48 protein-coding genes and 2 tRNA genes (1 of these 50 running past the window's edge) are annotated in these 55683 nt (G+C 68.9%); 34 read left to right on the top strand and 16 right to left on the bottom strand.

The annotated features are described in order from the left end of the window. The first annotated feature begins 16 nt into the window (after positions 1-16). Positions 17-982 carry a LysR family transcriptional regulator gene (locus MMF98_RS11590; RefSeq protein WP_243306424.1) on the top strand — a complete coding sequence of 322 codons (966 nt, stop codon included), beginning with the start codon at positions 17-19 and terminating at the stop codon, positions 980-982. A 72-nt stretch (positions 983-1054) separates the two neighbouring features. On the opposite strand, the gene rpoD is transcribed toward MMF98_RS11590, so the two are convergent. Together rpoD and dnaG are read right to left on the bottom strand one after the other, a co-directional pair. Continuing rightward, positions 1055-3391, bottom strand: a complete 2337-nt coding sequence (gene rpoD, locus MMF98_RS11585; protein WP_243306423.1) for an RNA polymerase sigma factor RpoD — start codon at positions 3389-3391, stop codon at positions 1055-1057. Between the two features lie 258 nt (positions 3392-3649). Beyond that, a complete protein-coding gene (dnaG, locus tag MMF98_RS11580) occupies positions 3650-5536 on the bottom strand; it encodes a DNA primase (protein ID WP_243306422.1) in 1887 nt (628 codons plus the stop codon). 116 nt (positions 5537-5652) lie between these two features. On the opposite strand from dnaG, the gene MMF98_RS11575 reads away from it, so the two are divergent. From MMF98_RS11575 to MMF98_RS11560, 4 genes are all read left to right on the top strand, one after another. Further along, positions 5653-7299, top strand: coding sequence for an acyl-CoA synthetase (locus tag MMF98_RS11575; protein WP_243306421.1), 1647 nt, complete (start codon positions 5653-5655; stop codon positions 7297-7299). 338 nt (positions 7300-7637) lie between these two features. Further along, complete coding sequence (locus tag MMF98_RS11570) at positions 7638-9806, top strand: protein kinase domain-containing protein (protein ID WP_243306420.1); 2169 nt, start codon at positions 7638-7640, stop codon at positions 9804-9806. A gap of 3 nt (positions 9807-9809) precedes the next feature. After that, positions 9810-13184, top strand: a complete 3375-nt coding sequence (locus tag MMF98_RS11565) for a response regulator (RefSeq protein WP_243306419.1) — start codon at positions 9810-9812, stop codon at positions 13182-13184. Positions 13185-13309: 125 nt separating this feature from the next. Continuing rightward, positions 13310-13525 carry a hypothetical protein gene (locus MMF98_RS11560; protein WP_243306418.1) on the top strand — a complete coding sequence of 72 codons (216 nt, stop codon included), beginning with the start codon at positions 13310-13312 and terminating at the stop codon, positions 13523-13525. 87 nt (positions 13526-13612) lie between these two features. Here MMF98_RS11560 and MMF98_RS11555 read toward each other — a convergent pair whose 3' ends face one another. From MMF98_RS11555 to MMF98_RS11545, 3 genes are all read right to left on the bottom strand, one after another. Further along, positions 13613-15436, bottom strand: a complete 1824-nt coding sequence (locus tag MMF98_RS11555) for a gamma-glutamyltransferase family protein (protein ID WP_243306417.1) — start codon at positions 15434-15436, stop codon at positions 13613-13615. A gap of 80 nt (positions 15437-15516) precedes the next feature. Beyond that, positions 15517-16275, bottom strand: coding sequence for a 3-hydroxyacyl-CoA dehydrogenase (locus MMF98_RS11550; protein WP_243306416.1), 759 nt, complete (start codon positions 16273-16275; stop codon positions 15517-15519). A gap of 148 nt (positions 16276-16423) precedes the next feature. Beyond that, positions 16424-17470, bottom strand: coding sequence for an extracellular solute-binding protein (locus MMF98_RS11545; RefSeq protein ID WP_243306415.1), 1047 nt, complete (start codon positions 17468-17470; stop codon positions 16424-16426). 180 nt (positions 17471-17650) lie between these two features. Between MMF98_RS11545 and MMF98_RS11540 the strand changes: the two genes are divergently transcribed. Beyond that, positions 17651-18457 (top strand): patatin-like phospholipase family protein, encoded by an 807-nt coding sequence (locus tag MMF98_RS11540; protein ID WP_243307380.1) that lies wholly within the window; start codon positions 17651-17653, stop codon positions 18455-18457. Positions 18458-18675: 218 nt separating this feature from the next. On the opposite strand, the gene MMF98_RS11535 is transcribed toward MMF98_RS11540, so the two are convergent. Further along, complete coding sequence (locus MMF98_RS11535) at positions 18676-19224, bottom strand: phasin family protein (protein ID WP_243306414.1); 549 nt, start codon at positions 19222-19224, stop codon at positions 18676-18678. Positions 19225-19575: 351 nt separating this feature from the next. On the opposite strand from MMF98_RS11535, the gene MMF98_RS11530 reads away from it, so the two are divergent. The 5 genes from MMF98_RS11530 to MMF98_RS11510 all read left to right on the top strand — a co-directional run bounded on the left by MMF98_RS11530 (position 19576) and on the right by MMF98_RS11510 (position 23991). Then, a complete protein-coding gene (locus MMF98_RS11530; RefSeq protein WP_243306413.1) occupies positions 19576-20022 on the top strand; it encodes an acyl-CoA thioesterase in 447 nt (148 codons plus the stop codon). Continuing rightward, positions 20019-20744, top strand: coding sequence for a nitroreductase (locus tag MMF98_RS11525; RefSeq protein WP_243306412.1), 726 nt, complete (start codon positions 20019-20021; stop codon positions 20742-20744). Before MMF98_RS11530 ends, MMF98_RS11525 begins: the two co-directional genes overlap by 4 nt. Before the next feature lie 67 nt (positions 20745-20811). Then, entirely contained in the window at positions 20812-22596 is a 1785-nt protein-coding gene (locus MMF98_RS11520; RefSeq protein ID WP_423837619.1) for an ABC transporter permease, read from the top strand. Beyond that, positions 22596-23375, top strand: coding sequence for an ABC transporter ATP-binding protein (locus MMF98_RS11515; RefSeq protein ID WP_243306410.1), 780 nt, complete (start codon positions 22596-22598; stop codon positions 23373-23375). The genes MMF98_RS11520 and MMF98_RS11515 overlap by 1 nt, the downstream gene beginning before the upstream one ends. Then, the gene (locus MMF98_RS11510) at positions 23368-23991 is read left to right on the top strand and encodes an ABC transporter ATP-binding protein (protein WP_243306409.1); all 624 of its coding nucleotides are present in this window, start codon (positions 23368-23370) and stop codon (positions 23989-23991) included. The genes MMF98_RS11515 and MMF98_RS11510 overlap by 8 nt, the downstream gene beginning before the upstream one ends. Before the next feature lie 11 nt (positions 23992-24002). Here MMF98_RS11510 and MMF98_RS11505 read toward each other — a convergent pair whose 3' ends face one another. Then, positions 24003-24227: a CsbD family protein gene (locus tag MMF98_RS11505; RefSeq protein WP_243306408.1), complete on the bottom strand. Its 225-nt coding sequence runs from the start codon at positions 24225-24227 to the stop codon at positions 24003-24005. Between the two features lie 242 nt (positions 24228-24469). Here MMF98_RS11505 and pncB point away from each other — a divergent pair, with 242 nt between their 5' ends. From pncB to MMF98_RS11475, 6 genes are all read left to right on the top strand, one after another. Next, positions 24470-25651 carry a nicotinate phosphoribosyltransferase gene (gene pncB / locus MMF98_RS11500; protein WP_243306407.1) on the top strand — a complete coding sequence of 394 codons (1182 nt, stop codon included), beginning with the start codon at positions 24470-24472 and terminating at the stop codon, positions 25649-25651. A 68-nt stretch (positions 25652-25719) separates the two neighbouring features. Next, positions 25720-27129 carry a sodium:proton antiporter gene (locus MMF98_RS11495; RefSeq protein WP_243306406.1) on the top strand — a complete coding sequence of 470 codons (1410 nt, stop codon included), beginning with the start codon at positions 25720-25722 and terminating at the stop codon, positions 27127-27129. Then, on the top strand, positions 27130-28116 hold the full coding sequence (locus MMF98_RS11490) for a 2-hydroxyacid dehydrogenase (protein ID WP_243306405.1): 987 nt from the start codon (positions 27130-27132) through the stop codon (positions 28114-28116). Between the two features lie 16 nt (positions 28117-28132). Then, positions 28133-29461, top strand: a complete 1329-nt coding sequence (rmuC, locus tag MMF98_RS11485) for a DNA recombination protein RmuC (protein WP_243306404.1) — start codon at positions 28133-28135, stop codon at positions 29459-29461. Positions 29462-29639: 178 nt separating this feature from the next. Beyond that, positions 29640-30815 (top strand): MFS transporter, encoded by a 1176-nt coding sequence (locus MMF98_RS11480; protein ID WP_243306403.1) that lies wholly within the window; start codon positions 29640-29642, stop codon positions 30813-30815. 53 nt (positions 30816-30868) lie between these two features. After that, the gene (locus tag MMF98_RS11475) at positions 30869-32098 is read left to right on the top strand and encodes a serine hydrolase domain-containing protein (RefSeq protein WP_243306402.1); all 1230 of its coding nucleotides are present in this window, start codon (positions 30869-30871) and stop codon (positions 32096-32098) included. A gap of 24 nt (positions 32099-32122) precedes the next feature. On the opposite strand, the gene MMF98_RS11470 is transcribed toward MMF98_RS11475, so the two are convergent. Next, a complete protein-coding gene (locus MMF98_RS11470) occupies positions 32123-32989 on the bottom strand; it encodes an LOG family protein (RefSeq protein WP_243306401.1) in 867 nt (288 codons plus the stop codon). Between the two features lie 70 nt (positions 32990-33059). Between MMF98_RS11470 and MMF98_RS11465 the strand changes: the two genes are divergently transcribed. Then, positions 33060-34748: a rhomboid family intramembrane serine protease gene (locus tag MMF98_RS11465; RefSeq protein WP_243306400.1), complete on the top strand. Its 1689-nt coding sequence runs from the start codon at positions 33060-33062 to the stop codon at positions 34746-34748. A 28-nt stretch (positions 34749-34776) separates the two neighbouring features. Here MMF98_RS11465 and MMF98_RS11460 read toward each other — a convergent pair whose 3' ends face one another. From MMF98_RS11460 to earP, 3 genes are all read right to left on the bottom strand, one after another. Beyond that, on the bottom strand, positions 34777-35655 hold the full coding sequence (locus MMF98_RS11460; RefSeq protein WP_243306399.1) for an AEC family transporter: 879 nt from the start codon (positions 35653-35655) through the stop codon (positions 34777-34779). Between the two features lie 77 nt (positions 35656-35732). Further along, a complete protein-coding gene (gene efp / locus MMF98_RS11455; protein WP_243306398.1) occupies positions 35733-36287 on the bottom strand; it encodes an elongation factor P in 555 nt (184 codons plus the stop codon). 89 nt (positions 36288-36376) lie between these two features. Beyond that, positions 36377-37453 carry an elongation factor P maturation arginine rhamnosyltransferase EarP gene (earP, locus tag MMF98_RS11450; protein ID WP_243306397.1) on the bottom strand — a complete coding sequence of 359 codons (1077 nt, stop codon included), beginning with the start codon at positions 37451-37453 and terminating at the stop codon, positions 36377-36379. A gap of 28 nt (positions 37454-37481) precedes the next feature. Between earP and uvrC the strand changes: the two genes are divergently transcribed. The 4 genes from uvrC to MMF98_RS11430 all read left to right on the top strand — a co-directional run bounded on the left by uvrC (position 37482) and on the right by MMF98_RS11430 (position 41453). After that, a complete protein-coding gene (uvrC, locus tag MMF98_RS11445; protein ID WP_243306396.1) occupies positions 37482-39407 on the top strand; it encodes an excinuclease ABC subunit UvrC in 1926 nt (641 codons plus the stop codon). After that, on the top strand, positions 39394-39870 hold the full coding sequence (locus MMF98_RS11440) for a hypothetical protein (RefSeq protein ID WP_243306395.1): 477 nt from the start codon (positions 39394-39396) through the stop codon (positions 39868-39870). Before uvrC ends, MMF98_RS11440 begins: the two co-directional genes overlap by 14 nt. A gap of 129 nt (positions 39871-39999) precedes the next feature. Beyond that, positions 40000-40566, top strand: coding sequence for a CDP-diacylglycerol--glycerol-3-phosphate 3-phosphatidyltransferase (gene pgsA, locus MMF98_RS11435; protein ID WP_243306394.1), 567 nt, complete (start codon positions 40000-40002; stop codon positions 40564-40566). Between the two features lie 35 nt (positions 40567-40601). Next, the gene (locus MMF98_RS11430) at positions 40602-41453 is read left to right on the top strand and encodes a DMT family transporter (RefSeq protein ID WP_243306393.1); all 852 of its coding nucleotides are present in this window, start codon (positions 40602-40604) and stop codon (positions 41451-41453) included. Here the strand turns inward: MMF98_RS11430 and MMF98_RS11425 are convergent. Beyond that, complete coding sequence (locus MMF98_RS11425) at positions 41398-42363, bottom strand: LysR family transcriptional regulator (protein WP_423837618.1); 966 nt, start codon at positions 42361-42363, stop codon at positions 41398-41400. The genes MMF98_RS11430 and MMF98_RS11425 overlap by 56 nt on opposite strands. Before the next feature lie 87 nt (positions 42364-42450). Between MMF98_RS11425 and MMF98_RS11420 the strand changes: the two genes are divergently transcribed. The 6 genes from MMF98_RS11420 (at position 42451) to MMF98_RS11395 (ending at position 47225) form a co-directional block, all read left to right on the top strand. Continuing rightward, on the top strand, positions 42451-43320 hold the full coding sequence (locus MMF98_RS11420) for an alpha/beta fold hydrolase (protein ID WP_243306391.1): 870 nt from the start codon (positions 42451-42453) through the stop codon (positions 43318-43320). Between the two features lie 2 nt (positions 43321-43322). Beyond that, positions 43323-44408, top strand: coding sequence for a tartrate dehydrogenase (locus MMF98_RS11415; protein ID WP_279343562.1), 1086 nt, complete (start codon positions 43323-43325; stop codon positions 44406-44408). A gap of 282 nt (positions 44409-44690) precedes the next feature. Then, positions 44691-44963 carry an HU family DNA-binding protein gene (locus MMF98_RS11410; protein WP_243306389.1) on the top strand — a complete coding sequence of 91 codons (273 nt, stop codon included), beginning with the start codon at positions 44691-44693 and terminating at the stop codon, positions 44961-44963. Positions 44964-44979: 16 nt separating this feature from the next. Next, positions 44980-45055, top strand: a tRNA-Val gene (locus tag MMF98_RS11405). Between the two features lie 122 nt (positions 45056-45177). After that, the gene (locus MMF98_RS11400) at positions 45178-47112 is read left to right on the top strand and encodes a SurA N-terminal domain-containing protein (protein WP_243306388.1); all 1935 of its coding nucleotides are present in this window, start codon (positions 45178-45180) and stop codon (positions 47110-47112) included. A gap of 37 nt (positions 47113-47149) precedes the next feature. Further along, positions 47150-47225 (top strand) — tRNA-His (locus MMF98_RS11395). Between the two features lie 226 nt (positions 47226-47451). Here MMF98_RS11395 and MMF98_RS11390 read toward each other — a convergent pair. Continuing rightward, a complete protein-coding gene (locus tag MMF98_RS11390; protein WP_243306387.1) occupies positions 47452-48426 on the bottom strand; it encodes an NADPH:quinone oxidoreductase family protein in 975 nt (324 codons plus the stop codon). 115 nt (positions 48427-48541) lie between these two features. On the opposite strand from MMF98_RS11390, the gene surE reads away from it, so the two are divergent. From surE to MMF98_RS11370, 4 genes are read left to right on the top strand one after another with little or no spacing between them, the layout of a single operon-like run. Further along, complete coding sequence (gene surE, locus MMF98_RS11385) at positions 48542-49318, top strand: 5'/3'-nucleotidase SurE (protein WP_243306386.1); 777 nt, start codon at positions 48542-48544, stop codon at positions 49316-49318. After that, on the top strand, positions 49315-50109 hold the full coding sequence (locus tag MMF98_RS11380; protein ID WP_243306385.1) for a protein-L-isoaspartate(D-aspartate) O-methyltransferase: 795 nt from the start codon (positions 49315-49317) through the stop codon (positions 50107-50109). The genes surE and MMF98_RS11380 overlap by 4 nt, the downstream gene beginning before the upstream one ends. 38 nt (positions 50110-50147) lie before the next feature. Continuing rightward, on the top strand, positions 50148-50993 hold the full coding sequence (locus MMF98_RS11375) for a peptidoglycan DD-metalloendopeptidase family protein (protein WP_243306384.1): 846 nt from the start codon (positions 50148-50150) through the stop codon (positions 50991-50993). Positions 50994-50998: 5 nt separating this feature from the next. Beyond that, complete coding sequence (locus MMF98_RS11370; protein WP_243306383.1) at positions 50999-52024, top strand: sigma-70 family RNA polymerase sigma factor; 1026 nt, start codon at positions 50999-51001, stop codon at positions 52022-52024. A gap of 4 nt (positions 52025-52028) precedes the next feature. Here MMF98_RS11370 and MMF98_RS11365 read toward each other — a convergent pair whose 3' ends face one another. Continuing rightward, positions 52029-52445 carry a VOC family protein gene (locus MMF98_RS11365; protein ID WP_243306382.1) on the bottom strand — a complete coding sequence of 139 codons (417 nt, stop codon included), beginning with the start codon at positions 52443-52445 and terminating at the stop codon, positions 52029-52031. A gap of 50 nt (positions 52446-52495) precedes the next feature. On the opposite strand from MMF98_RS11365, the gene rlmD reads away from it, so the two are divergent. Beyond that, on the top strand, positions 52496-53899 hold the full coding sequence (gene rlmD, locus MMF98_RS11360; protein ID WP_243306381.1) for a 23S rRNA (uracil(1939)-C(5))-methyltransferase RlmD: 1404 nt from the start codon (positions 52496-52498) through the stop codon (positions 53897-53899). A 110-nt stretch (positions 53900-54009) separates the two neighbouring features. On the opposite strand, the gene MMF98_RS11355 is transcribed toward rlmD, so the two are convergent. Continuing rightward, positions 54010-54711 carry a Bax inhibitor-1/YccA family protein gene (locus MMF98_RS11355; protein WP_243306380.1) on the bottom strand — a complete coding sequence of 234 codons (702 nt, stop codon included), beginning with the start codon at positions 54709-54711 and terminating at the stop codon, positions 54010-54012. Positions 54712-54913: 202 nt separating this feature from the next. Here MMF98_RS11355 and MMF98_RS11350 point away from each other — a divergent pair, with 202 nt between their 5' ends. Beyond that, a complete protein-coding gene (locus MMF98_RS11350; protein ID WP_243306379.1) occupies positions 54914-55321 on the top strand; it encodes a GlcG/HbpS family heme-binding protein in 408 nt (135 codons plus the stop codon). 197 nt (positions 55322-55518) lie between these two features. On the opposite strand, the gene hemP is transcribed toward MMF98_RS11350, so the two are convergent. Next, a protein-coding gene (gene hemP, locus MMF98_RS11345; protein WP_243306378.1) for a hemin uptake protein HemP crosses the window boundary here: on the bottom strand, positions 55519-55683 show its 3' portion. It continues 45 nt past the right edge of the window; only the last 165 of its 210 coding nucleotides appear in the window; its start codon lies off the right edge, out of view — the gene reads right to left on this strand; the stop codon is at positions 55519-55521.

Genomic DNA, 55683 nt, shown 5'->3' with positions numbered 1-55683 from the left:
GGGGCCACTCACCTTCATGACAGATTCATCGACACGCACCCTGATCAACCTGCGCCAGCTCGAGGTGTTGCGCGCCGTCATGCGCTACCGCACCACCATCGGCGCGGCCGAAGAGCTGGGCATGTCGCAGCCTGCGGTCAGCAACGCGATCAAGCTGGCCGAGGCGAAGATCGGCGTGCAGCTGTTCGACCGCGTGAGCAACCGGCTGCTGCCCACGCCGGATGCGCGCATCCTGCTGGCCGATGCCGAGCCGCTGTTTCGCGTGCACGAGGCGATCCAGCGCAAGGCCTGGGACCTGCGCACGGGCCGCGCCGGTGTATTGCGCATCGCCGCCACCGCGGAGCTGTCGCAGTATCTCGTGCCGTCGGTGCTGCGGCTCTTCCTGCAGGACCATCCGGACGTGCGCATCGCGCTGGAGACGCTGCGCATGGACGAGCTGCTGGAGAACGTGGAAAGCGGCAGCGCCGACATCGGCGTGGCCATGCGCCCGCCCACGCGGCCCAGCCTGGTCCAGGACGTGCTGGTCGAGGCGCAGATGATGTGCCTGTGCCCGCCCGGCGATCCGCTGGCGGTCAAGCCCGTGCTCTCGCCGTTCGATCTGCGCGAGCGCACCCTCATCGGCCCCGCGCCCGGCGCGCCGCTGGGGGCGCTGATCGATGCGGCCTTCGAGCGCGCGGGCGACCACTACAACCCTTCGATCGAGGCGCGCTTTTCCAATGTGGCCAGCGTGCTGGTGGACCAGGGCCTGGGCATCGGGTTCGTGGATGAACTGACTGCGCGCTACCGCCCGGGCAGCGTGAGCAGCAGCCACCGCTTCAGCCCCAAGGTGCCCATCAAGGTGTGCGGCCTGGTGGTGCGGGACCGGCCGGTCTCGCGCATGGGCCAGGCCTTCCTCGAGCAGGCGCGCAGCTTCCTGCAGGACGGCCTGGGATCGCCTCGCCCGCCGCCTGAGGACGCCGCGCCACCGGCAGCGGGCGACTGAGGCGGCGCTTCCCCAATGAAAAAAGGGCACCTTGCGGTGCCCTTTTTCACGTGGCCGGCGGGCGGCGCGCGTTTACAGCGTGTCGATGAAGCTGCGCAGCTTGTCGCTGCGGCTCGGGTGCTTGAGCTTGCGCAGCGCCTTGGCTTCGATCTGGCGGATGCGCTCGCGCGTCACGTCGAACTGCTTGCCCACTTCTTCGAGCGTGTGGTCGGTGCTCATCTCGATGCCGAAGCGCATGCGCAGCACCTTGGCCTCGCGCGGCGTCAGGCTGTCGAGGATGTCCTTGACCACGTCGCGCAGGCCGGCCTGCATCGCGGCCTCGATCGGCGCGGTGTTGGCGCTGTCCTCGATGAAGTCGCCCAGGTGCGAGTCGTCGTCGTCGCCGATGGGGGTTTCCATCGAGATCGGCTCCTTGGCGATCTTCATGATCTTGCGGATCTTGTCTTCCGGGATCTCCATCTTTGCGGCCAGGATGCCGGCGTCGGGCTCGAAGCCGAACTCCTGCAAGTGCTGGCGCGAGATGCGGTTCATCTTGTTGATGGTCTCGATCATGTGTACCGGGATGCGGATGGTGCGCGCCTGGTCGGCGATCGAGCGCGTGATGGCCTGGCGGATCCACCACGTGGCGTAGGTCGAGAACTTGTAGCCGCGGCGGTATTCGAACTTGTCCACCGCCTTCATCAGGCCGATGTTGCCTTCCTGGATCAGGTCGAGGAACTGCAGGCCGCGGTTGGTGTACTTCTTGGCGATGGAGATCACGAGGCGCAGATTGGCCTCGATCATTTCCTTCTTGGCGTCGCGCGACGAGGCCTCGCCTTCGTTCATGCGCTTGTTGATGTCCTTGAGCTCGGACAGCGGCACCACCACGCGCGATTGCAGGTCCATCAGCTTCTGCTGCAGTTCCTGGATCGGCGGGATGTTGCGCGCGATGATCGTGCTCCAGGGCTTGCCGGCGGCGGCCTGCTTCTCGACCCACTTGAGGTTGAGCAGGTTGGGCGGGAAGTCCTTGATGAAGGTTTCCTGCGGCATGCCGCACTTGTCCACGATGATGCGGCGCAGCTCGCGCTCCTTCTTGCGCACGTCGTCCACCTGGGCGCGCACCATGTCGCACAGCTTCTCGATGGTCTTGGCGGTGAAGCGGATGGTCATGAGCTCGTCGCTCAGGGCCTTCTGGGCCTTCACGTAGGTGGGGCTGCCGTAGCCTTCCTTGTCGTAGCTCTTGTGCACCTTCTCGAACAGCTCGCGCAGCTTGTCGAAGCGGCTGAGCGCCTCGCGCTTGAGTTCCTCGAGCTTCTTGGTCAGGGCCTTGGAGCCGCCGTTGCCGTCGTCGTCGTCGTCGGCATCGAACTCGTCGAAGTCTTCCTCGGCCACGTAGTCGTCGGCCTCGTTCGGGTTGGAGAAGCCGTCCACCACGGTGGAGATCACCACCTTGCCTTCACGGATCTCGTCGGCCAGGCGGAACACCTCGGCAATCGTGGCGGGCGAGGCACTGATGGCTTCCATCATGCGCATCAGGCCGCCCTCGATGCGCTTGGCGATCTCGATCTCGCCTTCGCGCGTGAGCAGCTCCACCGTGCCCATCTCGCGCATGTACATGCGCACCGGGTCGGTGGTGCGGCCGAATTCGCTGTCCACGGTGGACAGGGCGGCTTCGGCTTCTTCCTCGGCCTCTTCCACCGTGGCGGCGGTGGGCGTCACGTTGTTCTGGAACAGGGTCTCGGCGTCGGGCGTCTGCTCGTACACGGCCACGCCGAGGTCGTTCAGCATGGTGACCACGACTTCCATGGTCTCGGCATCCACCAGCTTGTCGGGCAGGTGGTCGGAGATTTCGACCTGGGTCAGGTAGCCGCGGGTCTTGCCCAGCGTGATCAGCGTCTTCAGGCGCTGGCGGCGCTTGGCCATGTCTTCTTCGGACAGCACGGTTTCGTCCAGGCCGAATTCCTTCATCAAGGCCCGTTCCTTGGCCTTGCTGATCTTCATGCGCAGCGGCTTGACCTTCTCCGGGGTCTCGGTGGCGGCGGGCTCCTCGGCGAACTCGGCCTCGATGTCGGACAGGTCTTCCTCGGCGCCGTCATCCTTGGCGGCGGCGCTCTTGGGCTTGCGGCCGCGCTTGGCGCCGGCCTTGGGCGGGGCGCTGGATTCGGCGGCGGCCGCCTTGGGCGGGCGGCCGGGTTTTTTCTTCGGAGCCTCTTCGGCGGCGGCTTTGGCGGTTTTCTTCAGCTCTTCGGGGGCGGGAGACTTCGATGCGGGCACTGGTTTGGCTTTCGTTGCAGGCTTGGCGGCGGCCTGGGCCACAGGCTTGGCTGCCTTGGCAGCGGCCTTGGCCGGCGGGGCGGCCGGGCGGGTCACGGTTTTTGCAGCGGGCTTGGCAGCGGACTTGACGGGCTTCTTGGACTTTTGAGCGGGCATGGACGACCTCGGTACTTCAAAAACGGACACAAAGAAACAAACAAGCGCCACAACTTCCCGGCGCGGGTGGCGAGACAACAGGCGGAAAGGGGGTTTCCGGCCGTCGCTCAGGGGCAAGATGGGTGGGCGAACATTTGGTGTGCAGTCCTTGCGGTGATGTGGCGGGTCGTGTGCTGATGACACGGTTGGCCGGGCCCGGAGGTGCTGCTGTCGCTCTTGCCGCTAGAAAACCCTACATTATACCGCCCTGGCGGAATTTCAAGCCTTGCCCGGGGATTTGGCGGCCAGCCGGGCGCGTCGGCGCTCGTGCAGCTCGCGGTAGCGCTCCAGGTCGGAGGCGGCCAGGGCCTCGGTTTCCTGCTGCTTGAGCCAGTCGTCCAGGATCAGGTCGAGCAGGGCGCGCAGTTCCTGGCGCGCCTCCTGCGGCGGCGCCGGCTCGGCCGGGGTGCCGGCCGTGGGCGCGATGGCGCCCGCCATCAGGCGCCGCGCCAGGCCGGCGAACTCGTGCTCCTCGTGCAGGGCCTCGCTCAGGGCGCCCCAGGGCAGGGGGCCATGCTCGTGCAACTGGCTGTCGAGCCAGACGAACAGTGGGCCGTGCGGCGCCGGCTGTTCGCACAGCAGGGTGTGGTCTTCATGGGTCAGGGCTTCCCAGGCTGCGGCGTTGGCCAGCAGCAGCCGGGCGGCGTGGTCGGCGCGGCTGGCCGGCAGCGCGCGGCCGCCCAGGCGCGGGCGCGGCGCGAAGGCCCTGGAGGCCGGGGCGCCGGCGTCCCCGGCGGATGCAGCCCGGGAGCCCTCCTTGGCGTAGCGCTTTCCCGCCCCCGGGCGGGCGCCGGCAGGGCGGCCGCTCCACAGTTCGGCCAGCTCATGGCCGCCGAGCTGCACCAGGTCGGCGATCTCGCCCAGCAACTGCCGCTTGAGCGCGCCGTCGGGCAGGGCGCTCCACAGCGGCCGGGCATTGCTGGCGGCGTGGGCGCGGCCCTCGGCGGTGTTGAGGTCGCAGCCCTCGCGCGCCGATTCCACCAGGAAGCGCGACAGCGGCATGGCCTCGCCCACGCAGCGCGCGAACGCGTCCTGGCCGAACTCGCGGATGTAGCTGTCGGGGTCATGCTCGGACGGCAGGAACAGGAACTTGACCGAGCGCACGTCGGTGGCATAAGGCAGGGCGCCGTCCAGCGCCTTGCGCGCGGCGCGCCGGCCGGCGGCGTCGCCGTCGAAGCTGAACACCACGCTGTCGGTGAAGCGGAACAGCTTCTGCACATGGTCTGAGGTGCAGGCCGTGCCGAGCGTGGCCACGGCGTTGGGAAAGCCGAGCTGCGCCAGCGCCACCACGTCCATGTAGCCTTCGGTCACCAGCACGTAGCCCTGCTCACGCAGCGCCTGGCGGGCCTCGAACAGGCCGTAGAGTTCGCGGCCCTTGCTGAACACCGGGGTCTCGGGCGAGTTGAGGTACTTGGGTTTCTCGTCGCCCAGCACCCGCCCGCCGAAGCCGATGCATTCGCCCTTGACGTTGCGGATCGGGAACATCACGCGGTCGCGGAAGCGGTCGTAGCGCTTGGCCTCGCCCGAGTGCTCGTCCTCGTTGACGATGACCAGGCCGCTCTCGGCCAGCAGCGGGTCGTCGTAGCTGGGGAACACGCTGGCCAGGCTGCGCCAGCCCTCGGGCGCGTAGCCCAGGCCGAAGCGCTTGGCGATTTCGCCCGAGAGGCCGCGGCCCTTGAAGTAGCCAACGGCGCGGGGCGAGTGCTTGAGGTTCTTTTTGTAGGCATCGCAGGCCTTCTCGAGCACGTCGCTCAGCGTGGCCTGCTTCTGCCGCTGCTCGGCGGCGCGGGCGCGGTCCTGCGGCGAGGCGTCGTCCTCGGGCACCTGCAGGCCGTACTGCTGGGCCAGGTCCTTCACGGCCTCCACGAAGGTCATGCCCGCGTGCTCCATCAGGAAGCTGATGGCGTTGCCGTTCTTGCCGCAGCCGAAGCAGTGGTAGAACTGCTTGGACGGGCTGACCGAGAACGAGGGCGATTTCTCGCCGTGGAACGGGCACAGCCCCATGAAATTGGCGCCGCCCTTCTTGAGCTGTACGTAGCGGCCGACGATCTCGACCACGTCGGCGCGCGCAAGCAATTCCTGGATGAAAGACTGGGGGATGGCCACGCCGGGATTGTCCCCGAAAGGTCGCCGTTCGGTATTTCTACTTAATGGGGCGCGCGCCGAAAAGCCGCTACGCTTGGCGGCTGACACCCACAAGACCCATTCAAGGAGACCGCACCATGCCCCGTATTTTCGACCAGGACCTGCCGCGCACCGAGGCCAACCACGCACCGCTGTCGCCGCTGTCGTTCATCGAGCGCACGGCCGAGGTCTATCCGCAGCGCCTGGCGGTGGTCCATGGCACGCTGCGCCGCAGCTGGGGTGAGGTCTACGTGCGCTGCCGCCGGCTGGCCAGCGCGCTGCGCGGGGCGGGCGTGGGCCGCAACGACACGGTGGCCGTGATGCTGCCCAACACGCCGCCGATGGTGGAGGCGCATTTCGGCATCCCGATGGCGGGCGCGGTGCTCAATGCACTCAACACCCGGCTCGACGCGCCCACGCTGGCCTTCATGCTGGACCACGGCGAGGCCCGGGTGGTGATCGTCGATCCCGAGTTCGCCGGGGTGATGCGCGAGGCCCTCGCGCTGCGCCAGTCGAGCGAACCGCTGCTGGTGATCGACGTGGAAGACCCGGTCTATGGCGGCCCGGTGCAGCGCATCGGCAGCCTCACCTACGAGGCCTTCCTGGCCGGCGGCGACCCGCAGTTCGCCTGGGCGCTGCCCGGCGACGAGTGGGATGCGATCGCGCTCAACTACACCAGCGGCACCACCGGCAACCCCAAGGGCGTGGTCTACCACCACCGCGGCGCGGCCCTCAATGCGCTGTCCAACATCCTCGAATGGGACATGCCCAAGCATGCGGCCTACCTGTGGACGCTGCCCATGTTCCATTGCAACGGCTGGTGCTTTCCGTGGACGGTGGCGGCGCGCGCCGGCGTCAACGTGTGCCTGCGCAAGGTCGAGGCGCAGGCCATCTTCGATGCCATCCGTGACCACGGCGTCACGCACTACTGCGGCGCGCCCATCGTGCATGGCCTGCTGGTGAACGCGCCCGAGGCCATGAAGGCGGGCGTTCCCGCCGGCGTCAAGGCCATGGTGGCCGGCGCCGCGCCGCCGGCCTCGATGATCGAGGGCATGGAGCAGATGGGGTTCGACCTGACCCATGTCTATGGCCTGACCGAGGTCTACGGCCCGGCCACCGTGTGTGCCAAGCACGGCGAATGGGACGCGTTGGACATCGGCGAGCGCGCCCGCCTCAACGCGCGCCAGGGCGTGCGCTACCACCTGGAGCGCGACGCGCGCGTGCTCGATCCGCAGACGATGCAGCCCGTGCCGCAGGACGGCGAGACCATGGGCGAGATCATGTTCCGCGGCAACATCGCGATGAAGGGCTACCTGAAGAACCCGCAGGCCACGCAGGAGGCGTTTGCCGGCGGCTGGTTCCACAGCGGCGACCTTGCCGTGCAGTACCCCGACGGCTACATCAAGATCAAGGACCGCAGCAAGGACATCATCATCTCGGGCGGCGAGAACATCTCGTCGATCGAGGTGGAGGACGTGCTCTACCGCCACCCCGACGTGCTGGCCGCCGCCGTGGTGGCCAAGGCCGACCCGAAGTGGGGCGAGACGCCCTGCGCCTTCGTCGAGCTGAAGGCCGGCGCGCAGACCACGGCCGAGGCCATCGTGGCGCATTGCAAGAAGCACCTGGCGGGCTTCAAGGTGCCGCGCGCCGTGGTGTTCGGCGAGCTGCCCAAGACCTCGACCGGCAAGATCCAGAAGTTCGAGCTGCGCAAGCAGGCCGGCTCGGCCGCGGCGATCGACGTCTGAGACCGCTGGCGCGCCCCCTCCCAGGGCCCGAGCTTTCCAATTTGGAGGCTTGACAAGCGCGCTCCTTGTAACAAAATGTCGTCGCAGTTGCCCCGTCGGCACAAAAGAAGCCAAAGGCTCACAGACGGGGCAGCCTGCTGCTGCCGAAGCTTCGCGGACACCGGATCGCCCTGACGTCATGGGGCGCCAGTGCCCGGGCTTGGCGGATGCAATCGCGAGTGGGTGCCGGCCGCAGCAAGGAGGAGCGGCCTAGCAGGCGCTGCGGTGTCAGTGGGGACGGGGTTTCGCGGGGAAGGCGAAACCTGGGGCCCGCCGATGGTATTCAGGGGGTAAGTGCGATGCTGACCGTGTTGATCGTGGACGACGATGAAGGCGTCCGCAACCAGGCCATGCGCTATCTGGCCAGCCCGGAAATCCGGCTGGCCTCGGCTTCCAATGGGCGCCTGGCGCTGGAGCAGGCGGCGCTGGTGTGCCCGGACATCGTGATCTGCGATGTCGACATGCCCGAACTCAACGGCTTCGACGTGCTGGAGGCGCTGAAGGCCGACGAGCGGCTGGCCTCGGCCCAGGTCATGATGCTGACCGCCCAGGGCTCGCGCAACAGCATGCGGCTGGGCATGTCGCTGGGCGCCGATGACTACCTCACCAAGCCCTTCACGCGCGAGGAGCTGGTGGAGGCGGTGAACGGCCTGATCCGCCGCCGCGGCCGGTTGGAGGTCATCAAGGACACGGCCGCGCGCAGTGGCGAATCGTCGCTGCGCAACCGCTTTGCCGGCAGCATCTCGGGCGACGAGGTCGCGCTGGTGCCGGACGTGACGCCGGCGCCGGCCGACCAGGTGCTGGCGGACGCCGCCGTGCTGGTGGCCGACATCCGCGGCTTCACCTCGATCGCCGAGAAGCTGCCGTCGCCGGACGTGGCGCGGCTGCTCTCGACCTATCTGGAGCGCGCCAGCGTGCCGATCCTGGCCCACGGCGGACAGCACCTCAAGCTCATGGGCAACGGGGTGATGGCAGTGTTCCCGGTCGATGTGCGGCAGCCCGGCAGCCCGTCGCACCGCGCGTTGGAGGCCGCCACCGAGATGGCCGAGATGGCGCAGGGCATGGCCGACTGGGTGGCCTCCACCTTCCAGGACGCGCGGCTGCCGCCGTTCAAGGTCGGCATCGGCGTGCACTGCGGCGATGTCGCGCTCAGCTATGCCGGCCGCGCGCAGGGCGGCGCGGAGGCCACGCTGGCCGGCGAGGCGGTGCAGATCGCCTCGCGGCTGGAGAACGCCGGACAGGCGCTCGGCTGGCGCATTGCGACCAGCGGCGCAGTGGTGCGGGCGGTCGGCGCGGATGCGCGCGTCGGCGCGGCCTCGACCCTCGCGCTGCGCGGCTCGGCGGCGCCCATCGAGGTGCGCGAGGTGCTGGGGCTGTCGGCCCCGGCAAAAAGCGGGGCCGAGGCCACGCTGGGGCCGGACGGCGCTTCAGCCACGGCGTTCGAGCACACGCTCGCGCTGGGCCGGCAGGCCGGCGGCGGCGGTTCCGCGGGGCCGGATGGCGGGGTGGCCGCGCGGCTGCAGCGCGAGGTGCGCGAGCACGCCGACCAGGCGGCCCGCGCCGTCAAGGAGGCGCTGCACGACAAGCTGGCCGAGCTGCGCCGCAGCGAGTTCCCGGCCGACGCGCCGCCGCTGCGCCTGGAAGGCTACCGGGTGCTGCGCCGCCTGGGGGTGGGCGGCATGTCCACGGTCTACCTGGCGCGGCGCGAGGCGCACGACGACCTCGTGGTGCTCAAGGTGCTGGGGCTCGACCCTCAGGCTGAGGAACCCACGGGGCGCTTCATGCGCGAGTGCTCGCTGCTGTCGGCCATCTCGCACCCGCACGTGGTGCGGATCTTCAACCGCGGCTTCTCGGACGACATGGCCTACATCGTCATGGAGTACTTCGAGAACGGCGACCTGCGCAGCCAGATGAAGGGTGCGCTGGCGCCGGCGCAGGCGGTGCGTATCCTCATCCAGGTGGCGGACGCGCTGGCCGCGATCCACCGCCTGGGCATCGTGCACCGCGACCTCAAGCCCGAGAACCTCATGGTGCGCGCCAACGGCGACGTGGTGCTGGCCGACTTCGGGGTGGCCAAGCAGGCCGGCGCGGCGGCGGCCAGCCAGCCCGAGCTGACCGTCAAGGGCGAACTGCTGGGCTCGCCGTCCTACATGAGCCCCGAGCAGATCTCGGGCGAGGCCGTGACCCCCCGCTCCGACCTCTACAGCCTGGGCGTGCTGCTGTACGAGCTGGTGGCGGGCGAGCGGCCGTACAACGGCAAGTCGCTGATGGAGCTGCTGTCGACGCACTTCAAGGCGCCGCTGCCCACGCTGCCGGCGCAGGCGGCGGCGCTGCAGCCGATCCTGGACCGGCTCATGGCCAAGAAGCCGGCGGCGCGCTACCCCTCGGCCGAGCCGCTGCTGGACGACCTGCGTGCGGTGGCCCGCAGCCTCCAGCCGCAGGGCGGCGACACCGCGGGCGGGCCCTAGTCGATGAGCGCCGTCTCACCCCTCCTGGCGGACACGATGGCGGCGCAGGCGCCCCGGGCGAGCCACCACTCCACCCAGTTGTCCACGCTGCCGGCTGGCCGCCGCGAGCACCAGCGGGCGCTGGCCGTGGTGCTGGTGTCGGCCATCGTGTTCCTGGCGATCGTGCCGTTCGCCAAGACGCTGCTCGGGCCCATGCCCGCCTTTCTGCCGGCGTACCAGTCGGCGCTGGTGCTCGGCGAGATCTCCACGGCCACGCTGCTGTTCGGCCAGTACGCGACCTGGCGCTCGCGCGGCCTGCTGGTGCTGGCGTCGGCCTACCTGTTCAGCGCCTTGATGGCGGTGGCCCACGCGCTGAGCTTTCCGGGGCTGTTCCTGCAAGGGGGGCTGCCCGGCGGCGGGCCGCAGACGACGGCCTGGCTCTACTTCCTCTGGCACGGCGGCTTTCCGTCGCTGGTGGTGGCCTATGCGCTGATGGACCCGCGCGAGGAGGTGTTCGCCAGCGGCCAGCGGCCGTCGGCCCTGCCGGCGATCGGCCTGTGCTGCGCGCTCGTGCTGGCGGCGGCGCTGCTGTGCGTGGCCCTGGTCACGCAGGGCCACGGGCTGCTGCCGGTCATCATGAGCGGCGACTACGACGCGGCGGCCAAGCAGCTGGCAGCCTCTGCCACCTGGGTGCTGGGCCTGGTGTCGGTGCCGCTGCTGTGGCGCCGGCGGCCGCGCTCGGTGCTGGACCTGTGGCTGATGGTCGTGATGTTCGCCTGGGTGTTCGACGTGGCGCTGGCGGCCGTGTTCAACGGCGCGCGCTACGACGTGGGCTGGTACTTCGGGCGGGTCTACGGCATCCTGGCAGCCTCGTTCATCCTGATCGTGCTGCTGCTGGACAATGCCGTGCTCTACAGCGAGCTGGCGCGGGCGCACGACATCCAGCACGAGGCGGCCGCGGCCAGCCGCGAGGCGCGCGACGCGGCCGAGGAGGCGACGCGCGCCAAGTCGCAGTTCCTGGCGAACATGAGCCACGAGATCCGCACGCCGATGAACGCGATGCTGGGCATGACCCAGCTCGCGCTCAAGGGGCCGCTGGACACGCGCCAGCGTGGCTACCTCGAGAAGAGCCTGCAGGCGGGGCGGCACCTGCTGGGCATCCTCAACGACATCCTCGACCTGTCCAAGATCGAGGCCGGCAAGCTCGCGGTGGACAGCGTGGATTTTGAGCTCGAGCAGGTGCTGTCCGGCGTCGGCGACCTCGTCAATGAGAAGGCCGGCGCCAAGGGGCTCGAGGTGGTGATCGACGTCGACGAGCACGTGCCCAAGATGCTGCAAGGCGACCCGATGCGCCTGGGCCAGGTCCTGATGAACCTGGCCAACAACGCCGTCAAGTTCACCGACCAGGGCGAGGTGGCCATCACCGTGCGCGTGGCGCAGGAGACGGCCGACGGCGTCGTGCTGCGCTTCGCCGTCACCGACACCGGCATCGGCCTGTCGCCCGAGCAGCAGGAGCGGATGTTCCAGTCGTTCGAGCAGGCCGACGCCTCCACCACGCGCCGCTTCGGCGGCACCGGGCTGGGGCTGGCGATCTCCCGCCACCTCACGGGGCTGATGGGCGGCGAGATTGGCGTGGAGAGCGCGCTGGGCGAGGGCGCCACGTTCTGGTTCACGGCCCGCTTCGGGCGCTCGGCGCAGCGCGCTCGCGCGCTGGTCACCAACGGCGGGCTCAAGGGTCGGCGCATCCTGGTGGTGGACGACAGCGCCCGCGCGCGCGCCGTGATCGTCGACATGCTGCTGCGCATGAAGTTCGAGGTGGTCCAGGCCGACGCCGGCCGCGCGGCCCTGGCGCTGGTGGCCCAGGCCGACGCCCAGGGCCGGCCCTTCGACCTCGTGCTGCTGGACTGGCAGATGCCGGAGATGGACGGCATCGAGGCCGCGCGCGAGCTGGCGCGCCTGCCGCTCGGGCGCCGGCCCGAGGTGCTGCTGGTCACCGCCTTCAACCGCGAGGAGGTCATCAGCGGCGCTCGCGCCGCCGGCGTGCGCGAGGTGCTGATCAAGCCCGTGAGCCCCTCGCTGGTGTTCGACGCCCTGGTCGGCGCGCTGGGGCGCGGCCCGGCGCGGCCCCCCGCGGGCCGGGCCGCCGCCGGCGAGCCGGCCGCCGCCGCGGCCTACGACGCGGCGCGGGTGCTGCTGGTGGAGGACAACCCGGCCAACCAGGAGGTGGTGGTGGGCCTGCTGGAGCTGCGCGGCATCCAGGTGGACGTGGCCGGCAACGGCCAGCAGGCGCTGGAGCGGCTGCAGGCGGCGCCGGACGGCACCTGGGACCTCGTCTTCATGGACCTGCAGATGCCGGTGATGGATGGCATCACTGCCACGCAGGCGATCCGCCAGCTCGAGCGCTACCGTGCGCTGCCGGTGGTGGCGATGACGGCCAACGCCCTGGTCGGCGACCGCGAGCGCTGCCTGGCGGCCGGCATGGACGACCACGTGGCCAAGCCGATCGACGAGGAGCAGTTGCTGGCCGTGCTGGCGCGCTGGCTGCGCCGCCCGCCCGTCCCGCCGCCGGCCGAGGCGCCCGCGATGGCGCCCGACGCGGCCCTGGGCGCGGGCCGGCCCGGCCGGCGCGTGCGGCTCGACGTGGCCGATGCCCCGGCGCTGGCCATACCGCCGCCGCAGCCCGCGGCCGGCGCGCCGGCGTCGCCCTTCGAGGCGCTGGACGCCGCGATGGCCCACGACATTCGTTCCTCGCTCGGCGTGGTGGCTGGCTACGCCCGCCTGCTGGAGCTGAAGTTCGGCCCCGCGCTGGACGACAAGGGGCGCGAGTACATCGCGACGATGAGCGACACCACGCGCGAGACCACCCAGCTCGTGACCGCCTGGCGCACAGCGGCGCGGCTGCTGCGCCAGCCGCTGCAGCCCGAGACAGTCGACATGGCCGCCCTGGTGGCCGCGATGGTGGACGAGCTGTTCGCGGCCGACGCACCGCCGGCTGCGCCCACCCGCGTGAGCGTGCAGCCGGGGCTGCCCGCCGCGCAGGGCGACGGCGTGTTGCTAGCCCACGTCTGGCGCCAGTTGCTGGACAACGCGCGCAAGTTCACGCGGGACACCGCCGAGCCGGCCGTCCGCATCGAGTGGCGGCGCGAGGGCGGCGCCACGCACTACGGCGTGCTGGACAACGGCATCGGCCTCGCGGCCAAGGACCGGGCCCGGCTGTTCCAGCCGCTGCAGCGCCCGCATGGCGAGGCGTTCGACGGCCTGGGCCTGGGCCTGTTCGTGGCCCACCAACTGGCGCAGCGCCACGGCGGGCAGCTGTGGGCCGAGCCCGTGGAGGGGGGCGGCGCCGCCTTCTGGCTGGTGCTGCCGGACGCCGCTGCCGGCCCCGGCGCCGCGGCCTGACGGGCCGGCCACTCCCTTTTTTTGAGATTCGACCGCTCCGGCGAGCCGGAACGCCGCGCCCTGGTGCCGCGGCTGCCGCTGCCGCGCACACCGAACACACGCTGACCGCGCCCGACACGCTCTCGGTGGCGGCGCCGCTGGTGCTGCAGGGCATCGCCTTCGCGCTGGTCGTGGGTGCGCCCATGAGCCGCACCAGCGGACCGACCGACCTGATCGAGCGCCTGCGCATCATGGGCATGGAGCCCGGCCTGCCGACCGGCGAGCCGTTCCAGCGCTTCGTGCGCGACCAGCTCGACAAGTGGGGCCGCCAGATCCGCGACGCCGGCATCCAGCCGGAGTGAGGCTGTACTGGGCGGTTGCTCCTCTTTTAATAGCAAGGAATGACCACCCCGCCTGGACATTGGGCTGATTTAGTTCAAAAAAAGCGTTCAGTCGCCTTCCACGGTGCCTTCGCGGCGCGGATCGGCGCCGCCGAGCCACACCGGCTGGCCGTGGATCTGGCCGCGCGTGATGGCCTGCACACCGCTGCCCAGTTCCTGCTCGCGCACCTCGTGGCCGCGGGCCTGCAGCGCCTGCACCGTGGCCGGCGGGAAGCGGTTCTGCTCCAGCAGCGTGGGCCCGTTGAAGGTGCCGAAGTTGGGCAGGTTGACCGCCTGCTGCGGCAGCAGGCCCCAGTTGAGCACGCCGTACAGCGTCTTGGCCGTGGAGTGGATGATCAGCGGGCCGCCCATGCTGCCGGTGCTCATCACGAGCTGGCCGGTGGCCTTGTCGAACACCAGGGTGGGTGCCATCGAGGAGCGCGGACGCTTGCCGGGCTGAACGCGGTTGGCGATCGGCTGGCCCTGGGCGTCGGCGGGGGCGAAGCTGAAATCGGTCAGCTCGTTGTTCAGCAGGAAGCCCTTGACCATCTGGCGCGCGCCAAACGCGTCTTCCACCGTCGTGGTCATGGCGACCGAATTGCCATAGGCGTCGACGATGCTGAGGTGCGAAGTGCCGTGCTCGATCTGCTCGGGCATGGGCGCGTAGCTGGTCTTCACGGCGCCGGGCACGCCGGGCTGGGCCACCTTCATGCTCTGCGCACCGATCAGCCGGGCGCGCTCGGCCAGGTAGCCGGGCGCCAGCAGGCTCATCCAGCTGCCGGCGGGCGGCTGCACGAAGTCAGGGTCGCCCAGGTACTGCGCGCGGTCGGCGAAGGCCAGGCGCGAGGCCTCGGTGTACAGGTGCAGCCAGTCGGCCGAGGGCGCCGGGCTGCTGCTGCCGGGCGTGCCGCCCAAGCCGGCGGCCAAGGGCAGGCTGGCGGCGTTGGTGTTGTTCAGCATGCCCAGGATCTGGCCGATGGCAATTGCGCCCGAGCCGGGCGGCGGGAAGCCGCAGATGCGGTAGTCGTTGGCACTCACCCGGTAGTCGTGGCAGATCGGCGAGCGCTTCCGGGCCTGGTAGCCGGCCAGGTCGGCCAGCGTGAGCTGGCCGGGGTTGGTGGGGTGTTTCTGCACCTTGTCGACGATGGCCTGCGCCACCTCGCCTTCGAGCAGGCCCTTGGCGCCCTCGGCGGCGATCTTCCTCAGCGTGGCGGCCAGTTCCGGGTTGCGCAGGTTGAAGCCGGCGTCGCGCGCATCGCCGTCGGGCTTGTAGAAGTAGGCGGCGGCGACCGGGTCCTTCTTGAGGTGGGCGTCGTTCCTGATCTGCATGTAAAGGCGTGTGCTGATCTTGAAGCCACCCTCGGCCAGCGTGATCGCAGGCTCGAACAGCTTGGCCCAGGGCAGCCTGCCGTACTGCTGGTGTGCCATCTCGAGCATGCGCACCGCGCCCGGCACGCCGACCGAGCGGCCGCCCACCACGGCGTCGTAGAACGGCAGGGGCTTGCCGTCGGCGCCGAGGAAGAGCTTTTCATTGGCCGCCGCGGGCGCCGTCTCGCGCCCGTCGAAGGCCTCGACGTCCTTGCCGTTGTAGTGCAGCAGGAAGGCGCCGCCGCCGATGCCGCTGGATTGCGGCTCCACCAGGGTCAGCACCATCTGCATGGCGACCGCGGCGTCGATGGCCGAGCCGCCGGCCTTGAGCACCTGGTAGCCGGCGTCGGTGGCCAGCGGGTTGGCAGCCGCCGCGGCGAACCGGGTGGTGGCCCAGCCGGGCTTGTCGGTGTAGCCCCAGGAGCCCTCGGGCTGCGGCGGCACGGTATAGGTGAAGCTGGGCGGCGTGGCAGCGCAGGCGGTGAGCAGGGCCGCCACCGTGATCGAGCCGAGCGTATGTTTCATGGCACCTCCTGAAGTCGTGGGCGATATTAGCCCGGCAGACCCGTTCGCGGGTCAGGAGGCGCCGAGGCCGTGCCGGCGCTTCAGCGCGGCGCGAGGCGGATCGCGCCGTCCAGGCGGATCACCTCGCCGTTGAGCATGTCGTTCTCGATGATGTGCCGGGCCAGCCTGGCGTAGTCCTCGGGCGTGCCCAGGCGCGAGGGGAAGGGCACGCTGGCGGCCAGCGCGTCCTGCACCTCCTGGGGCATGCCGAACAGCATGGGCGTGCCGAAGATGCCGGGGGCGATGGTCATGTTGCGGATGCCATTGCGCGCCAGGTCGCGCGCGATCGGCAGCGTCATGCCCACCACGCCGCCCTTGGAGGCGCTGTAGGCGGCCTGGCCGATCTGGCCGTCGTAGGCCGCCACGCTGGCGGTGGAGATCAGCACGCCGCGCTCGCCGGTGGACTCGGGCTCGTTCCTGCACATGGCGTCGGCGGCCAGGCGGATCATATTGAAGCTGCCCACCAGGTTGACCATGACGGTCTTGCTGAACACCGCCAGCGAATGCGGGCCGTTCTTGCCCACCGTCTTTTCGGCCGGCGCGATGCCCGCGCAGTTGACCAGGCCCATGAGCTTGCCCAGCGACACGGCCTTGGCCACCACGGCCTGGCCGTCGGCCTCCTGGCTCACGTCGCACTTCACGAAGGCGCCGCCGATCTCGCGGGCCACGGCCTCGCCCTTGTCCGCCTGCATGTCGGCGATCACCACGGTGCCGCCTTGGGCTGCCAGCATGCGCGCCGTGCCTTCGCCCAGGCCCGAAGCGCCGCCCGTGACGATGAAAACCTTGCCCTGGATCTGCATGAAAGTCTCCTGATGTGACGTTTACGTTAACGTCAATTATGGCGCACAAAAAAGCCCGCACGGGGACGGGCTGGGGCAGGGCACTTGCGTGACGCTCATCGAGGGCGCCGTGCTCGCCGGCCGCTGCGCGGCCCTTCGCTTCGCGTCCTTACTTGAACCCCACCCGGTCCAGCATCTGCTGCACCTTGGTCTGGTTGGCGCCCACCGCGCTGATCGGAATGGTCTCGCTCTTGAACGAGCCGCCGGTCATGGCCTTGAGGGCCGCGTTGCTGGTGACCACGCCCTTGGCGGCGGGCCACTCGTTGTTGCCGTTGGCGAAGTAGTTCTGGGCCTCGGGGCTGGCCAGGTACTCGAGGAACTTCACGGCGTTGGCGGGGTTCTTGGAATACTTCGCCACGGCGCCGCCGGCGATGTTCAGGTGGGTACCCCAGGAGTTCTGGTTCGGGAAGACCACGCCCACGCGGTCGGCCACGACGCGGTCTTCGGGGTTGCTGGAGCGCATGATGCGCGCGAGGTAGTAGCTGTTGGTGACGGCGATCTGGCATTCGCCGGCCGCCACGGCCTTGATCTGGTCGGTGTCGCCGCCCTTCGGGTCGCGCGCCATGTTGGCGGCGAGGCCCTTGAGCCATTCTTCGGCCTTGACGTCGCCCAGGTGCTCGGTTACGGCGCCGAACAGGCTCAGGTTGTAAGGGTGGGAGCCCGAGCGGATGCAGAGCTTGCCCTTGTTGCGCGGGTCGGCCAGCTTCTCGTAGGTGTCGACATCCTCCTTCTTGACCTTGATCTTGTCGTACACCACGATGCGCGCGCGGGTGGAGAGGCCGAACCAGGAAATGCCGCCGTCGGCCGCCGGCTTGCTGCGCAGGTTGGCGGGGATGACCTCGTCCAGCACCGCGGACTTGACCGGCAGGAACAGGCCGTTGGCCTCGCCCTGGTACAGGCGGGCGGCATCGACCAGCAGGATCACGTCGGCCGGCGACGCGGTACCCTCGGCCTTCAGCCGCGCGAGAATGCCGGCATCGTCCGAATCAACCCGGTTGACCTTGATCCCGGTTGCCTTGGTGAAGTTGCTGTACAGGGCCTCGTCGGTGGAATAGTGGCGGGCCGAGTACAGGTTGACGACCTGTTCCTGGGCCGAGGCGGCGCCGGCGGAAAGCAGCAGCGCGGCGGAGGCGAGGCGGGCAGCACGTTTGAGCATGGGTACTTTTCCTTGGAAATGGATGCAAACGGCAGCATGATAAAGCAAACGCGAATCATTCTTAATATAAAACAGGGCACTTTGCAGGGGCTCTGGTCCTGGCTGGGCGCCGTTCTGCTGGGGTTGGCGCTGGCAGGCTGCGCCTCCAAGCCGGTCGAGGTGGCGCCGGCCGAGCCGCCTATGGCCACCCCCTCGACGCCCAAGCGCCCGCCGCGGATCGGCCTGGCACTGGGCGGCGGCGCGGCGCGCGGCTTCGCCCATGTGGGCGTGATCCAGGTGCTGGAGGAGGCCGGGATTCGGCCCGATTACGTGGTGGGCACCTCGGCGGGCAGCCTCGTGGCCTCGCTCTACGCCAGCGGCAAGACCGGCGCGCAGCTGCAGCAGGTGGCCGAAACCATGGAAGAGGCCGCGTTCACCGACTGGACGCTGCCTCTCTTCAATCGCGGCATGCTGCGCGGCGAAGCCCTGGCGCGCTACGTCAATGCCGCCGTGGGCAACCGGCTGATCGAGAACATGGCGCTGCCGCTGGGCATCGTGGCGACCGACCTGAACAGCGGGCAGGGCATGTTGTTCCAGCGCGGCGACACCGGCACGGCGGTGCGGGCCTCGAGCGCCGTGCCGGCGGTGTTCCAGCCGGTGAAGATCTCGGGGCATGAGTACGTGGACGGCGGGCTGGTGTCGCCCGTGCCGGTGCGCTTTGCGCGGCAGATGGGGGCCGAGCTGGTGATCGCCGTGGACATTTCCAGCGCGCCCGAGGGCAACCCGGCCGGCGACACGCTGCAGATCCTGTTGCAGACCTTCGCCATCATGGGCAAGAGCATCAACAACTACGAGCTGCGGGAGGCGGACCTCGTGGTGCGGCCTGCGCTGGCGGGCGTGAAAAGCGCCGATTTCACGGCCCGGCGCCGTGCCATCGAGGCCGGGCGCGCGGCCATGCAGCAACTGCTGCCAAGGCTCCAGGCCGAACTGCTGGCCAAGGCCAGATAAAAAAAGGCCCAGTCGTGAAACTGGGCCTTGAAGGGATCCCTGAACCCGAGGGTATCGAAAGGACCCGAGGAGACAACCTGAAGGAACTCCCATTGCTGAGGTTCCGAGTCAACGGGAGTATCGAATAGATGCCCGTCGATGTGTAGAGTTCCCGCTCCACAAAAAAACTGGGGGCAGGGATGCCGGTTTCAAGGCCGGCACCGCTGCGGCGGGAGGGCTTAGCGCTTCTTGGCGGTGGTGGTCTTGGCCGCGTTGACGGCGGTCGTGGCCACGGCGTTGAAGTTGGCTTCGGCCACGTCGGTCGCTTGCTTCACGGCCTTTTGCACGGATTCGAACGCGTTGTTGGCGGCGGCCACGGCGCTCTTCATCACGGCCACGGCGGTTTCGGAGCCGGCGGGGGCGTTCTTGGCGGCATTGTCGACCAGGCCCACGAAGGCCTTCTGGGCTTCGGCGGTCTTGGCTTCGAAAGCCTTGCCGAATTCGGCGCCCGTGCTCGAAGCGATGTCATACAGGTGGCGGCTGTAGGCGGCGGTCTTTTCAGCCAGGGGCTGGAACAGGGAGGCCTGCAGGGCCAGCAGCTCCTGGGCATCCTTCACGCCCAGCACGGCCTGGGTGTGGCCGGCGGCTTCGCTCAGGGCGGCCTTGGAGGCGGTCACGTTCAGTTCAACCAGTTTTTCGACGCCTTCGAAGGCCTTGCTGGTCAGACCGAACAGGGTTTCGACGTTGGCTTTCTGGGCGGCCAGGATTTGTTCAGCGGTAAGAGACATATGAAACTCCAATGAGAGGGGTTGGTGGACTGTCACTAACTGCGCTGAGCTACGGCTTGGGACCGATTTATGTTGCAGTGCAGCATGGATCGAAGTATAGGGCGGCGCCGGCTCTTTGCAAGCCCTTTATGCTGCAATGCAGCAATTTAGAGACGAACTCCTAGAGGCCGCGGTTTTCATGGGCCGGACACAATGCCGGCAGGCTCGCATGCCACAGGGGCTGCTTCATCGTGTCGCTGCCCGAAGGCCCGCGTTTCCCGGTGGCCAGCCGGCGCTGGTTCATGAGCCGGCCCAGATCACCCTGCCGCCTGAGCCGGCCCCGAGGCCCGGGCGCTGGCAGAATCAGGCCCGATGAGCGAGACCATTCCCCCGAAACCCCAGCCCGAGCCGCGCAGCGCCTACAAGGCGTTTCGCCGCATCGGCACCCGCTGGATGGACAACGACGCCTACGGCCATGTCAACAACGTCGTCTACTACAGCTGGTTCGACACGGTGGTCAATGCGCACCTGATCGAGCAGGGCGTGCTCGACATCCATCAGGGCGACACCATCGGCCTGGTGATCGAGACCCAGTGCAACTACTTCGCTTCGCTGGCCTTTCCGCAGAACGTGGATGCCGGCCTGCGCGTGGCGCATCGGGGGCGCTCGAGTGTGCGCTACGAGGTCGGCCTGTTCGCCGAGGGCGAGCCGCTGACTGCGGCCAAAGGCCATTTCGTGCATGTGTATGTGGACAAGGCCAGCCGCCGCCCGGTGCCGCTGCCGGCCGCCCTTCAATCCGTTCTGGAGAAACTCGCGTGAAGTCATTGCAGGTCAGTACCGTTGTCGAAGATCCGGCCAGCGTGGACGCGGCCATCGAGAGCCGCTTCTCGGCGCGCGCCTTTCTGCCTCGCGTCGTGCCGCGCGAGCAGATCACCGACATCCTGCGCGTGGCCAGCCGCGCGGCCAGCGGCACCAACACCCAGCCGTGGAAGGTTTACGTGCTGCAGGGCGAGAGTCGCGACAGCCTGGTCCAGAAGGTCTGCGCCGCGCATGACGCGGTCTATGCCGATCCCGCGCTGGCCGCCGAGTACCGCGAGGCCTACGACTACTACCCCGAGAAATGGGTGTCGCCCTACATCGACCGCCGCCGCGAGAACGGCTGGGGCCTGTATGGGCTGCTCGGCATCACCAAGGGCGACAAGGACCGGATGCATGCCCAGCATCACCGCAACTTCAAGTTCTTCGATGCGCCGGTCGGCCTGATGTTCACCCTCGAACGCGTGATGGGGCGCGGCTCGCTGGTGGACTACGGCATGTTCCTGCAGGGCATCATGGTGGCCGCGCGCGCGCGCGGCCTGCACACCTGCCCGCAGGCGGCCTGGAACCCCTTCGCCAGGATCATCCTGCCGCACATCGGCGCGGGCCCCGAGGAGCTGCTGGTGTGCGGCATGGCGCTCGGCTACGCCGACGAAGCCGAGCGCGTGAACAGCTTCCACACGCCGCGCGTGCCGGTGGAGCAGTTCACGACCTGGCTGGAGTGACGCCGGCTTGACCTTCGCCGCCCTCCAGTTTCTCAACGGGCTGTCCTACGCGACCACGCTGTTCCTGATGGCCGCCGGCCTGACGCTGATCTTCGGCGTCACGCGCATCGTCAACTTCGCGCACGGCAGTTTCTTCATGCTGGGCGCGCTGTTCACCGCGCACTGGGTCACCGACTGGTTTCCGGCCTGGGGCGAGAGCGCCGCGCTCTACGCGCTGGCCATGCTGCTGGGCGCGGCCTGCGCCGCCCTGGCCGGGGCCGTGGCCGAGTTCCTGCTGCTGCGCCGGCTGGCGGGCGCGCCCGAGCTGTACCAGCTCGTGGCCACGTTCGGGCTGACGCTGGCCATGCACGATGCGATGCGCTGGGCCTTCGGCCCGGGTGAGGTGTTCGCGCCGCGCTTTCCCGGCCTCAAGGGCTCGGTGGAGCTGGGCGGCGAGTATTTTCCCGCCTGGCAGCTCGTCACGATCGCGCTGGGCCCGCTGGTCTGGCTGGGCCTGCACCTGCTGCTGTCGCGCGCGCGCTTCGGCCGGCGCCTGCGCGCCGCCACGCAGGACCGCCACATGCTCGACGCGCTGGGCGTGAACCCGAAGCCGCTGATGCTGGGCGCCGTGGTGCTGGGCTGCGCGCTGGCCGGCCTGGGCGGCGCGCTGCAGCTGCCGCGGGAGCCGGCCCACCTGCAGATGGACATGAACGTGATCGTGGAAACCTTCGTGGTCGTGGTCACCGGGGGCCTGGGCAGCATTGGCGGCGCGTTCCTGGCGGCGCTGCTGATCGGGCTGGTCCATGCCTTCGGCGTGAGCCTGTTTCCGCAGGCCACGCTGGTGCTGGTGTTCCTGGCCATGGGCGTGGTGCTGGCCCTGCGCCCGCGCGGCCTGCTGGGGCTGCCGCTGGACGCCGGCCCGCGTGAATTGGTGCAAAAGTTCATGAAGGTCCCCGTCGGGCGGACCTGGAGTGCTATTGTTTTCATAGCGTTCGCCGTGGGCTGCGGCCTGGCCTGGTGGAGCGGCGACTATGGGCGGGCACTGGCCGCCGATGCGCTGATCCTGATGATCTTCGGCGTCAGCCTGCAGGCCATGATGGCGCTGGGCGGCCTCGTGAGCTTCGGCCATGCGGCGTTCTTCGCGCTGGGCGCATATGGCGCGGCTCTGTCGCATGCGCACTGGGGCGCGCCGCTGCCGCTGGCGCTGACCGCCGGCTGCGGCATGGCGCTGGCCGTGGCGGCGGTGTTCGGCGCGGCCGTGGTGCGCAGCGGCGGCGTCTACCTCGCCATGCTGTCGCTGGCACTGGCGCAGGTGGTGTGGGCCGCGGCCACGCAATGGGTGGGGCTGACCGGCGGCGACAACGGCGTGATCGGCCTGACGCTGGTGACGGCCGATACCGCGACGCTGTTCTACGCGCTGCTGGCCGGGCTGGCGCTGCTCAGCGTGGTGGCGCTGGGCCGGCTCAGCGGTTCGAGTTTCGGCGCCGCCCTGCAGGCCGTGCGCGATGCGCCGCAGCGCGCGGCGGCCTCGGGCCTGCCGGTGAGCTGGATCAAGTACCGCATCTTCGTCGAGAGCGCCGTGCTCGCGGGGCTGGCCGGCGGGCTGTTCGCGGCCCACAAGGGCGCAGTGTTTCCCTCGGTGGCGGCGGTGTCGACCTCGGTCGATGCGCTGCTGGTGGTGCTGCTCGGCGGCGCGCACCAGCTCTGGGGCGCGGCCGTTGGCAGCGCGGTGCTGACCTGGGCCGGCGCCGAACTGGGGGGCGGCTTCGACTACTGGCGCGGGGCGCTGGGGGTGTTCGTGATGCTCATCATGGTGCTGTCGCCGTCGGGCCTGCTCGGGCGGCTGGTGCCCCTGAAGCGGAGGGCCGGCTGATGCTGCAGGTGCGCGGCCTCGTCAAGCATTTCGGCGGCGTGCAGGCGGTGCGGGGCCTGAGCTTCGAGATGGTGCCGGGCGAGTGTGTGGCCCTGATCGGCCCGAACGGCGCCGGCAAGTCCACCAGCTTCGCCTGCATCGCGGGCCAGCACGCGCTGACGGCCGGCGAGGTGCGCTGGAACGGGCAGCGCATCGACGGCCTGCCGCCGGCGCAGCGCCTGCGGCGCGGTGTGGCGCGCACCTTCCAGGTGGCGCAGACCTTCGAGGCGCTCACGGTGCTGCAGAACCTGCAGCTATTGCTGGCCCGCGGGCTGCCGGCCTGGAACCGGCTGGACGCCGAGGCGGTGGCGCCGGCGCGGGCGCTGCTGGCGCGCGTGGGCCTGCAGGCGCTGGCCGGGGCCGATGTGCTGGGGCTGCCCTATGGCGCGAAGAAGCGGCTCGAACTGGCGATGGCGGTGGCGGACCTGCAGGCGGGCGGCCCGGCCTTGCTGCTGCTGGACGAGCCGGCCGCCGGCCTGGCGCCGCAGGAGCGCGCCGAACTGATGCAGCTCGTGAAGTCGCTGGCGGCGCACGGCCAGGACCGGCGCCGGCCCGAGGGCATGGCGGTGCTCTACACCGAGCACAACATGGACGCGGTGTTCGGCGTGGCCGACCGCGTGCTGGTGCTGATGGAAGGCCAACTGGTGGCGCAGGGCACGCCGGCCGAGATCGCGCGGCACGAGACGGTGCTCAGCCGCTACCTCGGTCAGTCGTTCCGCGTGCGGGCCGGCCATGCTTGAGGTGCGCGCGCTCAGTGCCTGGCACGGCGCCGCGCAGGCGCTGTTCGAGGTGTCGCTGCAGGTGGGGGCGGGCGAGCTGGTGGTGCTGCAGGGCCTCAACGGCGCCGGCAAATCCACGCTGTTGCAAGCCGTGATGGGCCTGGGTCCGCGTGTCTCGGGCGTCATCAGCTATCAAAATGAGAGCATCGCGGGGTGGCCGCCGCATCGGCGGGCCCGCGCTGGCCTGGGCTATGTGGCGGAAGACCGGCGGCTTTTCACCGGCCTCACGGTGCGCGAGAACCTGCACATCGCGGCGCGCGGCGACGTGCGGGCGCAGGAGGCGCGCGTCCTGGCGCTGTTTCCCGCGCTCGGCGGCATGCTGCAGCGGCCGGCCAGCCAGATGAGCGGCGGCGAGCAGCAGATGCTGGCGATGGCCCGCACGCTCATGACCGGCCCCCGGCTGCTGCTGCTGGACGAGCCCTGCGAGGGCATCGCTCCGCTGCTGGTGGAGGCCATCCGCGACGCCCTGCTGGCGCTCAAGCGCGAGGGCATGCCGATGCTGGTGGCCGAGCAGAACCGCATCCTGGCCGACCATGCCGACCGGACCGTGACCCTGTCGGCAGGCCGGATCGGCTAGCGCCGGGCGTCCTACTCCGATTTTTCGAAGAAGAGGGTGGGATTGCGCTTTTCCCAGTGGCCGAGCTGCTCCTCGGCCATCTCCTTGCTGAGGCCGTGCCGCTGCTGGATCATTCCGAGCAACTGGTCGCGCTTGCCCGCGATCACCTCCAGATCGTCGTCGGTGAGTTTGTCCCACTGTTCCTTGATCCTGCCCTTGAGCTGCTGCCAGTGGCCTTCGATGCGATCCTGGTTCATGCCGATCTCCTGAAGTTGGATGAAACGCTGCGGCGCCGATGCCAAGAGGCGATGCGCCGGGAGCGTGTTTCCACTGTAGCCGCCGGGCCGGGTGCGAACCGTAGGAGGGGCCGGCCAGCCGGCGTAGGTGCGTGCCTACAGCCGGCGCGGGCCGATGGGGCGGTGCGACACGGGCGCGCCGCGAATCCCCTACACTTTGATGTACTGCGGGCAGATGGCGCGCCGCACAGCCCCAGCCTTTCATGATCATCACCAGCCTTCTTGACACCGATCTCTACAAGTTCACCATGATGCAGGTGGTGCTCCACCAGTTTCCCGGGGCCCAGGTCGAGTACAAGTTCCGCTGCCGCAATCCCGGCGTGAACCTCGCGCCCTACGTGAACGAGATCCGCGACGAGATCCGCTCGCTGTGCCGGCTGCATTTCCAGGACGCCGAGCTGGCCTACCTGCGCTCGATGCGGTTCATCAAGAGCGATTTCGTGGACTTTCTGGGCCTGTTCCGGCTCAACGAGAAGTACATCACCGTCACGCCCCAGCCCTCGGGCGAGATCGAGATCAGCATCCAGGGGCCGTGGCTGCACACCATCCTGTTCGAGATCCCGGTGCTGGCCATCGTCAACGAGGTGTACTTCCGCAATACGCAGAAAGTTCCCGATTTCGTCGAGGGCCGCCAGCGGCTGGACCAGAAGGTGGCGCAGCTGCGGGCGGCGGCGCTGGACCTCAAGATCGCCGACTACGGCACGCGCCGCCGTTTCTCCAAGGCCTGGCACGAGGAGGTGCTGCGCGTGCTGGTGGCCCGGCTCGGCACGGGAGGCGCCGGCCAGCTCGCCGGCACCAGCAACGTGCTGTACGCGATGAAGCTGGGCCTCACGCCGCTGGGCACCATGGCGCACGAATACCTGCAGGCCTGCCAGGCGCTGGGCCCGCGCCTGCGCGACAGCCAGGTGTTCGGCTTCGAGTCGTGGGCCAGGGAGTACCGCGGCGACCTCGGTATCGCGCTGTCCGACGTGTACGGCATGAACGCCTTCCTGCGCGATTTCGACATGTACTTCTGCAAGCTGTTCGACGGGGCCCGCCACGACAGCGGCGATCCGTTCACCTGGGGCGAGCGCATGATCGGCCACTACATCGAGAACCGCGTGGACCCGCTGACCAAGACGCTGATCTTCAGCGACGGCCTGACCGTGCCGCGCACCATCGAGCTGTACCAGCAGTTCAAGGGGCGCTGCCTGCTGGCCTTCGGCATCGGCACCAACCTCACCAACGACCTCGGCTACGAGCCGCTGCAGATCGTGATCAAGATGGTGCGCTGCAACGGCCAGCCGGTGGCCAAGCTGTCGGACACGCCATCCAAGAATATGTGCGACGATGAGAAGTACCTGGCCTACCTGCGCCAGGTGTTCGAGATCGCCCCCGCGGCGTGACGGCCGCCACCAGGGCGCGCCAGCAGCGCGCGGGCGGGCGAGCCCATAACAACAGGATGGAGACTTTCATGACGATGCTGCGAAGGGCCGGGGCCTGGGGCCTGCTGCTGCTATGGCCCGGCCTGAGCGCGGCTGCCGACTTCGACGGCGCCCGGCTGTCGCCGGCCTGGGGTCTTCCGTTCGCGGGCATCCTGCTGTCGATCGCGCTGATGCCGCTGCTCGCGCCTTCGTTCTGGCACCACCATTTCGGTAAGGTCGCGGCGGCCTGGGCGCTGGCCTTCCTGTTGCCGTTCGCGCTGGCCTACGGGCCGGCCCTGGCCTGGGGCAGCCTGGTGCACGCGCTGGTGGCGGAGTACATCCCCTTCATCATCCTGCTGACGGCGCTGTTCACCGTGGCCGGCGGCATCCACATCCGGGGCAACCTGCACGGCAGCCCGGGGCTCAACACGGGGCTGCTCGCCATCGGCGCGGTGCTGGCCAGTTTCATGGGCACCACGGGCGCGTCGATGCTGATGATCCGGCCCCTGATCCGCGCCAACGACAACCGCCGGCATCGGGCCCATGTGATCATCTTTTTCATCTTCATCGTGTCCAACGCGGCCGGCTCGCTCACGCCGCTGGGCGATCCGCCGCTGTTCCTGGGCTTCCTCAAGGGCGTGGATTTCTTCTGGACCGTCGGCCACCTGTTGCCCGAGACGCTGTTCCTGGTGGGCGCGCTGCTGGCGCTGTTCTACGCGCTGGACGGCTGGTACTACCGCAAGGAGGGCGTGCTGCCGGTGGACCCGACGCCTGACACGCACCGCCTGGGCTTCGACGGCGCCGCCAATTTCTGGCTGCTGGGCGCGGTGGTAGGTCTCGTGCTCATGAGCGGCTTCTGGAAGCCGGGCATCGTGTTCGACGTGCACGGCACCGAGGTCGGCCTGCCCGGGCTGTTGCGGGACGCCGGCCTGATCGCGGTCACCCTGCTGTCGCTCAGGATCACGTCGGCCAGGGTGCATGCGGCCAACCAGTTCTCCTGGGCGCCGATGGCCGAAGTCGCCAAGCTGTTCGCGGGCATTTTCCTCACCATCATCCCGGTGATCGCCATGCTGCGCGCGGGCGCCGGCGGGCCGTTCGGCGCCATCGTCTCGGCCGTCACCCGGGCCGACGGCCAGCCCGACCCGGCCATGTACTTCTGGGCCTCCGGCTTCCTGAGCTCGTTCCTCGACAACGCGCCGACCTACCTGGTGTTCTTCAACACCGCCGGCGGCGACCCCGCGGTGCTGATGACCACCCTGGCGCCGACCCTGGCCTCGATCTCCGCCGGCGCCGTCTTCATGGGCGCGAACACCTACATCGGCAATGCGCCGAATATGATGGTGAAAGCCATCGCGGAGGACCGCGGCATCCGCATGCCCGGTTTCTTCGGCTACATGGCGTGGTCAGGCGCAATCCTGATCCCGCTGTTTTTCGTCATGACCTTCATCTGGTTCACGTAAATGAGCAAGCCTCCCATCCTGATCGCCCGCGCGATTTTTCCCGACGTCATCACCAAGCTCGAAGAGCACTTCGAGGTCGACACCAACCAGGCCGACGAGATCTGGCCGAAAGCCAAGCTCATCGACCGGCTGCGCGGCAAGCACGGCGTCTTCACCACCAGCAGCGAGCGCATCGACGCCGAGGTGCTGGACGCCTGCCCGCAACTGAAGATCGTGGCCAACATGGCGGTGGGCTACAACAATTTCGACATCGACGCCATGACCGCGCGCGGCGTGCTGGCCACCAACGCGCCCGACGTGCTGACCGAGACCACGGCCGACTTCGGCTTCGCGCTGCTGATGGCCACCGCGCGCCGCGTGACCGAGAGCGAGCATTTCCTGCGCGCCGGCAAGTGGGAGAAATGGAGCTATGACATGTTCGCGGGCTCCGACATCCATGGCGCCACGCTGGGCATCATCGGCATGGGCCGCATCGGGCAGGGCATTGCCAGGCGCGGCGCCCACGGCTTCGGCATGAAGGTGGTCTACCACAACCGCTCGCGCCTGGACGCGGCGACCGAGGCCGAGTGCAAAGCCAGCTACGTCAGCAAGGAAGAACTGCTCAGGACCGCCGACCACGTGGTGCTGGTGGTGCCGTACTCGGCGGCCTCGCACCACACCATCGGCGCGGCCGAGCTGGCGCAGATGAAGCCCACGGCCACCCTGGTCAACATCGCGCGCGGCGGCATCGTGGACGATGCGGCGCTGGCCCAGGCCTTGCGCGACAGGCGCATCGCCGCCGCCGGCCTGGACGTGTTCGAGGGCGAGCCCAAGGTCCATCCCGACCTGCTGACCGTGCCCAACGTGGTGCTGACGCCGCACATCGCCAGCGCCACCGTGCCCACGCGCCGAGCCATGGGCCACCTGGCGGCCGACAACCTGATCGGTTTCCTGGTGCACGGGCGGCCGCTTACGCCGCTCAACCCGGCCGTGCTGGCGGCAAAGTGAAGCGGGAGCAGACTTCTTGGAACTCTGGCTGATCATTTTTCTGGCGGCATGCAGCCTGCTCCTGCTGGTAGTGCTGCTGCTGCGCAAGGCGCCCGACAGCGGCCTGGCGGAACTGCTGGCCTCGAACGAGCGGCTGGAGCGCGAGCTGCGCCGCGAAATCAGCGAATCGTCGCGCGGCGGCCGGCAGGAGCTCAACGCCACCTTCGCCACCTTCCAGCAGACGCTGGTGCAGCAAAGCGCCGAGGCCACCCGCACCCAGAACACGCAGATCGACGCCTTCGCCCAGCAGCTGACGCTGCTGCAGAAAACGCTGTCCGACACGCTCACCACGCAGCTGCAGGGCCTGAGCGAGTCAAACGCGCGGCGCATGGCCGAGGTGCGTGCCACGCTGGAAGCGCAGCTCGCGCAGTTGCAGCAGTCCAATACCGCCAAGCTCGACGAGATGCGCAAGACGGTGGACGAGAAGCTGCAGACCACCCTGGAAGCGCGCCTGGGCGAGAGCTTCAAGCAGGTGGCCGACCGGCTCGAGCAGGTGCACAAGGGCCTGGGCGAGATGCAGAGCCTGGCCCAGGGCGTGGGCGACCTGCAGCGCGTGCTGACCAACGTCAAGACGCGCGGCATGTTCGGCGAGGTGCAGCTCGAGGCCCTGCTGGAGCAGGTGCTGACGCCGGAGCAGTACGGCAAGCAGATCGAGACCAAGCCGCGCAGCAACCAGCGCGTCGATTTCGCGGTGCGCTTCCCGGGCCGCAGCGCTGACGGCGCGCCGGTCTGGCTGCCGATCGACGCCAAGTTCCCGCGCGAGGACTACGAGCGCCTGCTCGACGCCCACGACCGCGCCGACGCGGCCGGCGTGGAACTGGCAGGCAAGGCGCTGGAGGCGCGCATCCGCGCCGAGGCGAAATCCATCTCCGAGAACTACCTCGCGCCGCCCCACACCACCGACTTCGCGATCCTGTTCCTGCCGATTGAAAGCCTGTATGCCGAGGTGCTGCGCCGCCCTGGTTTGATGGACGGCCTGCAGCGCGACCACCGCGTCACGCTGGCCGGCCCGACCACGCTGCTGGCCATGCTCAACAGCCTGCACATGGGCTTTCGCACGCTGGCGCTGGAGCAGCAGGCCTCGGAGGTGTGGAAGGTGCTGGGCGCGGTCAAGACCGAGTTCGAGCGCTACGGCGAATGGGTGGCGCGCATCAAGGAGCAGGTGCAGAAGGCCTCCGACACGCTGGACAAGGCCGACACCCGGACCAAGCAGATGCGCCGCGCGCTCAAGGTGGTGGAAGCGCTGCCCGATGCCCAGGCGCAAGCCCTGCTGCCGGCGGCCGACAACGAGGACGGCGCTTTCTGAGCGAGCGCAGCGCGATGCCCGATTACTTCAAAAACAATAGCAAGAAACAACCACGGGTCCTGGACATCGGGCCCTTTTCATCGCCGGGCCGCCCCAGGATGAAAAGCACCCCCTTGTTGGGGGGGCGCGACCCCACGGAGTGGGGCGCGTGGGGGCTCTTGTCGTTCGGAAAAATGGCATGAACGCCAAATTGCTGCGACTCATCCTCGCCCAGGTCTGCCTGCACGCCACCATGGCCGGCATCCGGCTGGCCGCGCCGCTGCTGGCGCTGCAGCAGGGCTACAGCGCGGCGGCGGTGGGGGTGCTGATCGCGCTGTTCGCGCTCACGCAGGTGTTCCTCGCGCTGCCGGCCGGGCGCTTTGCCGACCGCCACGGCGTGCGCCGGCCGCTGGGCCTGTCGGTGATCGCGGCCTGCGCGGCGGGAGGGCTAGCCATGCTGATGCCGGTGTTCCCGGTGCTGTGCGTGTCGGCGCTGCTGTCGGGCGGCGCCACCGGCGCCACGGTGATCGCGCTGCAGCGCCACGTGGGCCGCGCGGCCGCGGGGGCGGACGAGCTCAAGCAGGTGTTCAGCTGGCTGGCCATCGCGCCGGCGGCGGCCAACTTCTTCGGGCCGTTCCTGGCTGGCCTGCTGATCGACCACGGCGGCCGCGCGCCGGCCGACGACCTGGGCTTTCGCATCGCCTTCGGCGTGCTGGCGCTGCTGCCGCTGGTGTGCTGGGCCTGCGTGCGCGGCGAGCGCGAGCTGCCGCAAGCCAGCGCGCCCGAGGGCGACGACAAGCTGCGCGCCTGGGACCTGCTGCGCGCGCCGATGTTCCGCCGTTTGCTGTTCGTGAACTGGCTGCAGTCGTCGAGCTGGGACGTGCACGCCTTCGTGCTGCCCATCCTGGGCCATGACCGCGGCCTGAGCGCCTCGACCATCGGCTCCATCCTGGGCGCCTTCGCCATCGCCGCGGCCGTGATCCGCGTGCTGCTGCCCTGGCTGGCCGCGCGCGTGGCCGAGCGCACCGTGATCACGCTGTCCTCGCTGGCCACGGCACTGCTGTTCGCGGCCTACCCGTTGCTGGACTCGGCGCTGGCCATGGGCGCCTGCTCGGTGCTGCTGGGTTTCTCGCTGGGCGCGGTGCAGCCCATGGTGATGAGCATGCTGCACCAGATCACGCCGCATACGCGGCATGGCGAGGCGCTGGGCCTGCGGCTCATGACCATCAACGCCTCCAGCGTGGTCATGCCCATGCTGTTTGGCATGGCCGGCGCCGTGATCGGCATCTCGGGCGTGTTCTGGGTGGTGGGCGCCGTGGTGGGCGCCGGCTCGCGCGCGGCGTGGCGCCTCAAGGCTCCAGGCCATCCTTCCTGACGCGACCATCGCTTTTGCGAGAATTCATGCCAGGACCCTGAGATGAGGAAGACATGAAGAACAACATCCCTGTCGCGGCATCGGAGCCGCCGGCGCGGCGCGCCGCCATCTGGCGCAGGCTGGCGGGCCTGCTGATTCTGGGCGCGGCGGTGGCGGCCTGCGGCGGCGGTTCATCGAGTCCGTCCGTGTCCTTGAACCTGCTCGTTCGCCAGCCCGTGGACGACCAGGTCTACCCCGGCGTGTCGGTGGCGGTCGGCAACGCGGCCTCGGGCCTGCTGGCCTCGGCCGCCGCCGGCTGGGCCGACCTTGGCAAGCGCGTGCCCTTGACGGCGGATTCGCCGATGCGCATGGCCTCGGTCTCGAAATCGGTCACGGCGGTGGCGATTCTCATGCTCGACCAGGCGGGCAAGGTGTCGCTCGATGCTCCGGTCGGCACCTACGTGCCGGAGTACACGGCCCATGGCCACGAGATCACGCTGCGGCAATTGCTCAGCCACACCTCGGGCATCGGGGGGCACGACCACGGCGACCCCGTGATCCACGGGGACGGCCCTATCACGGAGGCGCAGTTCTTCGCCAGGCTGAACGCGCTGGCGCTGTACGCGGTGCCGGGAAAGAGCTGGGACTATTCGAACGAGAACTACTACCTGCTCGCCAAGGTCGTCGAGCGCGTGAGCGGCCTGACGTTCGCCGACTGGCTGAACCGGAACGTGTTCCAGCCGGCAGGCATGACGGTTCGCAGCTACGCCGACGAGGGGCAGGCCAATCCGGCGGTACCGCTGGGCTATGTGCACCGCCTGAAGACGGACCCGTTCATCCAATGCCCGGCGCCCGACTGGAGCGGCATGGTGGGCGGGGGTGGGATCATTGCCACGCCGGGCGACATGGTGCGCTTCGACGTGGCGGTGTTCGGCGGCAAGCTGCTCGACGCGGCGCATCGTGCCGAGATGGTGCGGACGGTGGCCGACCTTGGCGGGGGCCTGGGCTACGCGCTGGGCTGGTTCACCTACCCGCAAGGCATCGTGAAGCACGATGGCGACTTCACGACGGCGACCACGAGCAACACGATTTTCCCTGACGGCACCTTCGTCGTGCAGGCCGCGAACGGGGCTGACCTGGCCCCCGATTTCGACCGCCTGTACTTCGCCACGCAGGTGCAGAACCTCTACGGCAAGACGCCGTTGCCGCTGGGCAAGCCCAACCCGGCATCGCTGCTGCACCTGTTCGGCCCGTTCACGACCTGCCAGCAGATGGACGACATGCTCTACCCGCCGCCCAAGTAAAGCTCAGAGCCTGTGAACAGGCTCTCAGGCCAGGCCGTAGAAGGCCTTGATCGCGTTCCAGGCGTCCTGCGGCGTGTCGACGTACTCGAACAGCTTGAGGTCGTCGGGCGAGATCACGCCTTCCTCGATCAGCACGTCGAAGTTGACCAGCCGCTTCCAGTAGTCGGAGCCGAACAGCACGATCGGCACCGGCTTGGCCTTGCGCGTCTGCACCAGCGTGATCACCTCGAACAGCTCGTCCAGCGTGCCGAAGCCGCCCGGGAAGGCCACCAGCGCCTTGGCCCGCATCATGAAGTGCATCTTGCGCAGTGCGAAGTAGTGGAACTTGAAGCTCAGCGCCGGCGTGACGTAGGGGTTGGCGGCTTCTTCCATCGGCAGGGCGATCGCCAGCCCCACGCTGATGCCGCCGCCTTCGTGCGCGCCGCGGTTGGCGGCCTGCATGATGCCGGGGCCGCCTCCGGTGCAGATGAACAGCCGGTCGGCCGCCGCCTTGTCCTGGCTGTACCGAGCCACCATCGTGCCGAAGCTGCGGGCCTGCTCGTAGTAATGCGCATTGCGCTGCAGGCTGCGGGCCCGCCGGATCAGCGCCTCGTCGCCGCTGGCTTCGGCCTCGGCCAGCAGGGCGCGTGCGTCTTCCTCGCTGCGAAAGCGCGCGCTGCCGAATACCACCACCGTGTTCTCGATGCCGTGCGCCTGCTGCTCCAGATCCGGTTTGAGCAGCTCGAGCTGGAAGCGGATGCCGCGCGTCTCGCGGCGCAGCAGGAACTCCGGGTCGGCGAAGGCCAGCCGCCGCGGATCGGGCTCCAGCGGGTTGTCGCCGTTGGTGTCGGCATAGCTTTGGAGGGTGGCCCAGGCGTCGGCCAGGCTGCGATCGTGCAGATTTGATTCCATGGGCGTATTTTGGGGCAAACCCGTAGTACGTTTCCGGTATCCTTTTCGCCGCGCTGAGGATTCAAAAAAAATGAGCGGACAAGAATCGTTGGGTTATCGAGTGGTGCTGGATGGACAGGAAGTCGGGCCCTATGACCGGCGCACCATCATCGGCATGCGGATCAGAAAGACGCTGAACAACGGCCATGTGCTGATCGACGCCCAGGGCGGGAGCACGACCGTGGGCGACCTGATCGGCCGGCCGCCGCCGCGCCCATCCACCGGCTTTGCCGCCTCGCGCGATCTTTTGACCAGCGGCCAGTTTCCGACATTCGACGTGAGGTTTTCCGGCGCGCTGGGGTTTGTCGGCGCCGGCGAAGCGCGCGTGCAGCCGGATGTGCTGCGCCTGGCGGGGCGGCGCAGGCGCTGGGGGCTCTGGTCGCGCGAGGCGCGCGTCAAGCTGCCGCTGGACTGCCTGCAGGACGTGGCGGTCGAAGGCGCCACGCTGTCGTTCGGGCTGTCGCCGCAGGCGCCATTCGATGCGCCGGTGCGCGCCTCTCGCCTGAGCTGCGTGCTCGACAGCGCGGAGGCCGCGCGCGAACTGCAGTCCCTGCTGCCGACGCGCACCAGCCCGCAGGCCGAGCAGCAGCGCCAGCTGGCCCAGCGGCTGGCGGCCTACCCGCACCGGGCCTGGGGCACCGGCGTGCTGCTCGTGCTGAACCTGCTCGGGTTTGCCCTGCTGCTGGCCCAGGGCGGCGACCCTCTCGGGGTGAGCGGCCAACTGCTCGTGGCGTCAGGCTCCGGTTTCGGCCCGCTGGTGCGGGACGGCGAGCTGTGGCGCCTTCTGACGGCCCTGTTCCTGCATGGCAGCCTGCTGTCCCTGCTGGTGAGCCTGTGGGCGCTGTGGGATCTGGGGCGCCTGGCCGAACGCCTGATGGGGCTGCCCAAGTTTCTGATCGTCTATGCCGCCAGCGGCCTGCTGGGCGGGCTGGCGGGCCTGTGGTGGGACCCCTGGGGCAACGGCGCCGGGGCCTCGGGGGCGATCTTCGGCCTGCTGGGCGGCCTGCTGATGTACCTGAGCCTGCCGGGCAACGGCGTCTCGCTGTCGGTCATGAGAAAGCACCTCGTGCCGGTCGCCGCACTGGTGGGCTATGCGCTGTGGGCCGGGCTGGCGTCGCCCGGCATCGGCCCCGCCGTGCAGGGGGCGGGCTTGGTCATGGGCGCGCTGTGCGCCCTGGTGCTCTCGCAGCCGCCGCGCGAATGGCCCGAGCTGTGGACCCTCATGGCGCGCGTCCTGCTGACGGTGCTGACCGTGGCCGCCGGCCTGCTGCTGTGGTCGCAGACGCCCAACCGCGGCCCGGCCTACCGGGCCGACCAGGCGTTTGCCGCCGAGCTGAGCCAGCTGATGGGCGAGCAGCAGCGCCGCGCCGCGCAACTGCGCCAATTGCCCGAGCCCGGGCAGGCCGGCGACGTTCGCGACAAGCCCACGCGCGAACTGCTGATGGTGGAGCTGCGCGACCACCAGCGGTTCTGGCAGGACAGCGTGGCCCGCCTGGGCAAGCTCTACCTGCCCAAGGACGCCCGCATGAGCCGGCTGCAGGCCGCCCTGAAGCGGCATGCCTCGGAGCAGCAGGAGCTGAGCGCGCAGTGGCTCGACTGGGTGACCGGTCCCGAGAGCCCCGAGGCCCGGCGCCAGCTGGCCGAGGCCCGCTCCCAGGCCTGGCGGGCCGAGCAGTCGCTGCAGCAGGAATGGCGGGCGCTGGCCGCGCTGCCGCGCTGAGGTCACAACCCGGAATCAGAGCTCGAGATCAGAGCCCGAGGGCCAGGCCCAGCGGCACGAACAGCACCGACAGCGCATTGCCCAGCAGGATCATGGCCGCCACCTTCTCAGGCTCCTGGCGGTAGCGCTCGGCCAGCAGGAACTGCATCACCGCCGGCGGCAGCACGGCAAACAGCACCAGCTGGCCGCGCGCCGCGCCCTGCAGGTCGAGCAGCCACACCAGGGGCCATACCACCGCCAGCCCGGCCAGCGGGCGCGCCAGCGCCCCCAGCAGGCCCAGCGCCAGGCCGCTGCGCGTCAGCGCGATCAGGCGCACGCCCAGCGAGAACAGCATCAGCGGCAGCATGGCATCGCCCAGCATCTTCATGCCGGTGAGCAGCATGGCCGGCGGGCGCAGGCCGGTCAGGGCGCTGGCAAAGCCCAGCGCGGTGGCCAGCATCAGCGGGCTGAGCAGCAGCTCGCGCGTGGCGGCGTGGGCGCTGGTGATGCGCATGCCGAGCGAGAAGTGGAGCAGGTTGCTGATGGAGAACAGCGCCACCGCCGCGCCGAAATGCTCGGGCCCGAACGCCAGCAGCGCCAGCGGCAGGCCCATGTTGCCGCAGTTGGTGAACATCACCACCGGCACCAGCGAGCGCGGCTGCGCCCGGAAGGCGCGCGCCACCACCCAGGCCAGCAGGCCGCAGCCCAGCATCAGCAGCGTGCCGCCGAGCAGCAGCGGGCCGTGGTCCTGCAGCCGGAACGAGCGGTCCGCCAGCGCGGCATAGACCAGCAGGGGCGAGAGCACGTCCAGCGTGATGCGGTTGAACACGGTCATGTCGGGCCGGGCGCGGCGGCCGTAGAACCAGCCGATGGCCACGATGAGGAACACCGGCACGATGACCTGGGCGATGCGGGAGAGCAGATCCATGGGCGGGGCCGGGCGTCAAATGAAAAAGGCTCCTTGCGGAGCCCTGTCGGAATGGCGTTGGCCGAGGCGGCTGGCCATCAGACGCGGCGGCGGTATTCGCCGGTGCGGGTGTCGATTTCGATGCGGTCGCCCTGGGCCACGAAGATCGGCACACCGACTTCGAAGCCGGTGGCGATCTTGGCAGGCTTGAGCACCTTGCCCGAGGTGTCGCCCTTGACGGCGGGTTCGGTCCAGGTGATCTCGCGCTCGACGCTGGTGGGCAGTTCCACCGAGATGGCCTTGCCTTCGTAGAACACCACTTCCAGGGCCATGCCGTCTTCCAGGTAGTTCAGTGCGTCGCCCATGTTCTCGGCTTCGACTTCGTACTGGTTGTACTCGGCGTCCATGCAGACGTACATCGGGTCGGCGAAGTAGGAGTAGGTGCAGTCCTTCTTGTCCAGGATGATCTGGTCCATCTTGTCGTCGGCCTTGAACACGACTTCGGTGCCGAAGTTGTTGAGCAGGCTCTTGAGCTTCATGCGCACGGTGGCGGCGTTGCGGCCACCGCGGCTGTATTCGGTCTTGAGCACGACCATCGGATCCTTGCCGTGCATGATGACGTTGCCGGCGCGGATTTCTTGAGCGATTTTCATAGCGGTTTGGAAAGATAGGCCGCGGCGAGCGGCGAAGGGCGAATCAGCGGGCACCAGCGCCCCAGCCGAATTTCGCAAAGCCTTGAATTTTAACGGGTTTTGGCTGCGAACCGGAGCAACTGCGTGGTCAGGTCGTCCTGCGCCAGCAGGCGCTGGCGCGCGGCCTGGACGCAGGCGCCCCAGGCCGGCAGGTCGCAGGCAGGCAGCGGGCCGCTGCCCAGGCCGTTCCACACCCGGTGGAACTGCCGCAGCGAGGCCGGGGCGTCGAGCCAGGCGAGAAAGGCCTCGAGCTTGGCGCGGTGCGCGTCGTCGTGCTGCGGGTAGATGTGCCAGATGAACGGCCGGCCGGCCCAGAGCGCGCGCACCAGCGAGTCTTCGCCGCGCACGAAGTTGAGGTCGCAGGCCCACAGCAGGGCGTCGAAATCGGTCTGGCTGAAGGCGGGGAGGTATGAAATTGATAGCACTCCATGACCGCCCGACAAGGACATCGAGGCATTTTTGCTTGAAAAAACGGCCTGGACGGCCTGCGCCGCGCGCCCCGGCGTCACCAGCAGCCGCACGGGCTGCCGGCCGGCCGCCAGAGCGGCCAGCCAAGCGCCGAGCGCCGCTGGCTCGTAGCAGAACAGCGAGACGAGCTGCTCTGCAGCCGCCGGCCGCCCGAGCGGCTGCAGCCAGGCGGCCCGGTCGAAGCGGGCCTGGCGCTCCAGCAGCCCGGGCTCGCGCAGCAGGCCGCCGGTGCGCGCGGTGAAGCCGGGGTAGAAGAAATGCTTGGTCAGCCCGGCGCCCGGGCCGCTGAGCACGGGCGAGGGCAGGCCGTGGCTGCGCTCCACATAGGCCTCGGCGGACAGGTATTCGAGGTTGATCCAGGGGAGGCTGCGGCCGGAGGCCCGGGTCCGCTGGGCCATGGCTGCGACGAAATCGGGCGCAAGCTCGCAGCCGAAGGCCTCGATCACCGCGTCGCCGGGCTCGGTGTCCAGCGGGCCGGCGGTCCAGGGCCGGACCTCCACGCCGGGGCAGCCCTGCGGCGCCATCCAGGGCAGGGCCGAGGCGTCGTCGACCCACAGCCGCACGCGCTCGCCGCGCGCGGCGAGGTCGGCCGAGAGGCGCCAGCACACACCGATATCGCCGTAGTTGTCGATGACTTTGCAGAAGATGTCCCAGAGCATGGGGCGAGATTGTCCACAATACGGGTCTATGTCCGAGGTGCATTCCGAACAATTGCTGGCCGAAGTGGCCGCGCTGCCCGCGCTGCCGGGCGTCTACCGCTATTTCGACGCCGCCGGCGGCGTGCTCTACGTGGGCAAGGCGCGCAACCTCAAGAAGCGCGTCTCCAGCTATTTCCAGAAGAACCACGGCGGCACGCGCATCGGCCACATGGTCAGCAAGATCGTGCGCATGGAAACCACGGTGGTGCGCTCCGAGGCCGAGGCGCTGCTGCTGGAAAACAACCTGATCAAGACGCTGAACCCGAAGTACAACATCCTGTTCCGCGACGACAAGAGCTATCCCTACCTGCGCATCTCCGCCGCCACCGGCCAGGACGCCGGCTCGCGGCCCTCGGCCGCCGCCTACCCGCGCGTGGCCTACTACCGCGGCGCGGTGGACCGCAAGCACCACTACTTCGGGCCGTACCCGAGCGCCTGGGCGGTGAAGGAGTCGATCCTGCTGCTGCAGAAGGTGTTCCGCCTGCGCACCTGCGAGGACACGGTGTTCAACAACCGCACCCGACCCTGCCTGCTGTACCAGATCAAGCGCTGCACCGGCCCCTGCGTGGCCAACATCTCCCAGCCCGACTATGCGCAGGACGTGGCGAATGCCGAGGCCTTTCTGCGCGGCGAAACCCAGGCCGTGCTCGACGTGCTGGAGACCCGCATGATGGCGCACGCCGAGCGGCTGGAGTTCGAGCAGGCGGCGGAACTGCGCAACCAGATGTCGGCGCTGTCCACGGTGCTGCACCAGCAGGCGGTGGACACGGTGTCGGACAAGGACGTGGACATCCTGGCCGTGAAGGTGCAGGGCGGCCGCGCCTGCGTGAACTTGGCCATGGTGCGCGGCGGGCGCCACCTGGGCGACCGGCCCTACTTTCCCTCGCATGTGGAGGACGCCTCGGGCGTCTATGCGAGCGAGGACGACAGCGGCGAGACGGCGGCGGCGCGGCCCGTGGAGGTGCTGGTGCTGGAGGCCTTCATCGCGCAGCACTACATCGACGTGCCGGCGCCGCCCGCGCTGATCACCAGCCACGCCGTCGGCAAGGACCTGATCGGCGCGCTGTCGCTGCAGACCGGCATCCGCATCACGGCCGCGCACCAGCCGCGCGAGCAGCGCCGCATCTGGCTCGAGATGGCGCAGAAGAACGCCGAGCTGCAGCTTGCGCGCCTGCTGTCCGAGGAGGGCTCGCAGCAGGCTCGCACGCGCGCGCTGGTGGACGCGCTTGATCTCGTGCCCGACAACCTCGACACATTCCGTATCGAGTGTTTCGACATTTCCCACACGGCCGGTGAGGCCACGCAGGCTTCTTGCGTAGTATTCGAGCACCACAAGATGCAGAACTCCGAATACCGCCGCTACACCATCGACGGCATCACGCCCGGCGACGACTACGCCGCCATGCGACAGGTGCTTACGCGGCGCTACAGCAAGCTGGTCGAGGCCGCGAAGAACGGCGAGAGCCGGCTGCCCGACCTGGTGCTGGTGGACGGCGGCAAGGGCCAGGTGGCGATGGCGCGCGAGGTGTTCAGCGAGCTCGGGCTCGACCTGTCGCTGATCGCCGGCGTCGAGAAAGGGGAGGGCCGCAAGGTCGGACTCGAGGAACTGGTGTTCGCCGACGGCCGCGCCAAGGCCTACCTCGGCAAGGACTCGGCGGCGCTGATGCTGGTGGCCCAGATCCGAGACGAGGCGCATCGCTTCGCCATCACCGGCATGCGCGCGCGGCGCGCCAAGGTGCGCGTGGGCGGCAGCCAGCTCGAAGACATTCCCGGCATCGGCCCGAAGCGCCGCGCGCGGCTGTTGCAGCGCTTTGGCGGCATCCGCGGCATCGCGGCCGCCGGTGTGGAGGACATCGCCACGGTGGATGGCATTTCAAAGGAACTCGCAGAGGAGATTTATCGTGCGCTTCATTAAACTCGCGACCGCATCGGTGTTGTCGTTTCTGGCCGGCTGCGTCAGCACGCCGCTGCCGCCCGAGCGGCCGGCACCCGGGCCGGCCAGCCTGCCGCCCGGCGCCAGCCTGCCGCCGCCGCCCACTTCGCTGGCGCGCTCCTGGGACGAGTACCGGCTGCGCGCGGCGCGCCGCATCCTGCAGACCAGCGGCAGCGAGGCCTTCGCAGGCCAGTTGCCCGAGGTGCTGCAGGCGATTCCCGTGCTGCAGGTCCAGCTCAACCAGGACGGCTCGGTGCGCCGCATCGACGTGATGCGCTCGCCGCAGTTCGCGCCCGAGACCATCGAGATGGCGGCCAACGCCATCCGCCGCGCCGCGCCGTTCGGGCCGGTGGCCCATCTGCCGCATCCCTGGCAGTTCAACGAGACGTTCCTGTACAACGACGACCTGAAGTTCCAGATCCGCTCGCTGGTCGAATCGCGCTAGTCCGGTGGCCCCGGACGGGCGCCGTCAGGCGCCTGCGCCGGCACCGTGGCCGCCGCGTTCGCGCGGCCAAAAGCAGCGTGAACAGGCCCGGGCCCGGCGGGCCGGTGCGCCTCATGCCAGAATCGGGGGATGTTCTTCACTATCCCCACCATCATGACCTGGACGCGCATCGTCGCGATTCCGTTGATCGTGGGGGTGTTCTACCTGCCGCTGCAGCAGTCCGACCGCAACCTGATCGCCACCGTGCTGTTCGTGGTGTTCGCGCTGACCGACTGGCTTGACGGCTACCTGGCGCGCAAGCTCAACCAGACCTCCTCGTTCGGCGCCTTCCTCGACCCGGTGGCCGACAAGTTCCTGGTCTGCGCCTCGCTGCTGGTGCTGGTGCACCTGCAGCGCGCCGACGTGTTCGTGGCACTCATCATCATCGGCCGCGAGATCGCGATCTCGGCGCTGCGCGAATGGATGGCCCAGATCGGCGCCTCCAAGAGCGTGGCCGTGCACATGCTCGGCAAGGTCAAGACCACGGTGCAGATGGTGGCCATTCCCTTCCTGCTGTTCGACGGGCGGCTGTTCGGCCTGATCGACACCGGCGTCTGGGGCACCTGGCTGATCTGGATCGCCGCGATCCTGACCGTCTGGTCCATGGTGTACTACCTGCAAAAGGCCCTGCCCGAAATCCGCCAGCGCGTGAAATGAGCGCCTTGCCTCAGGAAAACGCTTTCATCAAGGCGATGCCCGCCGTCTTCGTGCTGATCTGGAGCACGGGCTTCATCGTGGCGCGCTATGGCATGCCGCACGCACCGCCGCTGAGCTTTCTGGCCGTGCGCTATTTCCTGTCGGTGCTGTGCTTCGCGGTCTGGGCGCTGCTGGCGCGCGCGGCCTTTCCGGCCGGCCTGCGGCAGTGGCAGCACCTGGCCGTGACCGGCGTGCTGATGCATGCGGGCTACCTGGGCGGCGTCTGGGCCGCCATCAAGCTCGGCATGGGGGCCGGCCTGGTTGCGCTGCTGGTGGGCCTGCAGCCGGTGCTGACCGCCGTGTGGGTGTCGTCGCGCGGCGGCCAGGTGTCGGCGCGCCAGTGGGGCGGGCTGGCGCTGGGCTTCGCGGGCCTGGCGCTGGTGGTCTGGCAGAAGCTCGGCCTGGGCGAAATCCACGGCCTGAACTTCATGCTGGCGCTCGGCGCCCTGCTCAGCATCACGGCGGGCACGCTCTACCAGAAGCGCTTCGTCGCGCCCTGCGACGTGCGCACGGCCAGCTTCGTGCAACTGGCCGCGGCGTTCGTGGTGACGCTGCCGCTGGCGTTGTGGGAGACCGAGCCCATGCGCTGGAACGCGGAACTCGCGGGCGCCATGGCTTGGTCGGTGCTGGCGCTCACGCTGGGCGGCAGCTCGCTGTTGTACCTGCTGATCCAGCGCGGCGCCGCCACCGCGGTGACCAGCCTGCTCTATCTGGTGCCGCCCTGCACGGCGCTGATGGCCTGGCTGCTGTTTGCGGAGCCGATCACCGGGTTCACGGTGGCGGGCATGGCGCTCACCGCGTTTGGCGTGAGCCTCGTGGTGCGCTCCGCGCGGCCGGCGCGGGGCTGAGCCGCCAGGGCTCGCCGCGAAAGCGCTCCACCAGAAAATCGATCAGCAGGCGCGTGCGCTTCGGCGTCTGCGCCTGGTGGGGGGCCAGCCAGTGGATGTCGGCGTCCAGCATCGCGTAGCCGGGCAGCACGCGCACCAGCCGGCCCGAGGCGATCTGCGGCGCGATGTCCCACAGGCTGCGCAGCATGATGCCGTGGCCGGCCAGGCACCAGTCGCGCACCAGCTCGCCCGAGTTGCTGGACAGCGGGCCCTGCACCCGGATGCGGCTGGCGGCCCGGTCCCGCTCTTTCTGCAGGCTCCAGATGTCGAAGCGCTGCTCGTTCTCGCGCACCACCAGGCAGTCGTGCTGCGGCAGATCCTGCGGGTTCGCCGGCATGCCGCGCCGCTTCAGATAGGCGGGCGACGCCACCAGCACGCGCTGGTTGCGGGCCAGGCGCCGCGTCACCCATTCCGAGGCGCGCTGCCCCTGCACCGACCAGAGCCAGACCGCGCCGTCGAACCCCTGCACCGCGAGATCGGGCAACTGCTCGGTCAGCTGGAGCTGCACCTGGAGCTGGGAGTGGCGGGCCTGGAACTCGGCCAGCGCCGGGCCCAGCCACAGGCGCCCGAACCCGAACGTGGCGGCCAGCCGGATCAGGCCGGCCGGCTCGCTGCGCCGCTCCTGCAGGTCGCGCTCCAGCATGCTGAAGTCGTGCAGCAGCTTCACGGCGCGCTCGCACAGCGCCTCGCCTTCGGCGGTGGGGGTCACGCGCCGCGTCGTGCGCTGGAACAGCCGCAGGCCCAGGCGCGACTCCAGCGCGGCCAGCCGCTTGGTGACCACGGAGGGGACGACCGCTGCCGCCGAAGCGGTGGCCGAGAGGCTGCCATGGGCGCGAATGGCAAGCAGCAGTTCCAGGTCGCCACGGTCCAGCGGGTAGTCCATTTGATTCCATTTGGGAAATAATCAATTGCCGGATTATTGCTTGATGATGCAGGCCGGTCCATGCAGAATCCACCCATGTTCGAGACATTTGACCGGTTCGAGATCGTCCGCAAGGGCGTGCCCCTGCAAGGCTGCAAGGGCGGCCGGGGCGAGCCGCTATTGCTGCTGCACGGGCATCCGCAGACGCATGCGATGTGGCACCGCGTGGCGCCGGAGCTTGCCAAGCGGTTCACGGTGGTGATGATGGATTTGCGCGGCTATGGCGATTCGGGCCGTCCCGTTGCGCATGGCGCGTATGCCAAGCGCGAGATGGCGCAGGACGCCATGGCCGTGATGCAGCACCATGGCTTCGACCGCTTCCAGGTGCTGGCCCACGACCGCGGCGCGCGCGTGGCGCACCGTCTCGCGGCCGATCATGCGCAGGCCGTGGAGCGCCTGATGCTGCTGGACATCGCGCCCACGCTGGCGATGTACGAGAACACCTCGGAGGCCTTTGCGCGGGCCTACTGGCACTGGTTCTTCCTGATCCAGCCGCCGCCCCTGCCCGAAGCCCTGATCGAATCCGCCCCTGCTCGCTACGTGCGCAGCGTGATGGGCGCGCGCCACGCCGGCCTGGCTGCGTTCGCGCCCGAGGCGCTGGCCGAGTATGAGCGCTGCGCTGGCATCGCCGGCACCGCGCACAGCATCTGCGAAGACTACCGCGCGTCGGCCACGCTCGACCTCGATCACGACCGCGAAGATGTCGTCCGCGGCAGCAGGCTGCGGCAGCCGCTGCGCGTGCTGTGGGGCGCGCATGGCGCCGTCGGCCAGTGCTTCGATGTGCTGGCCCTGTGGCGCGAGCGGGCCGAAGCGGTGAGCGGCGCGGCCCTGCCGTGCGGCCATTACATTGCCGAAGAGGCGCCAGCCGCGCTGCTGGACGAAGCATTCCAATTTTTCAGGAGCTGATGATGAGCAAGAAGAGAATCGCCGTGATCGCGGGTGACGGCATTGGCAAGGAAGTGATGCCCGAGGGGGTGCGCGTGATGGATGCCGCTGCGCGCAAGTTCGGCATCGACCTGCAGTTCGATCATTTCGATTTTTCGAGCTGGGACTATTTCGAGAAGCACGGCAAGATGCTGCCGGACGACTGGAAGGACCAGATCGGCGGGCACGACGCGATCTATTTCGGCGCCGTGGGCTGGCCCGAGAAGATTGCCGACCACGTGTCGCTGTGGGGCTCGCTGCTGCTGTTTCGCCGCGAGTTCGACCAGTATGTCAACCTGCGGCCCGCGCGCCTGATGCCCGGCATCACCGCGCCCGTGGTGCGCCGCGACGGCAGCCCGCGCCAGCCCGGCGAGATCGACATGTACATCGTGCGCGAGAACACCGAAGGCGAGTACTCCAGCATCGGCGGCCGCATGTATGCGGGCACCGAGCGCGAGATCGTGATGCAGGAGACCGTGATGTCACGCATCGGCGTGGACCGCGTGCTCAAGTTCGCCTTCGAGCTCGCCCAGTCGCGCCCGAAGAAGCACCTGACGAGCGCCACCAAATCCAATGGCATCGCCATCACGATGCCGTACTGGGACGAGCGCGTGGCCGAGATGGCGAAGGCCTACCCGGCCATCCAGCTCGATAAATTTCATATCGATATTCTCACGGCGCATTTCGTGCAGCGCCCGGACTTCTTCGACGTGGTGGTGGCGAGCAACCTGTTCGGCGACATCCTCAGCGACCTCGGCCCGGCCTGCACCGGCACCATCGGCATCGCGCCCAGCGCCAACCTCAATCCCGATCGCCGGTTTCCCTCGCTGTTCGAGCCGGTGCATGGCTCGGCACCCGACATCGCGGGCAAGGGGCTTGCCAACCCGATCGGCCAGATCTGGTGCGGCGCGATGATGCTGGAGTTCCTCGGCCACAAGGAGGCGCACGACGCGGTGCTGGCGGCCATCGAGAAAGTGCTCGATCCCCAAAGCGGTGCACCACGGACACCCGACATCGGGGGCCGGGCCACCACGTCCGATCTGGGTCGCGCGATCGCCGCGGCCCTGTAACTTTTTGCACGCTTCGGCGCGAGCGCAGGAATTGCGCACTGCGGCACAAAAATCGCCGCGCGCCGAGCGTGGAGCCCCGCGCAAAACAGACTAGAATCCGCCTCCGCGCTGTTGTAAAGCTGCATGTCGTATTGACACGGTGGTAGTCCGTGGCTCTAATGCCATTCAGCAGCCAGCGCTGCGAAGAAGTCTCCCGCACTCTTGCAACAACGCAACGGTGGGGAGACAAAAATTTTTTGAAGAGACGTTCTCTTCCAACACTTTCTGTACGAGGGGCTCCTTGTGAACAAAACCGAACTGATTGAACACATTGCAAAGCATGCCGACATCTCCAAGGCCGCTGCCACGCGCGCACTGGAGTCCACCATCGGCGCCGTGAAAACCACGCTCAAAAAAGGCGGTTCGGTCTCGCTGGTCGGTTTCGGTACCTTTGCCGTGGGCAAACGCGCTGCGCGCAGCGGCCGCAATCCGCGCACCGGCGCTACGATTAAAATCAAGGCTGCCAAGGTTCCCAAGTTCCGTCCGGGCAAGGCATTGAAAGATGCTTTGAACTGAGACATCCGTTCAGGTGGGGTGCTTAGCTCAGCTGGTAGAGCGGCGCCCTTACAAGGCGTAGGTCGGCGGTTCGATCCCGTCAGCACCCACCACCCAAGCAAAGGCGAACAGGTTGTTCGCCTTTTCTATTTGAGCATCGCCGGGCCTCTCCAGGCACGCGGCCTCCCTTGTGGGGACGCGTGGCACGGAAGGCCATTTTTTAGAGAGTTCGAGCATGTTTGATTTCGTCCGCAAGCACACCAAGATCATGCAGTTCCTGCTGTTCCTGCTGATCTTTCCCTCGTTCGTGCTGTTCGGCGTGGATGGATACAACCGCTTCCGCGAGAAGGGCGAAGCGGTGGCCAAGGTCGACGGCCACGACATCAACCAGAGCGAATGGGATGCCGCGCACAAGGAGGAGGTGGAGCGCCTGCGTTCCTCCATGCCTTCGATCGATCCCAAGCTGCTCGACTCGCCCGAGGCGCGCTACGCGACGCTCGAGCGCCTGGTGCGCGACCGCGTGCTGCTGGCCGCGGCCGACAAATTCAAGCTCGCCACCAGCGACCAGCGGCTCGCGCGCGAGCTGCAGGAGAACCCGACCATCGCCTCGTTGCGCCGCCCTGACGGCACGCTGGACATGGACCGCTACCGCCAGCTCGCCGGCAGCCAGGGCATGACGCCCGAGATGTTCGAGGCCCGCGTGCGCGGCGATCTCTCCACCCGCCAGGTGCTGATGGGCGTGGCCGGCACGGGCTTCGCCACGGCGGCGCAGGCCGATGTGGCGCTGAACGCCTATTTCGAGAAGCGCGACGTACAACTCGCGCGTTTCAACACCTCCGATTTCGCGGCCAAGATCAGCCCGAGCGATGCCGAGCTGGAAGCCTTCTACAAGAACAACCAGGCGCTGTTCCAGGCGCCCGAGCAGGCCAACATCGAATACGTGGTGCTCGACCTCGACACCGTCAAGAAGGGCCTCACCGTCAACGAGCAGGACCTGAAGACCTACTACGAGCAGAACGCCACCCGGCTGTCGGGCCAGGAGGAACGCCGTGCCAGCCACATTCTGATCAACGCGCCCAAGAGCGCTTCCGCCGCCGACCGCCAGAAGGCGCGCCAGAAGGCCGATGCCCTGCTGGCCGCCGTGCGCAAGGCGCCCGACAGCTTTGCCGACGTGGCCAAGAAGAACTCGCAGGACCCGGGCTCCGCGCCCAACGGAGGCGACCTCGATTTCTTCGCGCGCGGCGCGATGGTCAAGCCGTTCGAAGACGCCGTGTTCGCGATGAAGAAGGGCGACATCAGCGACGTGGTGGAGTCGGACTTCGGCTACCACATCATCAAGCTCACCGACATCCGCGCGCCCAAGCAGCGCAGCTTCGAGGAGATGCGGCCCGAGATCGAGGCCGAGCTGATGAAGCAGCAGGCCCAGCGCAAGTTCGCCGAGATGGCCGACGCTTTCACCAACGGCGTGTATGAGCAGTCGGACAGCCTCAAGCCGGTGGCCGACCGGCTCAAGCTCGACATCAAGACCGCCAGCAACGTGATGCGCAAGCCCGCGCCGGGCGCAACCGGCGTGCTGGCCAACCCGAAATTCCTGAACGCCATCTTCTCGCCCGATTCCGTGGAGAAGAAGCGCAACACCGAGGCCGTGGAAACCGGCGCCAGCCAGCTGGTGGCCGGGCGCATCACGCAGTACACGCCGGCCCATGTGCTGCCGCTGGCCGAGGTGAAGGCCAATGTGCGCGAGCGCGTGCTGGCCGCGCGCGGCGCCGAGCAGGCGAAGAAGGAAGGGCTCGCCAAGCTCGAGGCCTGGAAGGCCAATCCCGCGGCGGCGGTGCTGCCCGAGACGGCCGAGGTGTCGCGCGACCAGACGCAGAAGCTGCCGGCGCCGGTGGTGGAGGCCGCGCTGCGGGCCGACGCTTCGGCCTTGCCGGTGCTGGTGGGCGTGGACCTGGGCGCCCAGGGCTATGCGGTGCTCAAGGTCAACAAGGTGGTCGCGCGCGACGAGGCCAAGGAAGCCTCGGCGAAGCAGGACCGCGCCCAGTACGCGCAATGGGTGACCTCGGCCGAGGGCATGGCCTACTACAACCTGCTCAAGGAACGCTTCAAGGCTCAGATCAAGGTGGCCAAACCGGCCGCCCGAAAGAGCGAGGAGCTCGCGCAGGCGGAGTGAAAGGGCCTCCAAGTCGAGCTATAATCCCATCCTTGCGGTGGCTGTAGCTCAGTTGGTAGAGTCCAGGATTGTGATTCCTGTCGTCGTGGGTTCGAGTCCCATCAGCCACCCCATCGAATAAGTGGATGCCGAAGCGGCCTTGGAGTGATTCCAAGGCCGCTTTTTCTTGGGCGGGCCGTGGCTGCAGCGGGGCTTGGCGGATCTCATCCGCCCGGTTGCCGGGACCTGTGGCGATTGATGCTGCGCGAGTCAGGGAGACCGGCGCTTTCTCCCATGAAAAAGCCCGCATCGAGCGGGCTTGGGCTGCACCGGCGGCGAGGCGCGCCGCGGCTGCGAGACTCAGTTCACCATCACCAGCTTGCCCTTGACGCCGCGCGAGCCCATGTGTGCGTAGGCCGCCTTGAGTTCGGCCATGGGCATGGTGCGGTCGATCACGGGCTTGACCTTGCCCTGTGCATACCATTGCGCGAGCTCGCCCATCATGGCCGCGTTGGCCTTGGGCTCGCGCTTGGCGAAGTCGCCCCAGAACACGCCCACGATGGAGGCACCCTTGAGCAGCGGCAGGTTCAGCGGCAGGGCGGGGATCGGGCCCGAGGCGAAGCCCACCACGAGGTAGCGGCCGCGCCAGGCGATCGAGCGGAAGGCCGGCTCGGCGAAGTCGCCGCCCACCGGGTCGTAGATCACGTCGGGGCCCTTGCCATCGGTGGCGGCCTTGATCGCGTCGCGCAGGTTCTCGTTGCTGTAGTTGATGGTGGCGTCGGCGCCGATGGAGCGGCACAGCGCGCACTTTTCGTCGGTCGAGGCCGCGGCGATCACGCGCGCGCCCATGGCCTTGGCGATCTGGATCGCGGCCGTGCCCACGCCGCCCGCGGCGCCCAGCACCAGCACGGTCTCGCCGGCCTTGAGCTGCGCGCGGTCCACCAGCGCGTGGTAAGAGGTGGCGTAGATCATGATGAAGGCCGCCGCATCCACGTGCGGGAAGCCCGGCGGCAGCGGCATGCACAGCGCGGCGGGCGCCAGCGTGTGGGTGCCGAAGCCGCCCGTGCCCGACAGGCAGGCCACGCTCTGGCCCACCTTCAGGTGCGTCACGCCGTCGCCCACGGCCTGCACCACGCCCGCGTACTCCGAGCCCGGCACGAAGGGCAGGGGCGGCTTCATCTGGTACTTGTTCTGCACGATCAGCAGGTCGGGGAAATTGAGGCTCGCGGCCTTGATCTCGATCAGCACCTCGCCGGCCTTCGGGCTCGGCGTGGGCAGTTCCTTCCAGGCCAGCGCCTCGACGCCGACGGGGTTTTCGCAAAGCCATGCGTGCATGGGGTTCTCCAGTGAGGTCAGGGGATGTGTCGCGGCAATGATAGGCGCTGCGCCCGGGGTGCAATGTCTCTGCCGTGACGCCCGGCCACCTACAATGGGACAACTCCCTTTCCCTATGAAAATCCTCATCTCCAACGACGACGGCTACCAGGCCCCGGGCATCGTGGCCCTGTACGAAGCGCTCAAGGACGTGGGCGACGTCGAAGTGGTGGCGCCCGAGCAGAACAACAGCGCCAAGTCGAACGCGCTGACGCTGCATTCGCCGCTGTACGTGCACCGGGCGGCCAACGGCTTTCGCTACGTCAACGGCACGCCGGCGGACTGCGTGCACATCGCGCTCACGGGCCTGCTGGGCTACCGGCCCGATCTCGTGGTCTCGGGCATCAACAACGGCGCCAACATGGGCGATGACACCATCTACTCGGGCACCGTGGGCGCGGCCATGGAGGGCTACCTGTTCGGCGTGCCGGCCATCGCGTTCTCGCAGGTCGAGAAGGGCTGGCAGCACATCGATGCCGCGGCGCGGGTGGCGCGCGAGCTGGTGCAGCGCATGGCGCAGCAAAGCCTGGTGGGGACGACCCCCTGGCTGCTCAACGTCAACGTCCCGAACCGGCCGTTCGATCAGCTCAAGCCGCTCAAGGCGTGCCGGCTGGGCCGTCGCCACGCGGCCGAGCAGGTCATCACCCAGCTGAGCCCGCGCGGCGAGACCATGTACTGGATCGCCGGCGCCGGCCCGGCCAAGGATGACACCGAGGGCACCGACTTCCACGCCACGGCGCAGGGCCATGTCTCCATGACGCCGCTGCAGATCGACCTGACCGACCACGACCACCTGCGCTACTGGTCGCAGACCGCCGCCCGGCTCGCGGCGGATGCAGGGCCGCCGGCATGACGCAGCGCCCGCGCTTTCCGGTGACGCTGGACCTTCATGCCGGGAAACCGGTTGCTACCAAAAATATAGCGTCCAATGGCCATGCGACAAGGACATCGGGCCCAAATGGCACCAAAACGGCGACTGCACCCGTGACCCGGGGCCTGGGGCTGGATTCGCAGGCCGTGCGCGCGCGCATGGTGCAGAAACTGGCCGCGCAGGGCATTGCCGATGCCGCCGTGCTGCAGGCCATGGGCACGGTCGAGCGGCACTGCTTCGTGGACAGCGCCCTGGTCAACCAGGCCTATGAGGACACCAGCCTGCCGATCGGCCTGGGCCAGACCATCTCCAAGCCCAACGTGGTGGCGCGCATGATCGAGCTGCTGCGCCACGGCCATGAGGGCAAGCTCGGGCGCGTGCTGGAGATCGGCACCGGCTGCGGCTACCAGGCCGCCGTGCTGAGCCTGCTGGCCAGCGAGGTCTACAGCATCGAGCGCCTGCGCGGCCTGCACGACAAGGCGCGCGACAACCTGCGCGCGTTCCGGCTGGCCAATGTGCATCTGCTGTTTGGCGACGGCATGGCCGGCTACGCCAAGGGCGCGCCGTACGCGGGCATCATCGCCGCGGCCGGCGGCGAGGCGCTGCCGCAGGCCTGGGCCGACCAGCTCGCCATGGGCGGGCGCCTGGTGGCGCCGATGGTCACGGCCACTGGCCGGCAGGCGCTGGTGGTGCTCGACAAGACGCCGCAAGGCTTGAAACAAAGTGTTCTTGAGGCGGTGCACTTTGTCCCCCTAAAATCGGGTATCGCTTGAAGGGAACAGATATGCACGGGTTGCGCAGACAGGGTTGGATGCTTTCGGTGGGGCTGGTGGCCGCGATGGTGCTGGCGGGCTGCTCCTCCACCAAGACCGCCAATCGCGCACCGGTGGAAGACCGGGGCAGCGCACTCGGCAAACCCCCGGCCGTGGCGATGGACCCCAATACGCAGGCCGTCAAGCAGCCGCCCGGGTTCGAGAACGCCGGCAAGCCGGGCTACTACACCGTCAAGCCCGGCGACACGCTGATCCGCATCGGCCTGGAGACCGGCCAGAACTGGCGCGACATCGGCCGCTGGAACAACCTCGACAACCCCAACGTGCTCGAAGTCGGGCAGGTGCTGCGCGTGGCGCCGCCCACGGCGGTCGTGGCCGAGAGCGGGGCGGTGGCAAAACCCATTCCCTCGTCCTCGGTGACGCCCGGCACGCCCACCCAGGCGGCCAGCGCGGCCAAGCCCGCGGCCTCGGCGCCGGCCGCCACGGCCAGCGCGCCTGCGGCGGCCTCGGGCGAAGACGAACTGGCCTGGATCTGGCCCACCAGCGGCAGCCTGCTGGCCGGCTTCGACGAGGCCAAGAACAAGGGCCTGGACATCGGCGGCAAGGCCGGCGACCCGGTGGTCGCCTCGGCCGACGGCCGCGTGGTCTATGCCGGCGCCGGCCTGCGCGGCTATGGCAACCTGATCATCCTCAAGCACAACAACACCTACCTCACGGCCTATGCCCACAACCAGACGCTGCTGGTCAAGGAAGACCAGACGGTGCGCAAGGGCCAGAAGATCGCCGAGATGGGCAACAGCGACGCCGACCGCGTGAAGCTGCACTTCGAGATCCGACGCCAGGGCAAGCCGGTCGATCCGGCCAAGTACCTGCCGGCCAGGTAGCTGCCATGAAAAAGCGCGACGGACACAGGCCCCCCCTTGCCGTGCCGGATGCGCTGGATGGCGTCAGCCTGAACGGCAAGGCGCCCGAGGCCCGGGACGGGCCGGCGGACGGCGCCGCCGATTTCACCGCGCATGAGCTGCCCAGGGCGGGCGCTCCCGAGCTGGCCGGCGAGTCCAGCGACACGCTCACCCTCTACCTGCGCGACGTGCGCCGCACCGAGCTGTTCAGCGCCGAGCAGGAGTTCGAGGTGGCGACGCGCGCGCGCAATGGCGACTTCGCGGCGCGCCAGTCGATGATCGAGCACAACCTGCGGCTGGTGGTGAGCATCGCCAAGGGCTACCTCGGGCGCGGCGTGCCGCTGAGCGACCTGATCGAGGAGGGCAACCTCGGGCTGATGCACGCCACCACCAAGTTCGAGCCCGAGCGGGGCTTTCGCTTCTCCACCTATGCCACCTGGTGGATCCGCCAGGCCGTGGAGCGCGCCGTGATGAACCAGGGCCGGGTGATCCGCCTGCCGGTGCACGTGGTGCGCGAGCTGCAGCAGGTGCTGCGCGCGCGCCGCATGCTGGAGAACGATTCCGCCTTCGCCGCCACGCGGCCCGATGGCGTGCGTGTGGACGACGTGGCCTCGCTGCTCGGGCGCGACGTGCACGAGGTGGCCGAGCTGCTGGCCATGGCCGAGACGCCGCGTTCGCTGGACGCCACCCTCACGGGCGCCGGCAAGGCCGACGACGAGCACACGCTGGCCGACACCATGGCCGACGAGCTGGCCGTGGACCCGACCGGCGTGACGCACAGCCACGAGGTCGAGCGCCTGCTCAACGGCTGGATCGATGCGCTCTCGCACCGCGAGAAGGAAGTGCTCGAGGGCCGCTTCGGCCTGCACGACCGCGAGCCCGAGACGCTGGAGGTGCTGAGCGACCGCCTGGGCCTCACGCGCGAGCGCGTGCGCCAGATCCAGAACGAGGCCCTGCTCAAGCTCAAGCGCCACCTCACGCGCAACGGCATCTCCAAGGAAGCGCTGCTGTAACGGATCACGCCGCCGGCTGCAGGATCTCGTCGTAGCCGCGGCCCTGGAACTCCAGCAGGTCGAAGCCGTGCCCGAACGGGTCGGCGAGGTTGGCCATGCGGCCCCAGCGGCGCTGCTGGACCGGGCGCTCGAGCGTGGCGCCGGCGGCCTGCAGGCGCGCCACGGCCTGGCCCAGGTCCGTTACCACGAAGTCCAGGTGCACCGGCGTCCAGTGGCGCGCATAGTCGCGCCGCGGCGCCAGGGCCTCGCCCAGCGGGGCCGTGCCCGGCGCCTGCGCCAGCAGATCGATCGGGCTGCCGGCGCCCAGCAGCTCGGCCCAGTCGTCGCCCAGGCGCCGCGCCAGCCGCAGGCCCAGCCCGTGGGTGTAGAAGGCGATGCCGCGCTCCAGGGAGTCGACGTCGATGCAGATGCGCAGTTCCATGGCGTTCCCTTCGTGCAGGAAGGCCCATCGTAGCCTGAGACAATCGGGGGATGACAGAAGAGATCCAGAAAGTACCGGCCCTGCCCGAGGGCTGGCTCGCCGTCGAGTCGCTCGACATCGAGGCCCAGGGCGTGGCGCACAAGGCCGACGGCAAGGTGGTGTTCATCGAGGGCGCCCTGCCGTTCGAGCTCGTGACGGCCAACGTCAACCGCAAGAAGAACAACTGGGAGCAGGCCACGCTGACCGCGGTGCACCGCGAGTCGTCGCAGCGCGTGCGCCCGGCCTGCCCGCATTTCGGGCTGCACGCGGGCGCCTGCGGCGGCTGCAAGATGCAGCACCTGCACGTGGGGGCGCAGGTGGCGATCAAGCAGCGCGTGCTGGAGGACAACCTCTGGCACCTGGGCAAGGTGAAGGCCGAGAACCTGCTGCGCCCGATCGAAGGGCCGGCCTGGGGCTACCGCTACCGCGCCCGCCTGTCGGTGCGCTACGTGCATAAGAAGGGCGTGGTGCTGGTGGGCTTTCACGAGCGCAAGAGCCGCTACGTGGCCGACATGACGGTGTGCCACGTGCTGCCGCCGCACGTGAGCGCCATGCTGGTGCCGCTGCGCGAGCTGATCGGCGCGCTGGACGCGCGCGAGACCTGCCCGCAGATCGAGCTGGCCTGCGGCGACGACGTGACGGCGCTGGTGCTGCGCCACCTGGAGCCGCTGAGCGCGGACGACACCGCCCGGCTGCGGGCCTTTGCCGCCCGCCATCCCGGCGTGCAGTGGTGGCTGCAGCCCAAGGGGCCGGACACGGTGCACCGGCTCGACGAGGGCGGCCCTGCGCTGGCCTACGCCTTGCCCGAGTTCGGCATCACCATGCCGTTCAAGCCCACCGATTTCACGCAGGTCAACCCGCACATCAACCGCGTGCTGGTGTCGCGCGCGCTGCGCCTGCTCGACGCGCAGCGGCAGGAGCGGGTGATCGACTGGTTCTGCGGCCTGGGCAACTTCACGCTGCCCATCGCCACCCAGGCGCGCGAGGTGCTGGGCATCGAGGGCAGTGAGGTGCTGGTGGCCCGCTCGCGCGAGAATTACAAGCGAAATCAGGCGGATGTCCAGGCAGGGCGGTCATTGGCTGCTACTGAATTTGTAGCGCGCAACCTGTTCGAGATGACGCCGGAGCTGCTGACCCGGGATGGCTCGGCCGACAAATGGCTGGTCGATCCGCCGCGCGAGGGCGCGTTCGCGCTGGCCAAGGCGCTGGCCGACCTGCACCAGCAGCCCGAGCTGCGCGGCGGCTGGACGCCGCCCCGGCGCATCGTCTACGTGAGCTGCAACCCGGCCACGCTGGCGCGCGATGCCGGCCTGCTGGTGCACCAGGCGGGCTACCGCTGCACGGCGGCGGGCGTGGTCAACATGTTCCCGCACACGGCACATGTGGAGAGCATGGCGGTGTTCGAGCTGGCATGAAGAAGGGCCCCCACGCTCCCCGCTTCGTGGGGGCGCTGCCTGCCTATGGGGCGTCCCGGCGATGAAAAAAGGGGCCCGAGGGCCCCTTGTCTTGCTGGCGCGTGCCGTTGTCAGTCGCGCTCGCCGCCGAAGATCCCCAGCAGGGCCAGCAGGCTCTGGAAGATGTTGAACAGGTCGAGATAGATCGCCAGCGTGGCGCTGATGTAGTTGGTCTCGCCGCCGTCGATGACCTGCTTGATGTCGTAGAGCATGTAGGCGCTGAAGATGCCGATGGCCATCATGCTCATCACGGCGAAGCCGGTGGTGGAGCCCACGAACACGTTGATGATGCCGCCGATCATCAGCACCACGGCGCCCCAGAACAGCCACTTGGCCATGCCGGAGAGGTCCTTCTTGATCACGGTGGCGAGGCTGGCCATCACGAAGAACACGCCGGCCGTGCCGCCGAAGGCCGTCATGACGAGGCTGGGGCCGTTCTTGAAGCCCAGCACCATGGCGATCAGGCGCGACAGCATCAGGCCCATGAAGAAGGTGAAGGCCAGCAGCACCGGCACGCCGGCGGCCGAGTTCTTGGTCTTCTCGATGGCGAACATGAAGCCGAAGGCGCCGCCCAGGAACACGATCAGCCCGAGGCCGCCGGAGAGCGAGCGCGTCACGCCCGTAGCCACGCCCAGCCACGCGCCCAGCACGGTGGGCACCAGGCTCAGCGCCAGCAGCCAGTAGGTGTTGCGCAGCACCTTGTGGCGCTGCTCCTGCGAGATCGCGTAGCCGTAGCCCGCAGCCTGTCCGATGGTGGAAACCTGGTCATTCATGTTGCTTGACTCCTTCTCTGTCTGCGACGTGCAGATGGGGCGCATTCTAGGTGGATTCAAGGCATTTGCCGAAAATCCCCCCGCAGGGGGCTTCCTACTTTTTGTAAGGGTACTTTTGCGCTGGCCATGCGCACTGTCCAGCGGCAAAGAGGCGCATCAGCCGTTATGCTCGGCGGTCCACTCAGCTGTACATCCCTTCATCATGAAAAACAAACCCTTTCTCGAACTGGCCGACGTCAAGGCCATCGCCGCCGCCGCCGAAGCCGAAGCGCTCAAGCACCACTGGGCCGTGAGTATCGCCATCGTGGACGATGGCGGCCACCTGCTGTGGCTGCAGCGCCTGGACGGCGTGGCGCCGATCTCCGCGCACATCGCGCCGGCCAAGGCCCATACCGCGGCCGTGGGGCGCCGCGAGAGCAAGGTCTACGAGGACATGGTCAACGGCGGCCGCGTGTCGTTCCTGAGCGCGCCGGACCTGCAGGGCCTGCTCGAAGGCGGCGTGCCGATCGTGAAGGACGGCCAGGTGCTCGGTGCGGTGGGCGTGAGCGGCGTGAAATCGTCCGAAGACGCGCAGATCGCGCGCGCCGGCATTGCCGCCATCGGCTTGTAAATGCTCCTGTTTTGATAGCGCTCCGCGTCCACGCGACGCGGACATCGCTGCAAAACCATGCAAAACGCCGGCTTCGAGCCGGCGTTGTTGCGGAAGGCGATGGGAAAAAATGCTTGGCTGGCCGGGCAAGCCCGATGGCTAGCAAAAACGACCCTTGGAGACTTGAAAAAGTCTGCTGAGTCGCCCCACGATGAAACCTATTTCGTCAGGATCAGCTTCCCCAGCTTGGTGGCCTGCAGCCGGTAGACCGCGCCGTTGTGCTTGATCTCCACCGCCTTCTGCCCCTGCAGCAGGTCGGCGCTTTCCACGGCCTGCGGCCGCAGCGCGGAGGGCGCCTCCTGCAGGCCCGCGGCGTCGGCATG

The organism is Variovorax terrae, from assembly GCF_022809125.1.
GTDB classification, from domain to species: Bacteria; Pseudomonadota; Gammaproteobacteria; order Burkholderiales; family Burkholderiaceae_C; genus Variovorax_A; species Variovorax_A terrae.
The sequence above is the reverse complement of the archived record's forward strand: the minus strand, read 5'-3'. Positions and strand labels throughout refer to the sequence as shown.

What these genes read in the sequence shown, in the direction of transcription:
- MMF98_RS11510 (WP_243306409.1), top strand. Translation starts at nt 23,368, where the DNA reads ATGCTTGAGGTGCGCGCGCTCAGTGCCTGGCACGGCGCCGCGCAGGCG.
- MMF98_RS11375 (WP_243306384.1), top strand. Translation starts at nt 50,148, where the DNA reads ATGCTTTCGGTGGGGCTGGTGGCCGCGATGGTGCTGGCGGGCTGCTCC.
- MMF98_RS11495 (WP_243306406.1), top strand. Translation starts at nt 25,720, where the DNA reads ATGACGATGCTGCGAAGGGCCGGGGCCTGGGGCCTGCTGCTGCTATGG.
- MMF98_RS11465 (WP_243306400.1), top strand. Translation starts at nt 33,060, where the DNA reads ATGAGCGGACAAGAATCGTTGGGTTATCGAGTGGTGCTGGATGGACAG.
- MMF98_RS11350 (WP_243306379.1), top strand. Translation starts at nt 54,914, where the DNA reads ATGAAAAACAAACCCTTTCTCGAACTGGCCGACGTCAAGGCCATCGCC.
- MMF98_RS11565 (WP_243306419.1), top strand. Translation starts at nt 9,810, where the DNA reads ATGAGCGCCGTCTCACCCCTCCTGGCGGACACGATGGCGGCGCAGGCG.
- MMF98_RS11430 (WP_243306393.1), top strand. Translation starts at nt 40,602, where the DNA reads ATGCCCGCCGTCTTCGTGCTGATCTGGAGCACGGGCTTCATCGTGGCG.
- MMF98_RS11540 (WP_243307380.1), top strand. Translation starts at nt 17,651, where the DNA reads ATGGCCACCCCCTCGACGCCCAAGCGCCCGCCGCGGATCGGCCTGGCA.
- MMF98_RS11365 (WP_243306382.1), bottom strand. Translation starts at nt 52,445, where the DNA reads ATGGAACTGCGCATCTGCATCGACGTCGACTCCCTGGAGCGCGGCATC.
- MMF98_RS11535 (WP_243306414.1), bottom strand. Translation starts at nt 19,224, where the DNA reads ATGTCTCTTACCGCTGAACAAATCCTGGCCGCCCAGAAAGCCAACGTC.
- MMF98_RS11420 (WP_243306391.1), top strand. Translation starts at nt 42,451, where the DNA reads ATGTTCGAGACATTTGACCGGTTCGAGATCGTCCGCAAGGGCGTGCCC.
- MMF98_RS11460 (WP_243306399.1), bottom strand. Translation starts at nt 35,655, where the DNA reads ATGGATCTGCTCTCCCGCATCGCCCAGGTCATCGTGCCGGTGTTCCTC.
- MMF98_RS11355 (WP_243306380.1), bottom strand. Translation starts at nt 54,711, where the DNA reads ATGAATGACCAGGTTTCCACCATCGGACAGGCTGCGGGCTACGGCTAC.
- MMF98_RS11550 (WP_243306416.1), bottom strand. Translation starts at nt 16,275, where the DNA reads ATGCAGATCCAGGGCAAGGTTTTCATCGTCACGGGCGGCGCTTCGGGC.
- MMF98_RS11505 (WP_243306408.1), bottom strand. Translation starts at nt 24,227, where the DNA reads ATGAACCAGGATCGCATCGAAGGCCACTGGCAGCAGCTCAAGGGCAGG.
- MMF98_RS11520 (WP_423837619.1), top strand. Translation starts at nt 20,812, where the DNA reads ATGGCCGCCGGCCTGACGCTGATCTTCGGCGTCACGCGCATCGTCAAC.
- MMF98_RS11555 (WP_243306417.1), bottom strand. Translation starts at nt 15,436, where the DNA reads ATGAAACATACGCTCGGCTCGATCACGGTGGCGGCCCTGCTCACCGCC.
- MMF98_RS11380 (WP_243306385.1), top strand. Translation starts at nt 49,315, where the DNA reads ATGACGCAGCGCCCGCGCTTTCCGGTGACGCTGGACCTTCATGCCGGG.
- rlmD (WP_243306381.1), top strand. Translation starts at nt 52,496, where the DNA reads ATGACAGAAGAGATCCAGAAAGTACCGGCCCTGCCCGAGGGCTGGCTC.
- MMF98_RS11570 (WP_243306420.1), top strand. Translation starts at nt 7,638, where the DNA reads ATGCTGACCGTGTTGATCGTGGACGACGATGAAGGCGTCCGCAACCAG.
- surE (WP_243306386.1), top strand. Translation starts at nt 48,542, where the DNA reads ATGAAAATCCTCATCTCCAACGACGACGGCTACCAGGCCCCGGGCATC.
- MMF98_RS11480 (WP_243306403.1), top strand. Translation starts at nt 29,640, where the DNA reads ATGAACGCCAAATTGCTGCGACTCATCCTCGCCCAGGTCTGCCTGCAC.
- MMF98_RS11575 (WP_243306421.1), top strand. Translation starts at nt 5,653, where the DNA reads ATGCCCCGTATTTTCGACCAGGACCTGCCGCGCACCGAGGCCAACCAC.
- MMF98_RS11390 (WP_243306387.1), bottom strand. Translation starts at nt 48,426, where the DNA reads ATGCACGCATGGCTTTGCGAAAACCCCGTCGGCGTCGAGGCGCTGGCC.
- pncB (WP_243306407.1), top strand. Translation starts at nt 24,470, where the DNA reads ATGATCATCACCAGCCTTCTTGACACCGATCTCTACAAGTTCACCATG.
- MMF98_RS11400 (WP_243306388.1), top strand. Translation starts at nt 45,178, where the DNA reads ATGTTTGATTTCGTCCGCAAGCACACCAAGATCATGCAGTTCCTGCTG.
- MMF98_RS11475 (WP_243306402.1), top strand. Translation starts at nt 30,869, where the DNA reads ATGAAGAACAACATCCCTGTCGCGGCATCGGAGCCGCCGGCGCGGCGC.
- MMF98_RS11415 (WP_279343562.1), top strand. Translation starts at nt 43,323, where the DNA reads ATGAGCAAGAAGAGAATCGCCGTGATCGCGGGTGACGGCATTGGCAAG.
- MMF98_RS11490 (WP_243306405.1), top strand. Translation starts at nt 27,130, where the DNA reads ATGAGCAAGCCTCCCATCCTGATCGCCCGCGCGATTTTTCCCGACGTC.
- MMF98_RS11370 (WP_243306383.1), top strand. Translation starts at nt 50,999, where the DNA reads ATGAAAAAGCGCGACGGACACAGGCCCCCCCTTGCCGTGCCGGATGCG.
- pgsA (WP_243306394.1), top strand. Translation starts at nt 40,000, where the DNA reads ATGTTCTTCACTATCCCCACCATCATGACCTGGACGCGCATCGTCGCG.
- MMF98_RS11545 (WP_243306415.1), bottom strand. Translation starts at nt 17,470, where the DNA reads ATGCTCAAACGTGCTGCCCGCCTCGCCTCCGCCGCGCTGCTGCTTTCC.
- earP (WP_243306397.1), bottom strand. Translation starts at nt 37,453, where the DNA reads ATGCTCTGGGACATCTTCTGCAAAGTCATCGACAACTACGGCGATATC.
- MMF98_RS11515 (WP_243306410.1), top strand. Translation starts at nt 22,596, where the DNA reads ATGCTGCAGGTGCGCGGCCTCGTCAAGCATTTCGGCGGCGTGCAGGCG.
- MMF98_RS11530 (WP_243306413.1), top strand. Translation starts at nt 19,576, where the DNA reads ATGAGCGAGACCATTCCCCCGAAACCCCAGCCCGAGCCGCGCAGCGCC.
- rpoD (WP_243306423.1), bottom strand. Translation starts at nt 3,391, where the DNA reads ATGCCCGCTCAAAAGTCCAAGAAGCCCGTCAAGTCCGCTGCCAAGCCC.
- MMF98_RS11590 (WP_243306424.1), top strand. Translation starts at nt 17, where the DNA reads ATGACAGATTCATCGACACGCACCCTGATCAACCTGCGCCAGCTCGAG.
- efp (WP_243306398.1), bottom strand. Translation starts at nt 36,287, where the DNA reads ATGAAAATCGCTCAAGAAATCCGCGCCGGCAACGTCATCATGCACGGC.
- uvrC (WP_243306396.1), top strand. Translation starts at nt 37,482, where the DNA reads ATGTCCGAGGTGCATTCCGAACAATTGCTGGCCGAAGTGGCCGCGCTG.
- MMF98_RS11470 (WP_243306401.1), bottom strand. Translation starts at nt 32,989, where the DNA reads ATGGAATCAAATCTGCACGATCGCAGCCTGGCCGACGCCTGGGCCACC.